Source organism: Burkholderia sp. WSM2232 (genome assembly GCF_000472545.1).
Lineage (GTDB): Bacteria > Pseudomonadota > Gammaproteobacteria > Burkholderiales > Burkholderiaceae > Paraburkholderia.
On sequence record NZ_AWZV01000006.1, the window covers coordinates 173,015 to 228,628 of the forward strand.

A 55,614-nucleotide genomic window follows, 5' to 3' on the forward strand; every position below is an offset into this window, starting at 1 on the left:
ACCGATGGGCAAGGTATTTTCGATGCGCGTCCTCTCTTCAATTTCATGCGCCCTCTCGCTGACGGACGTCTGCTGATCGGGGGTAGTTACCGGTTCGCTGCCAATAACGCTATTGCTTCGCCCCTCGCCGCGCGCTGCGCAGAAGAACTCAGCGAACAGTTGGCGATGTTTTTCCCGTCACTTCGCTCGGTACCGTTCGACGCCCGCTGGCATGGCTTACTCGGATGCACGCTCAACGACTGGCCAATTGTCGCGCCGCTCGATCTGGACTGCCGCCATTGGCATGTCGGAGCGTGGAACGGGCACGGCATTGCGCTGGCCATGTCGGCGGGGCGGGATCTCGCTCGCACGCTGACCGGGCTCAGCCCCATGCCCGAGGTTCCGTGGTGCTGTCCGCGTGCGCCTCGCGTTCCGGCCCGTCTGCTCGCAGGCTTGTTGCCTCTTTACCTCGGATGGCTGCGCCGTTCGAGCCGAATCACCTACTAAAAAAGGAAAACTCATGCTTCTGCAAGATTCCCGCGCCGTGCTCGAACAGTACGCGCCAGGATTGGATGGCGAACTCGCTGCGCAAGGCCTGCTCGTCATGGAAGACAAAGAACCTGCGGCTATCAGGGCTCTTATCCGCAGGTACCGGTTGCCGCGCCTGTGGGTGCCGTCGTCGCTCGGCGGTGCGGCAATCTCGCCATATGACGGCATTCGCATGCAGCGCGCCGTGGCGGCACGCGCGCCGTCCATGGCGCTCATGCTGACCATGCACAATTTCACGGTGAGTTTCTGTAACGCACTCGCGGACTATGTGCCGTGCTGCGAGAGAATGTTGCGCGACGTCGCGCATGACGACCTGCTTGTCGCGTCCGCTTTCGCTGAAGGACGGCGCGGAGCCGGCATCCTCGACTCCACGGTCTACATGACGCCAGATGGTGCTGACTTCCTGATCGACGGCAGCAAGAAGCCCTGCACGATGTCGGGCTGCATGGACATCATCACGGTGGGCGTTGCGGTGAAGACGCCGGACGGCGGCAAACGGACCGGCCTTGCCGTTCTTCCCGCCGGCGAGCCGGGCGTCACGCAGCGGCCGTTCTGGAGCGTGCCGCTGCTCGCCGCCGCTGATAACCACGAGCTGCGCTTCGACAAGGTCAGGGTCTCAGCGGATCAGGTGCTGCTTGCAGCCGAAGGCGACAACGAGACCGCGCAAGTCGTGGCGGCCGCCGAAGTGTTGGGTCTGTGCTGGTTCGAGATCGTTGCATCGGCCAGTTACCTCGGCGCGGTGAGCGGCATGGCAGAGCGCGTTGTGGCTGATACGGGCGTTGACGAGACCGAGCGCGTGCTGCTTGGCGGTGAGCTGGAGTCGGCGCAGGCGGCGCTGGACGGCGCGGTTCATCTGATGCAGACGTGCGAGCCTAACGAAAGCCTGCTTGCACGGGTGCTGATGATCCGCTTCGGCGTGCAACGCATTATCGAGCGATGCGCGATGCAGGCAGCGGAGCTCGCAGGCGGCCTTGCCTTCGTTCGTGACCGCGAGCTTATGACGCAATTGGCAATTAGCCGCTGTCTTGCGTTCCATCCCATCAGCCGCAAGGCCGCACGCCCGCTGCTCGCGGCATGGCTGGAGGCCGGCGCGAGCGGCCCGTCGGCTGCAGTCGCCGCCGCAAACTAGGCAATCGGGCGAGCACCGCGTATGGAAATCCACGCGGTTCGCCGCCGCATGCTCTGCTGAGTCATTCGACGAGGACTATATGAAGCTAGTTGTTTCGGCGTCGCTGATGTTCGCCGCCGTAATCCATCTTTTGCCGCTCTCGGGCGTGCTGGGCGTGCGCCGGCTTGCCAGCCTCTATGGAATCGAGGTTGGCGAGCCGAATCTGTCGGTTCTCATGCGGCATCGCGCGGTGTTGTTTGGGCTGCTTGGCCTGTTTGTCTTTCACGCCGCCTTCAATGCTGAGTTGCAGCCGCTCGCGTTCGTCGGCGCTTTCGTGAGCGTCTGCGCTTTCCTGTGCCTCGCATGGCTCGGCGGCCCGGTCAATGCGTACTTGCGTCGCGTCGTCTGGATAGATCTCATTGCAGTAGTCGTGCTGGCGTGCGGCGCTGCGGTACGCATATGGGCCGGTGCTGGCGAGTGAAGCCGACTACTCTCCGCGCAACTTTCTCCCCTGCTCGCGAATCTGCTCCAGCGTCGCGCCCGGCGTGCTCGCCTCCTGCGGCATGCGGATCTCGATCACCGCGGCGCGCCCTGCTTGCAGCGAACGCTGCAGCGCCGGTAGAAAATCTTCTGTGCGCTCGACAAGCTCACCATGTGCGCCGAACGACCGCGCGAACGCCGCGAAGTCCGGATTGGTGAGCCCGGTGCCATGCACGCGATGCGGATAATGCCTCTCCTGGTGCATGCGGATCGTGCCGAACTGACTGTTATTCACCACGATGAAAAGCACGTGCAGGTCGTATTGCATCGCGGTGGCGAGTTCCTGCGCGGCCATCATGAAGCAGCCGTCGCCGGCCAGCGCGACCACCGCACGCTGCGGATACAGCGACTTCGCAGCAATCGCGGCCGGCACGCCGTAACCCATCGCGCCGCTCGTCGGTGCAAGTTGCGAGCGGTACTGGCGATACGAAAAGTGCCGATGCAGCCACGTCGCGTAGTTGCCGGCGCCGTTGGTGAGGATCGCGTCGTCGGGTAGATGCGCGCGCAACTGTTGAATGACTTCACCCATTTGCACGTTGCCCGGAATGGGCCGAGGCTTGCGCCATTCGAGATACGCGCCGTGCGCTTCTTGCGCCGCGCCCGCCCATGGGAGCGGGCCCGCAGAAGGTTGCAAGCTCGCAAGCGCCGCCGCGAGTTCCGGCATGCCCGAAACGATCGGCAAATCGGCGGCATATACGCGGCCCAGTTCTTCGGCGCCCTGATGCACGTGAACGAGCGTCTGCTTCGTCTTCGGAATGTCGAGCAGCGTGTAGCCGTTCGTCGTGGCCTCGCCAAGACGCGGTCCCAGCGCGAGCAGCAGGTCGGCGTCGCGAATACGCTGCGCCAGCGCGGGATTGATGCCGAGACCGACATCGCCCGCATAATTCGGATGCTCGTTATCCAGCGTGTCCTGGAAGCGGAATGCGAGGCCGATCGGCAATTGCCAGTTTTCGACGAAGCGTTGCAGGTCCGCACATGCGGCGGGTGTCCAGCCGCTGCCGCCCGCGATCACCATGGGTCGCTGCGCGCGTTGGAGCAACTCACGCAGCCGGTCGATCTGCGCGGCCGAGGGTGACGCCGCCACGCGTTGATAAGCGGGCGCGCCCGGTACGGCGGCGCAAGCATCGCTCAGCACGTCTTCAGGCAAGGACAGCACCACGGGCCCGGGCCGCCCCGAAGTCGCCGTATGAAACGCGTGGCTCAGATACTCGGGAATGCGCTTCGCATCGTCGATCTGCGCCACCCACTTTGCCATCTGCCCGAACATGCGCCGGTAGTCGATCTCCTGAAAAGCCTCGCGGTCGAGGTGCTCGCGCGCGCACTGGCCGATCAGCAGAATCATCGGCGTAGAGTCCTGAAACGCAGTGTGCACGCCGATGGACGCATGCGTCGCGCCGGGGCCGCGAGTGACGAGCGCCACGCCCGGGCGGCCGGTCAGTTTGCCGACCGCTTCTGCCATGTTGGCGGCCGCCGCTTCGTGACGGCAGACGATTGTCTGAATGCGCCCGGTTTCATCGTGCAGCGAATCGAGCACCGCGAGAAAGCTCTCGCCGGGGACGCAGAAAACACGCTCGACACCGTGCGTGAGCAAAGCATCGACGACCAGGCGCGCGCCGGTCGTTTGGGCGGCAGCGGATTCGGAAACGGGAGCATTCGGCAGCGACATCGCGATGGAGCCTCCAGGCTATGAGTGCATGAGTGCGGTGAGGGCAATGAATCGCCGGCTTGATAGCATGCCTGCCGACCGGCGCCCCAACAGCTTACGCCGACAGCCCGCGCAGTGTCACGGCGCAGCGCAATGCGATGCGATGCGATGTCGCGCAAGGTGTCGGTGTTGCGATGAGCAAAACAAAAAACGCGGGCTCTCGGGCCCGCGTTTGCCTGTGCTGCACATCATTCAACCGATGTCCGGTTTAACCGGACGAACCGCGGACAAACGCCGGACAAACACCGGTCAGCATTCGACGATATTCACCGCCAGGCCGCCGCGTGACGTCTCCTTGTACTTCGTTTTCATGTCCGCGCCGGTTTCGCGCATGGTCTTGATGACGGAATCGAGCGACACGTAATGGCTGCCGTCGCCGCGCAATGCCATGCGCGCCGCGTTGACCGCCTTCACCGACGCCATCGCATTTCTCTCGATGCAGGGAATCTGCACCATGCCGCCAACCGGATCGCAGGTGAGCCCGAGGTTGTGCTCCATGCCGATCTCCGCTGCGTTTTCGACTTGCCTGGGCGTGCCGCCCATCACCGCCGCGAGCGCGCCCGCAGCCATGGAGCACGCAACGCCCACCTCGCCCTGACACCCCACTTCCGCGCCGGAAATAGAGGCATTCAGCTTGTAGAGAATGCCGATGGCTGCCGCCGTCATCAGGAAGTCGATCACGCCCTGCTCGTTCGCACCGGGCATGAAGCGCGTGTAGTAATGCAGCACGGCCGGAATGATGCCGGCGGCGCCGTTGGTCGGCGCGGTGACGACGCGCCCGCCCGCGGCGTTTTCCTCATTGACGGCAATGGCGTACAGATTGATCCAGTCGACCATGGAGAGCGGATCGCGCAGCGCCAGCTCGGGGTTGCCCGACAGCGCGCGATACAGCTGCGGCGCACGGCGCTTTACCTGGAACGGGCCGGGCAAATTGCCGTCCGCATCCGGGTTATTGATGCCGCAACCGCGCGCCACGCACGACTGCATCACGTCCCAGATTTTCAGCAGGCCCGCGCGTGTTTCCTCTTCCGTGTGCCACGCGCGTTCGTTGTCCCACATCAATTGCGCGATGCTTTTGCCGGTGGATTCGCACAGCGCGAGCAACTCGTTGCCGCTGCGAAACGAATGCGGCAATTGATCCACGGCCGCCAGCACCTTGGTATTTGGCGCGCCGGCCGTCACCACGAAGCCGCCGCCCACGGATAGATACGTCGACTCGCGCAACGTCTCGCCTTGCCCGTCGAAAGCACGCAGCTTCAGGCCGTTCGGGTGTTCGGGCAGCGCCTGGCGATAGAAGGAAATGTGTTCTTTCTGCACGAACGGCACCTCATGCGTGCCGAGCAAGGCGAGCTTGCGTGTGCTGCGCACCGCTTCCAGGCGCTCGCCGATCGTGTCGGGGTTGACGGTGTCGGGTGCGTCGCCCATCAGGCCGAGCATCACGCCGCGGTCCGTGCCGTGGCCCTTGCCCGTCGCGCCGAGCGAGCCGTACAGATCCACCTTGACGGACGCGGTGTTCGCCAGCAGCCCGTCGCGTTCGAGCCCTTGCGCGAACATCAGCGCCGCGCGCATCGGCCCAACCGTATGCGAGCTTGACGGACCAATGCCGATTTTGAAGAGATCGAACACGCTGACTGCCATTTACTGCTCCTGCTGATGATGTTGGATTAGCGCGCCGTCATGGGCAAACACACGGCAAGCCATGCGGGCGGCGTTGCTGCGAGTTGCAGCGCGATCGGCGTATAGCGTCCGTCGAGGCGCGCCGCCAGGTGAAACAGTTCTGCCGCGTTCTTCGGATCCCACTGACCTGAATAGCCCGGCAAACCGGCTTCACGGCGTTTTGCGTCGAATGCGACGCTCGAATGCACGAATTCCTCATGCGTCTTGTTGCCGGACGCATAGGGCGCGAGCCAGTTAAGCGCCGCTTGCAGCGACGCGCCGTTCGCCCCCTTCTCCGGCAGCCAGTTGCGGTTGTGACGACGCGCCGCGAGCGCGGCCGTGACGAGCGGCTGCAGGTCGTACGTGACATAGTGCAGCGCGTCGCGTTCGGCGAAATCAATAGTCGAGCCGTCCGGCTCGATGTTGTCGCCGATATGCTCGACAAAGAGACGCTGCGCCGCGTTGATCATCTTGCGGTTATCGAGCGTGAACGCGGCCATTGCAATCAGTTTGATGCGGTGGCTTTGCCAGTTGTTCCGGTAATTGCCTTTGAGCGGACGCGGCTGCTCATCGATCTGCCCGATATAGCCGTTGGCGAGCTTCGCCAGAAACGCCATGGACGCATTGCGCGTTTTGACGGGCAGCGCGCTCGCGGTCATGTCGTACGCGAGGATCAAGCCTTCGAAATGCGTTTCGTCGATGGGATTGAAGCTCGGCTGATAGGTCGTGACCCACGCGTAAAGCAAACGGTCGACGAGCTTCAGATAGCGGTCGTCGCTGGTAGCGCGCCAGGCGAGCGCGGCGTCGCGCAGCAGCGCGAGGTCCTTCTCCGCTTCCACGCTCTGATCGTAAATGCCTTCGTGCGGCAGCGTGCCTTCCGTGTGCAGTTTGGCCTGGGCATGCGGCGGGTCGTTCAGATGCGCCTGCACATTGCTCACCAAAGCCTTCACGCCAGGATCGGCGTTCGTGCGCTCGCTGGTTTGCCACGCCGGGGCCGCACAGAAATTCATGGCGGCCTGCGCGTGCCGCAGCGGCAGCCAGGCGATAGCGCCGGCAAAGAGCCATGCACAAGCCTGCCTCCTACGGATTCGCGTTGCTTCGGCCGGGCCTTGCATCAATCGCACCTTTCGCACCATGCGGAACTCCTCGTTGGGCTGATTCGGTGTGAGATGTTAGCCGTTTGCGGCGTGAAGCGACAGAACCGCGCAGCGCCCGCCTACCAATACGGACGATGCGCGGCAAAGGCACCGCTCACTCGTAATCGGCGACCGGCACGCACGAGCAGAACAGGTTGCGATCGCCATACGCGTTGTCCGCGCGGCCGACCGGCGGCCAGTACTTCTTCGCGATCAGCGTGGGCAGCGGGTACGCGGCGGTTTCGCGCGCATACGCATGCTTCCACTCGTCGGCGATCACGACTGCCGCGGTGTGCGGCGCGTGCTTCAGCGGGTTGTCTTCGCGGTCCGCGCGGCCTTCTTCCACATCGCGAATTTCCTGGCGGATCGCGATCATGGCTTCGATGAAACGGTCGAGTTCTTCCTTCGATTCCGATTCGGTCGGCTCGACCATCAGCGTGCCCGGCACCGGGAAGCTCATGGTCGGCGCGTGGAAGCCGTAGTCGGCGAGGCGCTTGGCAACGTCGTCGACGGTAATGCCGCTCGTTTCCTTGATGGGACGCAGGTCCAGAATGCATTCGTGCGCGACGAGGCCGCCGGGGCCGGAGTACAGCACCGGATAATGCGGCGCCAGTTTCTTCGCCACGTAGTTCGCATTGAGGATCGCCGTTTCGGTCGCGGCCGTGAGGTTCTTTGCGCCCATCATCGCGATATACATCCACGAAATCGGCAGGATCGACGCCGAGCCGTACGGTGCACCGGACACAGCGCCAATGCCGTTCGGCGCGCGTTCGTAGCCCGACGAAATCTGATTGGGCAGGAACTGCGCGAGGTGCGCGCCGACCGCGACCGGGCCGACGCCCGGTCCGCCGCCGCCGTGCGGAATGCAGAAGGTCTTGTGCAGGTTCAGGTGCGAGACGTCGCCGCCGAACTGGCCCGGCGCCGTCAAGCCGACCATGGCGTTCATGTTCGCGCCGTCCACATACACCTGGCCGCCGCGCGCATGCACGATCTCGCAAATTTCGCGCACGTTCGCCTCGAACACGCCGTGCGTGGACGGATACGTGATCATGATCGCCGCGAGTTTGTCCGCGTGCTGATCGGCCTTCTTCTTCAGGTCTTCAATGTCGACGTTGCCCTGCGCGTCGCATGCCACCACCACCACCTGCATGCCGGCCATCTGCGCCGACGCCGGGTTGGTGCCGTGCGCCGACGCGGGAATCAGGCACACATTGCGATGCGCTTCGCCGCGCGACGCGTGATAGGCGTGGATGATCAACAGGCCCGCGTACTCGCCTTGCGAGCCGGCGTTCGGCTGCAAGGAAACGGCTGCATAGCCGGTAGCGGCGACCAGCATCGCTTCGAGTTGATCGATCATTTCCCGGTAGCCGACGGTTTGCTCAGCCGGCGCGAACGGATGGATCTGGCCGAATTCCGGCCACGTGACCGGCAGCATTTCCGAAGTCGCGTTTAGCTTCATCGTGCAGGAGCCGAGCGGAATCATCGAACGGTCGAGCGCGAGGTCCTTGTCGGAGAGGCTGCGCAGATAGCGCAGCATTTCCGTTTCGGAATGGTGTCGGTTGAACACGTGGTGCGTGAGATACGCGCTCGTGCGTTCGAGCGATTGAGGCACCGAGGCGGTGTTCGAAGCGGTCAAGGCCGCGTCGAGCGCGTCGACTTGCGGCAGCTCGCTCACGCCGGCGGCTTGCGCGAACACCGCGAGCAGATCCGCCAGATCGCCGCGCGTGGTGGTTTCGTCGATCGACACGCCGACTCGCGTATCGCTCACGCGGCGCAGATTGATGCGCTTCGCTTTGGCCGCGTCGTGCAGCGCTTCAGTGCGCGCGCCGCTTTCGAACGTGAGCGTGTCGAAGAATGTTTCATTGACGAGCGAGTAGCCGAGCTGCTTTGCGCCCTGCGCGAGCAAAGCCGCGATGCGGTTCACGCGCAGCGCGATGGTCTTCAGGCCGCGCGGGCCATGATAGACCGCGTACATGCTGGCCATGATGGCAAGCAGCGCCTGCGCGGTACACACGTTCGACGTGGCCTTCTCGCGACGAATATGCTGTTCGCGCGTTTGCAGCGCAAGACGCAGCGCGGGGTTGCCTTGCGCGTCGACCGTCACGCCGACCAGACGGCCCGGCATCTGACGCTTGAATTCGTCGCGCACCGCGAGGTAAGCCGCATGCGGGCCGCCGAAACCGACCGGCACGCCAAAGCGCTGGGTATTGCCCACGGCCACGTCCGCGCCCCATTCGCCGGGCGGCGTGAGAAGGGTCAGCGCGAGCAGGTCGGCGGCGACTACCACGTGGCCGCCGGCTGCGTGGATCGCTTCGGTGAGCGCGCGGTAGTCGCGCACGTCGCCGTTCACGCCGGGATACTGCAGCAGCACGCCGAATGCATTGGCATTCGCAGCTTCGTCTGCCGGGCCCACTTTCACTTCTATGCCGACCGGCGTGGCGCGCGTTTTCACCACTTCTATGGTTTGCGGCAACACGTCGTCGGCCACGTAGAACACGTTGGACGTGGGCTTGCCGACGCGCTGCAGCAGCGTCATGGCTTCAGCCGCGGCGGTTGCCTCGTCGAGCAGCGAGGCGTTCGAAATGGCGAGGCCCGTCAGATCGACCACCATCTGCTGGAAGTTCAGCAGCGCTTCCAGCCGGCCTTGCGAGATTTCCGGCTGATACGGCGTGTAGGCCGTGTACCACGCCGGATTCTCCAGCACGTTACGCAGAATCACGGTCGGCGTGTGCGCGTTGTAATAGCCTTGCCCAATGTAGGAGCGGAACACCTGATTCCTGTCCGCGAGTTCGCGCAATGCTGCGAGCGCTTCCGCTTCGCTCTTGGGCTGCGCGAAGGGACCGAGCGGCAGCGGCTCGGTGCGGCGGATCGTCTGCGGAATCACGGCGTCGATCAACGCCGCGCGCGATGCGAAGCCGAGTGCTTCGAGCATGGCCTGCTGGTCGGCCGAATCCGGGCCGATGTGCCGTTCGGCGAAGGCGTCATGCACTTCGAGCGCGGCAAGCGAGAGAGGAGTGCGGTTCATCAGACGATCCGGGTGTTCGAGCTTCATGGTGTTCCTGGCGGTGCGGCTGTCCTCACGCGAAGGGCGCGCCGCACCTGACGGTTAGACGAGATATGACTCAGCGACAGATCGCTCAGGCGCCGATGGACTTCGTGTACGCGTCGGCGTCGATCAGGCGATCTTGCGTGGCGCCGGCAGCCGGCTTGATCTTGAAGAGCCAGCTCTCGTACGGGGTGCTGTTGACCGAATCCGGCGAGTCGGCGACGGCGCTGTTCGCCTCGATGACTTCGCCCGAGACCGGCGCGTAAATGTCCGAAGCGGCTTTGACCGACTCGATCACCGCGACCGTGTCGCCGGCCGTCACGGTTTTGCCCAGTTGCTGGACTTCGAAGAAGACGATGTCGCCGAGCGCTTCCTGCGCGTGGTCGGTAATGCCGACCGTCAGCGTGCCGTCCGCTTCGGTGCGGACCCACTCGTGCGATTCGGTGTATTTCAGATCGGCCGGGATGCTCATCGGATGCTCCTATGCGGTGTGATTCGGTAATGGCTAATAAAGGGACGTGCGCGGTATTGCCTGCCGCGGCTCAAGCCGCCGCGAGCACTTTACCGTTGCGCACGAACGGCAGTTTTACCACGCTTGCAGGAACGGACTTGTCGCGAATCTGCACGTGGACCGTATCGCCCGGCTGTACGCCTTTCGGCACGCGCGCGAAGGCGATGGATTCCTGCATCGTGGGGGAAAATGTGCCGCTGGTGATTTCGCCTTCGCCGTGCGGCGTGACGACCTTTTGATGCGCGCGCAGCACGCCCGCGGCCTTGCCGTTTTCCTTGCGCAAGATCAGGCCGACGAAGGCGGCCTTTGAGCCGTCGACTTCCAGCCTGCTCTTGCCGACGAATTCGCGCGGTGAAGAAAGGTCGACGGTCCACGCGAGACCGGCGTCGAGCGGCGAGATGTTGTCGTCCATGTCCTGGCCGTACAGGTTCATGCCGGCCTCGAGGCGCAGCGTGTCGCGCGCACCCAGACCGGCCGGGCGCACGCCTTGCGCTTGCAGCGCATTCCACAGCGCGACCACGTGATCTGCCGGCACGATGATCTCGAAGCCGTCTTCGCCGGTGTAGCCAGTGCGGGCGACGGTCAGTTCGCCGAACGGGGTGCCTTCGACGCGCGCCGCGTTGAACGGCTTGAGCGCCTCGGTGGCGGCGCGCGTGGCGGGCACCGTTTGCCAGAACTTCTCACGCGCGTTCGGCCCCTGCACGGCGACAATCGCGAGATCGCGGCGCGGCGTGATGGTCAGGCCGAAGCCGCCTTCGTTCAGCTGATTGAACCACGCGATGTCTTTGTCGGCGGTGCCCGCGTTGACCACCACGCGGAAATGCTGTTCGCCGAAGTAATAGACGATCAGATCGTCGATCACGCCGCCTTCCGGGTTCAGCAGGCACGAGTACAGCGCGCGGCCCGGCGTTTGCAGCTTGGCGACGTTGTTGGCCAGCGCGTATTCGAAGAAGGCGCGCACGCGCTCGCCGGTGAAGTCGACGACGCACATGTGCGAGACGTCAAACATGCCCGCGTCGGTGCGCACCGCGCGGTGTTCGTCGATCTGCGAGCCGTAGTTGACGGGCATGTCCCAGCCGCCGAAATCGACCATGCGGGCATTGAGCGCACGATGGGTGGCGTTGAGCGGGGTGTGTTTGAGTTCGGTCATGGGGCCTCGGGCGTCTCGCGAAACAAAAAAGGCCATGCGGCGCCGCGCCTCGCGCCTTGTGGCTGCGAGCGTGGTGCTGCATGGCCCCTCTGTCCTCGATACCTGAGAGATTGCGCTGCCGTGGCGATGATTCGCCGCGGTTGAACGCGCGCCCCTTCGGTGGGCAGCTTGCCGGGTCTGCGCGCCGTATGCGGCGCATGCGGTGCAGACGGCTACTGCCGCTCTCCAGAGTGCGAAAAACGGCGCCTTGGTGTTGCCAGGTGCTGCGTGGCTGATACTTTGGCGGAGTTCTTCGACGCGTTCGGTCCTTTTGCCTGAGAGTTTGCGGGTGTGCCCCTTCGGCGGCGCGGCCTGCGAATTCAGCGGCCAGCGCGCTCTCCCGACGCGTGCGGCGAATTTACGCGAGGCCCGGGGGCTTGTCAAATAAAGGTCTGATCCGGCGACGTCCAGCCCTGCGTCGTCATTCCCCGATGGCGCGCGCCGCGCCGTCCAATTCCTCGTTGAGCACGCGCTGTTCGTCGGCGGACAGGCCGCCGCCGTGGTTTGCGGCCATGTCGTGAGCTTCGCGACGGATTACCTCCAGCCGATGATGCAGATCGCTGCCCTGCGGGGGCGGGTAATAGCCTAGGCTCACGCGCCTGTCGATACGGCGGCTCAGATTGTCGATGCGGCCGTCGACCTGGCGCAGGCGCTTGTCGGCAATCTGCTGCGGGTTCGGACGCGGCGCCGGCTCGGGCTGAGGCGCGAGCGCGCAGGCGGCAAGGGAACTGAGCAACGCGCAGGCGGCGAGCGCGCGGATGGTACGTGGCATGGACTCTCCGTGAAGTCGTTGTCTTTGTGCGGTGCTACACGCGTACCAACGGATCACGGCTGAATCGCGCTGACCCCGGAAGCTCGCGACTTTGTAACGTTATATTGCTTTCGGGCTTGTCAGCTTGCGCCTGGCGGGGCCGGCGCGAGATTATGCGACAGGCGCCCGCCATGCGCCCTAGCGGATACGCTGGAACGGCAGGCGCAAGCCTTCGTCGGAACTGCGGGCCGCGAGTTCGATGATCGTCATCACGTCGACGGCGTCCTGCGGCGTCACCGGGAACTTCGCGCCATGTTGAATCGTGTCGGCAAGGGCGATGTAGAAGTTCACATACTCGCCGTTGCGGGTGGGCAGTTCGCGTTCCACTTCGCGGCCGCCGTCGAGTACGCGCAGCGTGCCTGCGGCATTGCCCGCGGCGAAACCTTCGTCGCCCGGACGCAGGCCCGCTTTCAACTGGTCTTCCTGTGTGTCGAGTCCGTACTTGACGTAGCTGCCGCGCGTGCCGTGAATGACGAAGCGCGGCGCGACGATTGCGGTCAGCGCGCTCGCGTGCAGCACCACTTCGAATTCGCCGTAGCCAAGCTGGATGTGCGCGTAGTCGGGTGCGCTCGCCTGATCGCGATGCGTGCGCACCGTTGCGGCCACCGTCTGCGGCGCGCCGAACAGCGCGAGCGCCTGGTCGATCAGATGCGGCCCGAGATCGAACAGCAGACCGCCGCCGCGCGACGCTTCCTCGCGCCAACGCTGGCGCACTTCGGGCCGGAAGCGGTCGAAATGCGATTCATAGTGCGTGACCCGCCCCAACTCGCCGCTTGCGAGCAGATCGCGCACGGTCAGGAAGTCGCCGTCCCAGCGACGGTTGTGAAACGGCACGAATAGCTTGCCGCGCGCGAGTGCGATGTTGGCAAGCGTGTGCGCGTCGGCGGCGCTCAATGTCACCGGCTTGTCGACCACCACGTGCTTGCCTGCTTCCAGCGTGCGGCGCGCGAGGTCGAAGTGGGTGTCGTTGGGCGTGGCGATCACCACGCAGTCGATCTCGTCGAGCGCGAGCAGCGCGTCGAGGTCGGCAACGACCTTCGCGTGCGGATAGTCGGCGAGCGCGGCTTCCGGGCGGCCCGTGGCGATGGCCGCGACTCTCGCGCGGCCGCAGTGCTCGATTACCGGCGCATGAAAGGTCGCGCCTGCGAACCCGTAACCCATCAATCCAATTTTCAGCGATGCGGACATGCGTGTCTTCCTGCAAAAACGGCGCGCCGCTTTGCCACCGCGGCGGCGGCGCGCAACGCCGTCATTGTGGCATGGCGCGAATAGCGATTGCGCGAGAGGGGCGCTCGGGCGCTTTTGCAGCACCAGCCGGCCGGTGACGAAGTGGTCAGGAAGCGGTCCGGAAGCGGTCCCGAAGCGGCCCGCCCGACTCGACGGCGCGAATTCATGCGCGGTTTTCATCCGTGATAGCATCGCTCCTCTCGCGCAAAACGGCGCGTGCCGCAGCGTCTTCGCAGCCGCATTTCAACCGCAACACCCATCCACACAAGATGTCCGCAGGCCTGAATCCCGCTCAAAGTGAAGCGGTCCGTTATCTCGACGGGCCGTGTCTCGTGCTCGCCGGCGCAGGCAGCGGCAAGACGCGCGTCATTACGCAGAAAATCGCGCACCTGATCGAGGCGAAAGGCTTCGAGCCGCGCCACATCGCGGCTGTTACGTTCACCAACAAGGCCGCAGCCGAAATGCGCGAGCGCGTGGGCAAGCTGCTGGAAGGCAAGACGCTCACCACGCCCGGCAAGGAAGGCCGCAAGGTGCCCGTCAATCAGTTGACGGTCTGCACGTTCCACTCGCTTGGGGTGCAGATTCTGCGGCAGGAAGCGGAGCACGTCGGCCTGAAGCCGCAGTTCTCGATCATGGATTCCGACGACTGCTTCGGCATGATCCAGGAGCAGGTAGGCTCGACCGACAAGGGCTTCATCCGCAAGATCCAGTCGATCATTTCGCTGTGGAAAAACGGGCTCATCATGCCCGAAGAGGCCATTGCGATTGCCGCGAACGAGGACGAGCACCAGGCGGCCATCGTCTATCGCAACTATGTGGCGACGCTGCATGCATACCAGGCGGTGGATTTCGACGATCTGATCCGCCTGCCCGCCGAGCTCTTCGCAAAGAACGAGCAGGTGCGCGATCGCTGGCAGAACAAGCTGCGCTACCTACTGATCGACGAGTATCAGGACACGAACGCGTGCCAGTACGAGTTGCTCAAGCTGCTGGCCGGTCCGCGCGCGGCGTTCACGGCGGTGGGCGACGACGACCAGGCCATCTACGGCTGGCGCGGCGCGACGCTCGAAAATCTCGCGCAGCTCGGCAAGGACTTTCCCAAGCTGCACGTGATCAAGCTCGAGCAGAACTATCGTTCGACGGTGCGCATTCTCACGGCCGCGAACAACGTGATTGCCAACAATCCGAAGCTGTTCGAAAAGAAGCTGTGGTCCGAGCACGGCATGGGCGATTCGATCACCGTGACCGGCTGCAACGACGAAGAGCACGAAGCCGAGTCCGTGGTGTTCCGGCTGTCCGCGCATAAGTTCGAGCGGCGCGCGAACTTCCGCGATTACGCGATTCTTTATCGCGGCAATTTCCAGGCGCGCATTTTCGAACAGGTGTTGCGCCGGGAGCGGATTCCGTACGTGCTGTCGGGCGGGCAGTCGTTCTTCGACAAGGCCGAGATCAAGGACATCTGCGCGTATCTGCGTCTGATTGCGAATGCCAACGACGACCCCGCGTTCATTCGCGCAATCACCACGCCGCGCCGCGGCGTCGGCAATACGACGCTGGAGGCGCTCGGGTCGTTCGCGGGGCAGGCGAAGGTGTCGCTGTTCGAGGCCGTGTATATGGGCGGCATCGAGGCGCGCCTGTCGCCACGGCAGATCGAACCGATGCGCGTGTTCTGCGACTTCATGCAGCGCCTGACCGAGCGCGCCGAAAAAGATGCGGCTGGCACGCTGCTCGACGAACTGATGGACGCGATCCACTACGAGGCGTACCTGTACGACGCATTCGACGAACGTCAGGCGCAGGCGAAGTGGCAGAACGTGCTGGAGTTCATCGAATGGCTCAAGCGCAAGGGTACCAAGGCAGAGCCGGAAGACGCGACGGGTGGCGCCAACGGCGAGGCCACTGGTTACGACACGGCAGACGGTCTTGCCGATACGGGCAAGAATCTGCTCGGTCTGATTCAGACGGTTGCGCTGATGTCCATGCTGGAGGGCCGCGAAGAAGATCCCGACGCCGTGAGGCTTTCGACCGTGCACGCGTCGAAGGGTCTCGAGTATCCGCATGTGTTTCTGGTGGGCGTCGAGGAAGGCATCATGCCGCATCGCGGCGGCGCGGACGACGAGCCCATCGACGACGCGCGCATCGAGGAAGAGCGCCGCCTCATGTATGTGGCGATTACGCGTGCGCAGCGCAGCCTGCATCTGAACTGGTGCAAGAAGAGAAAGCGCGCGCGGGAAACCGTGGTGTGCGAGCCGTCGCGGTTCATCCCTGAAATGCTGCTGGACGATGCGCCGCCGCCCACGGCGGAAGAAGCGCCGATGTCGCCGAAAGACCGGCTCGCGAGTTTGAAGGCGCTGTTGCAGAAGCCGTGAGCGGTGTGGGCGGGGCGTGCGAGTGTGCAAAACCCCGCTGGCTTCAGGTGCTTCGACTGTTGTCGCGGACGCGCGCGCTACAGTGGCGCGGCTAGTGGGTTGCGTGATTCACGCGCCTTCGAGCAGCCAACCGGAGACCGCCCGCATGACCTTGCCGCCGCTCGCGCCGCCGTACTTGCCGTACGCACGCGCCCTCGAAGCCTACATCGACGCGAAGGACAATACGCGCCCGCAGCGCATGGCCGATGCGTTCAGAGCAGATGCCGAACTCACCGTTTCGCTTGCGACCTCGGCGATTGCATTCCCTGCGCGCACGGTCGGAATCGACGCGATTACCAGAACGCTCGTCACTGATTTCGGCGCCACATATACGCAATGCCGAACATATTACGTGTGTGACTCGCTGACGCTCAGCGACGGCGCTATCGATCCGCTGCCGTGGCTCGTTGTGATGCGAGAACCGGCGGCGAGTGCATTACGCGTGGGGCACGGCGTGTATCGATGGAACTTCGACCACACGGTTGCCGTCAGCCACTTTCATATCCACATTGCGCGTATGGACGTCGTACCTGATGCCGATGGCGCGTTGATCCACGCATTGCAGGGAAATCTGAGCTACCCGTGGCTCACGCCCGCCGAACTCGAGACGCGTTTCCTGGAGCATATGCGCCGCGAGCCGCGCCTCGCATTTGCGAAGACGTTCAGCCGGCCCGTGGAGGCGCCTCTCCGGGAGCATGGCATTCCAGGCAACCTCACAGCAACTTAAACCCGCCACGCATGAAAAAATCCCTGCCCGCATGGCTGCGGGGCAGGGATTCGTGTGGGCGGCAGCGCCGCCACTATTTTTGCGCGCGCTGAACGCGCGCGTTACTTCACCGCGCTGACCATGTAATCCACGGCAGCCTTCACGTCCGCGTCCGACGCGTTGGAGCCGCCTTTGGGCGGCATCGCGCCCTTACCGTGCAGCGCATAGTTGTAGACCGTGTCCATCGGCTCTTTCAGGCGTGGCGCCCACGCTTCCTTGTCGCCGAACTTCGGTGCGTTGAGCACGCCGGCCGCGTGACATGCCTGGCAGACCTGCTGATACAAAGCCTTGCCCGCTTGCGATGCGTCGGCGCTTTGCGTCGCGCCCAACGCCGGAGCTGCAGCGGCTTGCGGAACGCTGGCCATGGCGGCCATTGCCGCGGCCGCTTGGGCCGCACCTGCGTCGGAAGCGCCGCTGGAGCCGGCCGTTGCAGCGGATGCGCCAGCCGTCGCGGATGCAGCCGCGGCGCCCGATGCCGGCTGTGCCGGTTCAGGGAAGCTTGCCCCCGAATTGTTCGCCATGTACGCAACCGCGCGGGCGATTTCAAAGTCGCTGTAATCGTCCGGGCTCGTGCCGCCGCGCGGGGGCATGGCGCCTTTGCCTGCGAGCGCCGCGTGCAACAGCGTGTCGAAGCCTTGCGAAATGCGCGGCGCCCAGTCGGCGGTGTTGGTGAACTTCGGCGCGCCCGCGGCGCCCGACGCGTGACAGGCCGAGCAGACCGCCTTATAGACTTCCTCGCCGGTCTTGTAGACGCGCGGCGCGTTCGCGTCGCGAATCTCGACCTGGGCGATCGGCTTGATGCGGGCGGTGACTTCGGCTTCGGAGAGACTGTCGGTGCCGGCGCCGGTGCGTGTCGAATTGTCGACGTAGTAGGCCAGCAGCACGATGATGATGATCGGCACAGCAAACCCGGCGATGACCGCGGCGATGAGCTGTCCTGGGGTTTTGATCGGGGCTCCGTGTGGTGCTTCGCTCATGCTTGTCTCGTCTCCGTGGGTATGTGAGCGGTACAGCGCGACGGCAACTTCTTGTTCTTGATCAGCCACGGACGATTATAGACGCAAGCTTTCGACGGCGGCGAGGGGCGCGGCGAGCTGTTCAGCAGGCGTTTACCCGCATCGTGCGAAGTGACGTGGGTGGGTCGGGAAAGCGTATTCAAGAGCGGGCAAGAGCCGGAACAAGGCCCCGGAGGCCGTCCGGTGGACGGTATGGCCGAAACCGGGTATGCTTTCGGTCTCGCTTTGGCGCCGCACCCGCTCGGGTCGCCGCGCTGTCAAGTCGAAGCGCCCGTAGCTCAATGGATAGAGTACTGCCCTCCGAAGGCAGGGGTTGCTGGTTCGATCCCAGCCGGGCGCGCCAATGCAGACACCGGTTTCGGCGATGTTCCGGATCCAGCGGTCCAGCGTCCGCTTGCGCCGAGGGCAGCCGCAGGGCAAAGTCCGCAAAATGTCGCTTTTTTAGAAAGCCCCTTGCGCTTAGCAGGGGCTTTTTGCGTTTCGCAGCGTCCTCTATGACGGGCGTCGCCGGGCTTGACATCGATAGCAAAAATTCATTAGCCGAATTGCTACGAAAACGGTACCCTCCAGCAACTTTTGCGTTTGTCAAGAAGAATTCCAACATCCGGGGAAGGCATGACCTGCGAAGTAGCGGTTCTCAACAAGTACGCCATAGTGCTTGCTGCAGACAGTGCTGTGACGACCACGAACGGCGATGGGGAGCGTCGCTATTCGAAGGGCGGAAACAAGATTTTCCAGTTGTCGCACCACGAGCCAGTTGGGGTCATGATTTTCGGCTCGGCAGCGATTTGCGGTATGCCTTGGGAAATTGTCATCAAGGCTTACCGGGAAGAGCATCTTCAACAGAACAAATTTGATTCTGTCGAAGAGTACGCGGATAACTTCTTCTCGTTCATTCAGTCTGCTGTGAGTCCTATCTCGGCGGAACTGCGGGATGCTGCTCATGTGAACGGGTTGCAACAAACGGCGTTGAACCTGCTGCGGGAGATCGAGAAGCGTAATGCCGCTGTAATGGACAAAGCTGCACCATTGCCCGACCGTGCGGCCGCAGCAATAGCGGTGCTGAACGACTTGGAAGCGTCGATAGATAGCGGCCCGTTCGAGAGCCCGGAACTTGAGGCGGCTGCGAAAAAATCCGCTGCCAACCCTCCAGACGCATTCAAAGATGCCGTTACAGAGGCATTGGAGAACCCGGCATTGAAGGGCGTGTTTGACGGTGACACTTTGATTCGCGTGGCCTGCAAGTTTTTCTTCAGGAAATACGATTCAGTGTTGCCCACTACGGGCGTGGTGTTTGCTGGCTACGGCAAGTTGCAATATTTTCCGTGCGTTATCGAATATGCGGTCCCAGGCTTCGTCGGGGACCATTTCGTATGTTCGAAAGAACAGCGGACGGATGTATCGCTGGAAACGCCCTCCGAGATCCTGCCATTCGCAACCACATCTCAGGTTGATGCGTTCATGCGCGGAGTGGGGCTCGATGTATTTGTGGAGGTTAACGATTCGTTCGCGGAATTCGCAGGTGGCTTGGCTCGGTCCGTGCTTGCAGATGCGGGCGCTGCGCTGCCTGCTGACTTGGCTGCACGCATCGAGGCAGCGCGCAACGAATTTAGGGCGAAATGGTATGGAAATGTCCTACAGAGCCACTATCATTCGTTGAAAAGGGTGATCGGGTCCCTATCTTTGGAAGAGATGGCCCACCTAGCGGAAACCTTGGTGACGTTGGAGTCTCTAAAGGAAAGGGTGACCACCCCGAAGCAGAGCGTGGGCGGACCCATCGACGTCGCGGTGATAACGAAGTCTGAAGGGCTTGTGTGGATCAAGCGAAAACATTTCTTTGATTCCGAGAAGAATTTGAGATTTATTCTCCGTCAACGTGCGCTTTATCAATGAGGAGTTTGTAATGAATACCGCCGACAGGAAGAATTTTGACGCGCTGACTAGCCAATTGCTGAGCTCGCATGCTGGTTTTTCGTATGCTGTTAGCCGGATTGCCCAGCCGTCGGAATCCGCTGTGCGAACGGCCCAGAGCGCTACTGTCGCCATGCGCGAGATAGACAGCCGCCAAAAGCAGGCGAATGTCATTGAGGCATTCTGCGCCGGCTGATCCTTTTGTCCTCGCAAAAAAGACCCCGCCACTCGGCGGGGNTTTTTTTGTCTCGGCCAAGCGGCCACGCACGACGCCTTTAACATCCAACGTCACGCCTTTAACAACAAGAAAGAGGAAGGTTCGTTTCCGGCAAGGCTTTGCGTCTTGTTGGCCATTGTTAATCCGTTAACAAGAACTCCAAAAGCGAAAAATTCTGCGCGTGCGGGAACGGTCGGTCTAGCTGCCGGCGGCGGCTAGACTTTTGGCGGCCCCTCCCACATGCGCGCGCCCGCGTGATTCGCTTATCATTGCTCGTCCATTACAACGGAGATGCCAAGATGCAGGTAGATGTCGAACTTCATGACGGCCAGGAATATAGGTATGTCGGCGCGAGTGAGTTAAAGGATGAGGACGCGAAATGGGTGATTATTGGCGATGCCGGGATTACGATGGCTGAATTCGAGAAAGACAACGTCAAGTCGATCACGACACAATAGCAAGCAGAAGCCCGCTTGCTTTCGCAAGCGGGCTGCTGTGATTGGAAGGATGTTAGTTGGCGACCCCTTCGATCACCGTGATGGCCTGCGGGTAGTACGCGACCACGTCGACGCGGGCGTGACACAGGAAGCCGATCTCACCAGTCTTTGCATACGCCTCGCGCAGCACGCCGATGTTCAGGCGCTCGCGCATCACGTATTGCACCGTGCTGAAGTTGCCAACAAAGACCAGGCTCTTGTTGGTGCCTGTGCCAAGGTTGGTGGACAACTGGCGGACACTCGACAGCAAAGGCGGTGCGTTGAGCGGTTGCCCCGTCGTGTCCACCATGCCAGCCAGGCCCGTCAGCGTGCGCGGAGCCATGATTGCCGCCGTAGGCGCCGGCGCCTTGTGCTCGAGCTGGGTTCGATATGCATCTAGCATGTCGACATACCCGAACGTCGCCCCGATCTGCTCGATCTTCGTCACAGCTTCCATGCCGTAGAGACCGGGCGTTCATCTGTTCGAGGCCAATCCCCTCGCTCCCACGTTCCCCCGCCAAGCCATGTCCGGTTAAAAACCGGCCGCGCTGCATTCCCTCATCTGCAACACCATCAGGCCCCGCATCACCTGCGAGCCCCCCACGCCCTCCCCCCGCCCATGCTAGACTTCGCCCATGTCCTACTGGCGCAAACTCTTCCTCGTCCTGCTGCTTGCACTGAGCCTTCCGGTTCAGTCGTTCGCTGCCGTCTCGATGATGTGTGCGCCGTTCGAAGCAGAGGGTGACGAACCCGCCACTCACCACGTCGACCTCGCTGGCTCGGTCAACGAAGATCCCCTCGTCGCGGATGTCGACGATCACGCCGCACACCACCACAGCCTCGGCCATCGCCACGATCTCGGCCAGGACAGCGGCCACCATCCGCACGCGTGCCTCACATGCGCATCGTGCTGTGTCGGTGCAGCGCTGCCGGTGGCACCGGCCGTTTCCGCGTCAACTGACCTGATCCGGTTTTCCGCCCCTCTACCTCCTGATGCCGGTGTCGTGTTGTTCCTGACCGGCGGCATTGAACGGCCGCCCCGGCCCATTCTCGTCTAAAGCGCGCACGCGCAGCGTTTCGCTGCGGCCTGCAAGTTTTTCCGGCGTCCGTCACGGTCGCCGGATGATTCATGACGAGAAAAATTCATGCGAACAATTTCTGCGGCGCTTCTGGGCGCGGGCGCAGCGTTGTCGTTGCTCGTGCACGCGAGCACTACGATTCCCGACCCAACTGATGCAGCGGCATCGGTTCCCGCCGTCACCGTGCAATCGGCGTTCGACGGCTACAAGTCCTGGCAGGACGGCGAAGCACCGAGCTGGCAACAGCTGAACCGCGCAGTCGCGCCCCCTCGCGGTGTGACCGGGACAACGCACGGTCAACAGCCGGGCGGGGACGCCGCCGGCAAGCCCGACCACCAACACGAGGGCGACTCCAGATGATGCGCGCGCTCGCCCCAACCCGCATGGCGTGCGCCGCCATAGCGGCAATACTGCTCGCCGGCTGCACCACCTTCTCGAAGGACGGTGGGTTCGACAGCGTATCCACGACGGCGTCCGCGCGGCTTGGCAAAGAGGCGGTCTACGTGAAAACCGACGCGGACCGTGAAGCTGTCTCAAGCCGTACCCAGGAACTGTTGTCGAAGCCCCTCGGCATGGACGACGCAGTCCAGATCGCACTGCTGAACAACCGGGGACTCCAGGCGTCGTACAGCGAACTCGGCATATCCGAGGCCGACCTCGTTCAGGCTGGCCGCCTGCCCAATCCGGGCTTTACGTTCAGCAGGACGCACTGGAGCGATGGCTTCGGCATCAGCCGGACTTTTTCGATGGGCGTGCTGGGCGTGCTCACGCTGCCCCTCGCGACGCGCATGGAAAGCCGGCGCTTCGAACAGACCAGGCTCGAGACGTCCAATGCGATGCTCGCCGTGGCCGCCGACACCCGTAAAGCCTACGTGAACGCCGTGGCCGCGGAGCAGGCGGCTCGTTACGCCGAGCAGGTGAAGGATTCCGCCGAGGCCGGGGCCGAACTCGCGTTGCGCATGCGTCAGGCGGGCAGTTTCAGCAAGCTCGACCATGCACGCGAGCAGGCGTTTTACGCGGAGTCGGCTGCGCAGTTGGCGAGAGCGCGGCAGCAGTCCGTCGCGGCCCGCGAGAAGCTGACCCGCATGATGGGCCTGTGGGGCTCTGGCACGCAGTACACGCTGCCGGAGCGTCTGCCTGACCTGCCGAAGGACCGGCCGCAGCTAAATGACCTCGAAAGCTTTGCGATGCAAAACCGCCTCGACATTCAGGCCGCGAGGCTGCAGACGGAAAGCGTTGCCGCCTCGCTCGGACTCAGCAAGGCGACGCGCTTCATCAATGCGCTCGAGGTCGGCTATCTCAACAACTTCGAGACCGACAAGGGTCACGAGCGCGGGTACGAAATCAGCGTGGAGATTCCACTCTTCGACTGGGGCAGCGCAAAGGTTGCGCGCGCACAGGCCATCTACATGCAGTCGGCAAACCGGCTGGCACAGACGGCGATCGACGCGCGGTCCGAGGTGCGCGAGTCGTACTCCGCGTACGTGACGAGCTACGACGTAGCGAAGCATTACCGCGACGAAGTCGTGCCGGTACGCAAGATCATCTCGGACGAAATGCTGCTGCGCTACAACGGCATGCTCGCCAGCGTGTTCGAACTGCTTGCGGATTCGCGCGACCAGGTCGCTGCCGTCAACGGCTACATCGACGCGCTCAAAGACTACTGGCTCGCGGAGACGGACCTGCAGCAGTCGCTCGGGGGCCGGCTGCCGCCGCTCGCCATGACACCGGCAAAGGACGCAGCGCACAGCGATACAACGCCGTCGCCGGCCACGCCCGCGTTGACTCCCAAACCTGCAGCATCGGCCCCGGTGGAAAACCCGCCTATGTCTGTCCCCGTGGCCCAACCGGCGGCGTCGCCGTCGCCGTCGTCAGATTCGGAAGGTAAATGACCATGGTTTCACGTCGAAATTTTCTCGGCGGATCGGGCGCCGCGCTCCTCGGCGCAGCGCTCGTCAGCAAGGCCGGCGCAGCGTCGCTGCCCGAAGCGCCCGTCATGCAAAAGACCGCCACCCAGCCGCCGCTTGTCCCGCCTAACGGCCGCCCCTACACGCCGGTGGCGACGCTCAACGGCTGGACGCTGCCGTGGCGCATGAAGAACGGCTGGAAGGAATTTCATCTGATAGCGGAGCCGGTGGTGCGGGAACTCGCGCCCGGCATGAAGGCGAATCTGTGGGGCTACAACGGCCAGACGCCAGGGCCCACCATCGAAGCGGTGGAAGGCGACAAGGTCCGCATCTTCGTCACCAACAGGCTGCCTGAACACACCACGGTTCACTGGCACGGCATGCTGGTGCCCTCCGGCATGGACGGTGTGGGCGGCCTCACGCAACCGCACATTCCGCCGGGCAAGACGTTCGTTTATGAGTTCCAGCTCGAGAAGCACGGCACCTTCATGTATCACCCGCACGCCGACGAGATGGTGCAGATGGCGATGGGCATGATGGGCACGTTCATCGTGCACCCGAAGGACCGCGGCGTGATGCCCGTGGATCGTGACTTCGTATTCCTGATGTCGGCCTACGACATCGATCCGGGCAGCTTCACGCCGCGCGTCAACGAAATGACCGACTTCAACATGTGGACGTGGAATGCGCGCGTGTTTCCGGGCATCGACCCGCTGCCGGTGCGCGCGGGCGACCGTGTCCGCATCCGCTTCGGCAATCTGACCATGACCAATCACCCGATCCATCTGCACGGCTACAGCTTCGAGGTGGCAGGCACCGACGGCGGATGGATACCGCCTGCCGCGCGCTGGCCGGAAGTAACCGCCGACGTCGCAGTGGGTCAGATGCGCGCCATCGAGTTCACCGCAAACCGGCCGGGCGACTGGGCATTTCACTGTCACAAGTCGCATCACACGATGAACGCGATGGGGCACCAGGTCCCGAACCTGATCGGCGTGCCGCAGAAGGACCTCGCCAGGCGCATCAACAAGCTCGTGCCGGACTACATGGCAATGGGCAGCACAGGCGGCTCGATGGGCGAAATGGAAATGCCGCTACCGGACAACACGCTGCCGATGATGACGGGCACCGGCCCCTTTGGCGCGCTCGAAATGGGCGGCATGTTCACCGTCGTCAAGGTGCGTGAGGGCCTCGGCCGCAACGATTACCGCGATCCAGGCTGGTTCAGGCATCCAAAAGGCACCGTTGCATACGAGTACACCGGCGAACTGCCGGATGGCTGATGTCGCGCAAGGCCGGACTCGACGCCGGCTCGAATCTGTTACGTCAACAATCGGAGAGAGTGTGATGAAAAACGCAATTGTTTCGCTCGTAGTGGGTGGTGCCGTGGTCTTCTCAGCAGCCGCCTATGCGGCTAACGACACGCCCGGCACGAATACCGCAGCCGACGCGCAGTCGGGCGCGGCCACGGCGAACGCCATGTCGCATGGCGAGGTGAAGAAGGTGGACACGGCCGCTGGCAAGCTGACCATCAAGCATGGACCGCTCGTCAATCTCGACATGGAAGCCATGACGATGGTGTTCAAGGTCAAGGACCCGGCGATGCTCACGCAGGTAAAAGCCGGCGACAAGATTGACTTCATCGCCGAAGAGGTCGGCGGCGCGCTCACCGTGGTGAAGCTGCAGAAGCAATGAAAGCGCAATGAAGTCGCAATCAGGATGCAACAAGGATGCACTCGCGCGCCGGCCGCTGAACACACCGCGCGCGCCGCATCAATCTACGGAAACAGCAGTCATGAACATCAATACGCACAAGCTCCTGGTTCGTGCAGTGGCAAGCGCCGCTTTCGTGTTTTTACCGGCGCTCGCGCTGGCGCACGGCAAGCTCGAGAGCGCAACGCCCGCTCCCGGCAGCACAGTCGAGACGTCGCCGCCGTCTCTGCGCCTCACGTTTAACGAGAACCTGGAGTCTTCGTTCAGCACCATCAAGCTGGTCGATTCATCCGGCACGCCAGCCACGAGAGAAAAGGCTACCGTCGACGCGTCGAACCCACGCGTGCTGAGCCTCGCCGTACCGAAGCTGGCCTCGGGCTCCTACACGGTGCAATGGGCCGTCATGACGCCGGACGCTCACAAGACCAAGGGCACTTACACATTTGCGGTGAAATGAATGAGCGACGGTTTCCTCGGCGTTTTGCGGCTGACATTCGTCGCGCTGCAGAACATCAGTTTTACGGCTGTGGTGGGCGCCTTGCTGTGTGACGCGTGGCTGGCGCGCAGCACCTCGCGATGGCAGCAGAGAGTCAGTTTGCGTCTGCTTCTCACCGTGCGGATCGGCGCGTTGGCTGCGCTTATCTTCAGTGGCATGGCGTTCTGGATTCACTGCGCGCTGATGAGCGAATCGACCCTGGCGGACGCAGGGCCCGCCGTCCTTTCGATGCTGAAGACAACCGGCTTTGGCCGCGCCTCGCTGGCAGGCGCGGGCTTCATGCTGATCGTAATGATGCTGTCGCTCGTGCAGTCTGCCCCGCCCATCCGCTTCAAAGCGGCCATCGGGTTCGCGCTTGCGGGCGTGGCATTGTCGCGCAGCCACACGGGGCATCCCGTGGACGCCGGCCTGCTGAGTCTGCCGGTGTGGGTCGACTGGATGCACCTGCTGGCAATCAGCGTATGGGTGGGACTCGTTCTCGTCACCACCTACGTGGTGCTGCCCCGCATGTTCAACGCGCCCGGCCCCGACCGGGACAACAATGCAGCGTTCGTTCAGTCGCTCTCCGACGCGGCCACCCTTGCGCTAGTCATGCTCTTTGTTACCGGCGCATACAGTGGCTGGCGCGCAGTGGCGACGCCAGGCGGCCTCATCACCTCCGAGTACGGGCAGGTGCTGCTGCTCAAGCTCGCGCTGGTGATGGTGGCCGCTGTGCTCGGAGGACATAACCGCTTCATCGAAATGCCGAAACTGCTTGCGGCGTTGATCGACGCCGAGCCAGAAGCCGCGGCTCGTCCATTGAAACGCTTTGCTGCTGTTTTGCATGTGGAGTCCGTGGTGCTGGCGGGCGTGCTGGTCGCGGCCGCCGTTCTCGTCTCCAGCCCTTTGCCGGGGACGACATGACGCGCAGCCGGGTCCTGCCCGCAACACTTGCCCGAAGGAGCGCCGCTGCCGCGTTGCGTCCGCGCAAGCTTGTCGCCCGCGCGCACTACCGCTAGAATCCCCCGGTCACTGGGGAGTAGCCTTCCTTCACGCATCGCATGAAGGAGAGCGCGTCAACATACTTGGCCTGCGGGTCATGGCGCGTTCGACCGGTCGGTTTGGCGAGACCATTGGCGCACCGCTTCGTTCTGGTCGGACGGGTAGCGGTGCGTCATGGTTCGTCTTACGTCCGACCGCGGAGCCGTTGTGAAACCAATTCGTCCCCTCTCCAGATCTTCTCTGCGCCATCTGCCGCGCCGCGCCTTTTCCGTCGATGCACGGAGCCGCGCATGACCGGTCTCATCTTCGAACTGGCCGTCATGCTGGTCGTCATTCTCGTGGCGGCCGAGCTTTTCACCAATGCGCTGGAACACCTGGGCGAGCGCCTCAAAATATCAGAAGGCGTGACCGGCTCGCTGTTCGCCGCGGTCGGCACGGCGCTGCCGGAGACGCTGGTGCCGCTGATCGCGATTGTCGGCGGCTCGGCCGATCACGCCGTCAATGAGGAAATTGGCGTTGGCGCGATTCTCGGCGCGCCGCTGATGCTGTCCACACTGTCCACTTTTCTGATGACGCTCGCGGTGCTGCGCTCGCGCGGCCTGGCTGGGCGCGTCGTGCCGGAACGCTCGGGCTTCACGCGCGACCTCAACTTCTTCCTGTTCGCGTTCCTGCTGGCTGCGGCGGCCATGTATGTGCCGCACGAGCAGCGCATGGTGCGGGCGCTCTTCAGCGCCGCGCTTGTCGGCGTGTATATCGCGTATGTGGTGGCGACGTTTCGCGCGTCGAACGATCTGGTCGATGCGGGCCACGGCACGGAGGCGCCGGGCACCATGATGCTCGCCCGCCTTGGTGTGCCGACCAACCTCACCACTATCGCCGTCCAGTTGCTGCTCGCGGTGGGCTTGCTGGTGTGGGGCGCGGAGGGCTTTATCCACGGCGTGCGCGGCGTGTCCGCGGCCTTCGGGGTGTCGCCGCTGCTGTTGTCGCTGCTGATCATTCCAATTGCCACCGAGTTGCCCGAGAAGGTCAACAGCATCCTGTGGATCCGCCGCGGCAAGGACACGCTGGCGTTCGGCAACATCACCGGCGCCATGGTGTTTCAGGGCACCTTGCTGCCGGCCATCGGCATTCTGCTGACGCCGTGGACGCCGCGCATCGAGGTGCTGACCGGCATCGCCATCACGCTCATCGCGGCCGCCTGGCTGCGGCTCAACGCGCGTAAGCGCGGCGCGCGGGTGTGGGCGCTGCTGGTCTGCGGCGTGCTGTATGCGGCCTATCTGGCGATCACGCTGACGCGTTAGGGCGCGCCGCTTTCCCGGCCCGCCTTGCTCATGGCGCCGCTTCCCCGGCCCGCCTTGCTTAGGCGCGCCGCTTTCCCGCCCCGCCTTGCAATACCCCGATTTAAAGGCTTTTCCCGTGCTAACTCCCGGAATCGCCCGCGGGGGGCGGGCGGCATAATTTCGACCATGTTCCATTGGCCTCGGTGCCCGGTTGTCTGGACTGTGCGGCTCGCGGCATCCGCCGCCACCAGGGGCACAAGGGCCACACGGCCCACACACGGGCCGCACGGGCCGCGTGAGGCCGGCATTCATGTTCGAGTGATAGATATCGTGACTCTGAGACTTTTCGTGTACGGCTCCGGCGGCTTCGGTAAGGAAGTGATGGACGTTGCCCGCCGCCAGAACGCGGCGACCCGGCGCTGGGACCAGATCTGCTTTGTCGACGATATCCGCACCGAACGCACGTTCTACGGCGCCCAGGTATTGCGTTTTCACGACGCCGATGTCGCCGCGCATCTGGACGAAGCCGAGTTCGTGATTGCCGTCGGCGAACCGGCGGGCCGCGAAAAGCTTGGCAACAAGCTGCGTGAGGCCGGCGCCCGGCTTGGCCAGGTGCTCGACGTCAGCTCGCTGGTGGCCGACACCGCGTCGCTCGCCGAGGGGCTCGTCGTCACGCCGCTGTGCTCCATTTCGAGCGACGCCCGGCTCGGCCGCAACGCCTGCGTGAACACCATGTCGATTGTCGGCCACGACGTGCAGGTGGGCGAAAACACCGTCGTCTCGTCGATGGTCAACATCGGCGGTGCATGCGTGATCGGCGCGAACAGCTACCTCGGCATGGGCGCGCTGATCAAGGAAGGCGTGCGCATCGGCTCCAATTCCATCGTCGGCATGGGCTCGGTCGTGTACTCCGACATTCCCGACGACGTGATCGCCCTGGGCAACCCCGCGCGCGTTGCCCGTCCTAATACCGACCGCAAGGTCTTCAAGTGAGATTGGTAAATAAATGACGAACAGAGATAAATACGATCAGGTGTTCATGGATTGCTTCGCCGTTCCGCGCGACGCGCTCAACGAAGCGTTCGTCTATCAGTGCGTGCCGGCGTGGGATTCGGTCGGCCACATGGGCATGATTGCTGCGCTCGAAGACACCTTCGGCATCATGATGGAGACCGACGACATCATCGAATTCGGCTCGTACACCATCGGCGTGGACAAACTGAAAAAGTACGGCGTAGAGCTATGAAATCCGCGTTCGTTAGCCGGCAGCATCCTGAACGTGCAGCGCTCATTACGGAGAGCGGCGTTACGCTCACGTATGCCGAACTGCATCAGGCCGTTGACCGGCTGGCGGCCGTGTTGCCTGAACGGCAACTGCTTTTTCTCGTCGGCGGCAACGATCTGCCGACGATACTGTGCTATCTCGCGTCGCTCGCGCGCGGCACGGTGCCTCTCCTGCTGAGTAACGGGCTCGATCAGGCGCAACTGGATCGCCTGATCGCCACCTACGATCCGGCGTACGTGTTTGCTGCGAATGGCGGCGAACAAGGTCAAGCGCAAGCACACGGCACGCTGGTCCACGAACAAGGCGCGTACGGTTTGTATCGCCGGGCCGAGGCGCCGCGCGTCGAGCTTCACCCCGATCTCGCGTTGCTCATGACCACCTCCGGCTCGACCGGCTCGCCGAAGCTGGTCCGCTTGAGCGCGGCCAATCTGCGCGCGAATGCGGCGTCGATTGCCGAGTATCTGGGCATTGACGCAAACGAGCGCGCGATCACTTCGTTGCCGTTTAACTACTCGTACGGTCTGTCGGTCATCAACAGCCATCTGCTCGCGGGCGCCTCGCTCGTGCTGTCGGACCGCTCGCTGATGGACGCCGCGTTCTGGCGCCAGCTCAACGAGCATCAGGCCACGAGCTTTGCGGGCGTGCCGTATAGCTACGACATTCTTCTCAAGCTGCGCCTTGCGCGGATCAACATGCCGTCGGTGCGCACGCTCACCCAGGCGGGCGGCCGCATGGACCCCGCGAAGCTGCGCCAGGTCGGCGACATCTGCCGCGAAAAGGGCATCCGCTTCTTTTCGATGTATGGTCAAACGGAAGCGACCGCGCGCATCGCCTATCTGAAGCCGGAAGAAATCGGGCACAAGGCGGGCAGCATTGGTCGCGCAATTCCGGGCGGACGCCTATGGCTCGAGAGCGACGACGGCCGCACGATCACGCAGCCTGGCGAAGTGGGCGAACTCGTCTATGCGGGCGGCAATGTGTCGATGGGCTACGCGCAACAGGCGGCCGACCTCGCGCTGGGCGATTTGAACGGCGGCACGCTGCGCACGGGCGATCTGGCGCGCGTGGACGAAGAGGGTTGCTTCTTCATCGAAGGACGCCGTCATCGTTTTCTGAAGATTCTGGGCTTGCGCATCTCGCTCGACGCGGTCGAGCAGGTCGCCGCGGACAAAGGCTTCTCGTGTGCCGCAAAGGGCACGGACGAGCAACTCGTCATTCATGTCGTGGACAGCCCCGCGCTCGTCGCCGAGGACTTCAGGAACGTCATGGCGAAGTCGCTCGGTTTGCATCCGTCTGTTGTCGCCGTCAGCCGTCTACCGGAACTGCCGCGCCTACCCACAGGAAAGGTGGACTATCAATGTCTGACCCAATTGTCCTGAGCGACGTGCCGCAATGGCCGGTGTTCGCGCTCGCGAAGGCGGACAAGGAGCCCGCGCTGCTCGACGAACTGCAGCGCCTCTCGGGCCTGCATTACGACGGCTGCCCGCAATACCGCGCTATCGTCGACAAGCTCGGCGCGAAGCGTGAAGCCGCGGCGCTCGCCGATCTGCCGTTTCTGCCGGTGCGGCTCTTCAAGCATGAGCAGTTGCTGAGCGTGCCGAGGAGTGAGATCGTGAAGACCATGACCTCGTCGGGCACGAGCGGCCAGAGCGTGTCGCAGATTTTTCTCGACAAACAGACCGCGGCGCTTCAGGTGAAAGTACTCTCGCGCATCGTGGGCGACTTCATCGGACCGAAGCGCCTGCCGATGCTCGTGATCGACTGCCGCGCGACGGTGGCCGACCGCTATCGGTTTTCCGCGCGTACCGCTGGCATTCTCGGTTTTTCGATCTTCGGCCGCGACGTGGAATACGCGTTGAACGACGACATGTCGCTCAATCTCGAAGCCACGCGGCGCTTTCTCGACAAGCACCGGGACCAGCCGGTGCTGCTGTTCGGCTTCACCTTCATTGTGTGGCAGCATCTGGTTCAGGCGCTGGAGGCGAGCGGCGAAACGTTGCCGCTCGAGCGCGGCATTCTGATTCATGGCGGCGGCTGGAAGCAGTTGCAGTCGCAAGCGGTGAGCGCAGACGAATTCAAGCGCCGCCTGCGCAACGTCGCGGGCGTTGGCCGCGTTCACAACTACTACGGCATGGTCGAGCAGACCGGTTCGATTTTCGTCGAATGCGAGCACGGTCATCTGCATGCGTCGTCGTGGTCGGAGGTGATCGTTCGCGATCCGCTCGACTTCAGCGCGCTGCCGCCCGGCAAAGCGGGGCTCATTCAGTTGCTGTCGGTGATTCCGCACAGCTACCCAGGACATTCGCTGCTGAGCGAAGATCAAGGCGAGATTGTCGGCGTCGACGATTGCGCATGCGGCCGCCGCGGCACCTATTTCAAGGTGCATGGCCGGATTCAGAACGCCGAGACCAGAGGTTGCAGTGATACGTATTCCCGCTGACATACTCGCCAGGACCGAGATTCTGGCGGGCAACCGCGACGGCATCTCGAACGCGCCCGCGCCGGTATTCGACGCGGCACGCGTGGAGTTTCTCGCGGACCTGTCGCGCGCATTGCTCGCTCGCGCCGAGACGCGCTCGCTGCCCGACGTGGTCAGCTTTGCATACTGGTGCCGGCGCGCGAATCTCACTCAGTTGGCAGCAAAATTCAACGCTCGCAGCGAAGTGCGCATGGGGCTTGGCCTGTCGTTTCATGTCTGTCCTTCGAACGTGCCGGTCAATTTCGCGTTCTCGCTCGCGTTCGGGCTGTTGTCGGGCAATACCTGTGTGTTGCGCTTGCCTTCGCGTGCGTCGGCCACGGCCGAGGTACTCGTCGAAGCGATCGCCGAACTGATGAACGACGCGCGTCACGCCGCACTCGCCGATAGCATCCTCCTCACCCGCTTCGAGCGCGACGACGTGCTCAACCGCTTCTGGCTTTCGGTTGCCGATGCGCGGCTCGTGTGGGGCGGCGATAAGACGGTCGAGCACATGCGCTCGCTGCCCAACCGGCCGCGTTCGCGCGAAGTTGCCTTCTCGGATCGCTATTCGCTGTGCGTGATGGAACCGCAAGCAATCCTCTCGCTCGACGACGAAGCGTTGCGCGCGCTGTGCCATCAACTGTTCAACGATCTGTATCTGATGGACCAGGCCGCCTGCTCTTCGCCGCAACTGGTCGCATGGATCGGCGAGCAAAAGGACGTCGACGCCGCGAAAGAGCGCCTGTGGCCCGCGTTCGTCAGACACGTGGCACAGCGCTACACGCCGGAGCCGGTGAACGTGATGGACAAGTACGTGCAGGCGTGCCGTCATGCATTCGACAACGACCAGGTGGTCGCCATCCGTCAGCATGCCAATCTGCTGTATCGCGTCGAATTGTCGGCGCTTGCGGAGCATCAGGACGAATGCCGCGGCTACTTCGGCACCATTCACGAGGCCACGCTTGCCTCGCTCGACGAACTCGCGCCTATCGTCAACGAGCGCTACCAGACACTGACCTACTTCGGCGTCGACAAGACGCAGTTGCAGGATTTCGTCGTGTCGCGGCGGCTGCGCGGCATCGACCGCGTGGTGCCGATCGGACGCGCGCTGGATATGAATATCGTATGGGATGGCTACGACGTCGTCGCGACGCTCTCGCGCATCGTGGACATTCAATGACGCACCGGACACCAGAGGAACAGATGGACAAGTTCAGTCTCAACTGCATCGAGTTGCAGGACTATCAGCCGAATCGTTATCCCTTCCTGATGATCGACCACGTCGACGAAGTGATGCCCGGCAAGTACGCGCGCGGATACAAGAACCTCACGCTGAACGAATGGTATTTTCCGGTTCATTTTCCGGGCGGCCCCAACATGCCGGGCGCGCTGCAACTGGAAGCGCTCGCGCAGATGCTGACCGTTGCGATCACCACGCTGCCTGGTTTGAAGGGCAAGGTGACGCATGCGTTGCAACACACCGTGCGCTATCGCAAGGAAGTTCTGCCCGGCAAGAAGTTCGAGATCGACACCGAAGTGCTGTCGTGGAATCGCGGCATCTGCAAGGGACGCGGCGTGGCGAGAGTCGACGGTGAGATTGCGTGCGAAGCGGATATGCTGATCACGATTCCGGAAATTCTCGAGCAGTATCTGCCGAAGAAGAAGTCGCCGGTATGAAAGAAGTGGCGGACATTGTGATTATCGGCTCGGGAGCGAGCGGCGCAGCCGCGGCCTGGAGCCTGAGCCGCGATCGCTCGTTGCGCATTGTGTGCCTCGAGCAGGGCTCGGTCACGAAGCCGTCCGAGTACCCGTCGGCATCGGTGGACTGGGAATTGAGCCGCTCAGGCGCGTATAGCTCGAACCCGTCCGTGCGCCGCAACGCCGCCGACTATCCGATCGACGATTCTGCGTCGCCCATTTCCATCGCCAACTTCAATGGCTTTGGCGGCAGCACTATTCTGTACTCGGCGCACTTTCCGCGCTTTCATCCGTCGGACTTCCGTACCCGTTCGCTCGACGGCGTGGGCGACGACTGGCCGTTGAGCTATGAAGAACTCAAGCCGTTCTTCACCGAAAACGAACGGATGATGGGCGTGGCCGGACTCGTTGGCGATCCTGCGAATCCGGACTATGAGTCGCTGTTGCCGCCCATTCCTCTCGGCCCGATGGGACGAACCATGGCGGGCGCGTTCAACGAACTGGGCTGGCACTGGTGGCCGTCGTATAGCGCGATCAACACGCACCGGCATGGCAATCGCGGCGCATGCGTCAATCTCGGTCCGTGCAATACCGGCTGCACGCAAGGCGCAAAGGGCAGCGTGGATGTGACGTACTGGCCGGTTGCGCGGCAACAGGGCGTTGAGGTGAGGACGGAATGCCGCGTGCGTGAAATCACGCTCGATGCGCGCGGCAACGCAGACGGCGTGCTTTACATGGACGCGCAAGGCGTCGAGCAGCGGCTCGACGCGCGCGTGATCGTGGTTGCGTGCAGCGGTGTCGGCACGCCGCGGCTGCTGCTCAACTCGAAATCGAGCGCGTTTCCCGATGGTCTGCTCAACGATAATGGCCTCGTGGGCCGCAATCTGATGCTGCATCCGCTCGCGTATACAGAAGCGGTGTTCGACCACGACGTGCAGTCGAGCATCGGCCCGCATGGCTGTTGCATTCTCAGTCAGCAGTTCTATGAGACCGCAGCGGAACGCGACTTCGTGCGCGGCTACACGATGCAGGTGTTGCGCGGCGCACCGCCCGTTGAAACCGCGGTGTCGGGTTACTTCATGCGTCAGGTGCCGCTCGGCGCGGAGCATCACGCGAAGTTCAACCGGCTCTTCAACCGGACGGCAGGCATTGCGGTCATCACAGAAGATTTGCCCGAGCCGGAAAACCGCGTCGAACTCGACCCGGAGCATTGCGATTCGAGCGGGATGCCGGGTGTGAAGGTGTTCTACAAGCTCGGCGACAATACGAGCCGCATGCTCAAGCATGGCATTGAAATGAGCAAGCAGGTGTTCGCCGCCGCCGGCGCGAAAGTGACGGCTTCGTTTGCGCCGGTGAAGCACACCGGGTGGCATCTGATGGGCACGGCGCGCATGGGCGAGAATGCCGCCACTTCCGTGGTGAACAAGTACGGCCAGGCGCATGCGGTGAAGAACCTCTTCATTGTCGACAGCAGCATTTTCGTGACCGCTGGCGCAGTCAATCCGGTTGCGACAGCTCAGGCTTTGACGCTGATGGCCTGCGATCATCTGCAACGCAACCTCAACACACTTGTGGCATGAGCATGATCGAACTCGTTCTCGACACGATGCTTCCGGGCGACGCCGCACTCGGCATGCCGTGCGCTTCGACGCTGGATTTCGAGGGGTATCAGCTGCGCCATCGCGTGACGGACCAGGTAGACGCATTTCTGCGCATGCTGGCGAACGTCGCGCATGAAAAGTTCGGCCAGCCGTTCGACACCCTCGACGCAGCCCAGCGGCTTGCTGCAATCAACGCTTGCAAGCTGGTCGACGTGCGACTTTTCTCGGCTTTCGTCACGCATGTCATGCGCGCCTATTACACCGAGCGCCGCGTGCTGGGCCAATTGTCCGCCGGCGCGGTGCCGCCGTTTCCCGCAGGCAACCAGATTGCCCCCGACGACTGGGACTTGCTCGAACCCGTCTATCTGCGCGGCCAGATCTGGCGCGCTACCGAATGAACAGGCAGGAATTTTCGATGTTGCTAAGAGACAAGCTCGCGGTCATTACCGGCGCCAATCGGGGCATCGGCCGCGCGATCACCGAAACCTTCGCGGCCCACGGCGCGAACCTGATCGCCTGCATGCGCGAGGTCAACGACGAGAAGCAGCAATGGCTCACGTCGCTCGCAAAACAGCATGGCGTGACGGCGCACGCGGTGAGCCTGGACCTCGCGGATGAAGCCTCGGTGAAGGCCGCGGTCCGCCAGATCGCGAGCCTCGCGCCGCGCATCGACGTGTTGGTGAACAACGCGGGCGTGGCAAGCGGCGCGATCTTCCAGATGACGTCGATGACGGAATTGCGTCGCCTTTTCGAAATCAACTTCTTCAGCCAGATTCTGCTCACACAGGGGCTCGCACGCGCGATGGTTCGCCACAAGGCCGGTTCCATCATCAATATCGCGTCCACCGCTGCGATGGTCGCCGATCCGGGCACGCTCGCCTACGGCTCGAGCAAGGCCGCATTCGCGCGTGCCACCGAAAGCATGGCGACCGAGCTCGGCGCCTCGGGCATTCGCGTGAACGCGATTGCACCAGGCGTGACACGCACCGACATGTACGACCAGATGACCGAAGCCGCGCGTGACAAGCTGATCGCTTCTTCTGCGATGAAGCGCGCGGTCGAACCCCAGGACGTTGCCAACATGGCGCTTTTCCTCGCCTCCGATCTGTCCACCGTCGTGACCGGACAGATCATGCGCGTGGACGGCGGCATGGTTTGAATTCAGGACCCGACACGATGAACTACTCCGACATCGAGCGCATGGCTTTGCTGATGCGCCAGAAAATTCTCGAGGTGAGCCACCACTGCAATCTGAGCGCGCATCTTGGCGGCGGGTTGTCGATGGTGGAAATCATGGCCACGCTGTATGCGCGGCAGTTGCGCTACGACCGCGGCAATCCGCGCTGGCCTGAACGGGACCGCTTCATTCTGAGCAAGGGCCACGGCGTGCTGGGTTATTTCTCGGCGCTGCGCGCGGCAGACATCATCGACGATGAAGTCTTCAACACGTTTCAGACCAACGACAGTCACCTGATTGCTCATCCGGTCATGAACATGGACCTTGGCATCGAATCGTCGAACGGCAGCCTCGGGCAGGGCCTTTCAATGGCGATCGGCATCGCGCTCGCGGCGAAGAAAAAGCAGAAGGCGTTCAACACGTACGTGCTGCTTGGCGACGGCGAATGCAATGAAGGCTCGGTGTGGGAAGCGATCATGTCCGCCGCGCAATTGCGCCTCGACAACCTGGTCGCAATGATCGACTACAACAAGCTGCAAAGCGACGGCGAAGCGAATCAGATCGTCGACCTCGGCGACCTGGCGGAGAAGTTCCGCAGCTTCCGCTGGGACGTGCATGAAGTGGACGGCCACGACATCGCGCAACTGGTCGCCGCGTTCGAGGCGCCCAAGGTTGACGGCCGGCCCCGTGTGCTCGTCGCGCACACGGTGAAGGGCAAGGGCATCTCCTTCATGGAAAACAACAACGAATGGCACCATAACCGGCTGACGAAGACGAATTACGACCTCGCGCTCGCCGAGTTGAGCGTCATGGCGGACTGAACGGAGACGCGATCAAAATGCTGGAAATCAATGCAAGCAATGCACGTCAATGGTCGCGGCTCGGCTCGCGCGGCGTGTTCGGTCTCGCGGCTTTGTCGATTGGCGAAACGCACGACGATCTGATGCTGATGTCCGCGGACCTCGGCAATTCGTCGGGTCTGGACCGCTTCAAGAAGGCCTATCCGGAGAAGTTCCTGAACATCGGCATTGCGGAGCAGAACCTGGTGGGCGTGGCCGCCGGCCTCGCGAAGGAAGGCTACAACGTGTTTGCCACGTCGTTCGCGCCGTTCATTTCGATGCGCGCGGCCGAGCAGATCCGCATGAATCTCGGCTATATGGAGATGAACGTGAAGGCCGTGGCGATCGGCAGCGGCGTGTCGATGGCGTTTCTCGGCAACTCGCACTACGGCATTGAAGACGCCGCCGTGATGCGCTCGATTCCGAACATGACGGTGGTGTGTCCCGCCGATTGCGCCGAGATCATCAAGACGGTGCAGGCGGCTGCGGAGTTCAAGGGGCCCATGTACATCCGCCTGACGGGCGCGGTGAACAATCCGCCCGTCTATACCGAAGACTACGACTTTCAGATTGGCCGCGCGATCACGCTGCGCGAGGGCTCGGACGTGACGATCATCGCGAACGGCACCATGGTGCATGAATCGCTCGAAGCGGCGAAGCTCCTGGAAGCACAGGGCATGTCGGTCGGCGTGATCAACATGCATACGCTGAAGCCGCTCGACACCCAGGCTATCGACGCCGCGATGGCGACATCGAAAATGCTCGTCACGGTGGAGGAGCATTCGGTGATCGGCGGCCTCGGCAGTGCGGTTGCGGAATACAAGGCAGCGAAACGATCGGCGCCGCCGCAACTGATTCTCGGCTTGCCCGACCGTTTCGAAAAGGCCGGCGAGTATCGCTACATGCTCGAGAAAACCGGCCTTGTCGGCGCGAAGATAGCGCAGCGGATTGCTGAATTCGCGGCGGCCGGCGACGCCTGAGCATGACCCGACCCGGCTAAGGCCGGGTTTTTTGCATTGATACCCTAGCAGTTCAATCAGACGGAAACACCAGAACACCATGAACGTTGTGACTTCGGACGACAGCATTGGCATTCTGCCCAATCACCCTCTCTCGAAGCATTTCGTCGTAATCGGCTATCGGGACGGCGCTTTCTCGACGATCCCGCGCAACTGCTTTCGCAACTGGCTCGACGAGGAAGCGACGGTAGGCTCGTTCCATATCGGCCGATGCTCGGGCCTCGGCGTCGGCTCGATCGTCAAATTCGACGGCGACGCGCAGAAGCTTGTGATTGGCAAGAACGTGGCCGGCGGACTTCGGCTCAAGTTTCTGCTGAACGGTCAGCACGAGACCAGAAGCATTTCTGTGACCATGTTCTCGATTTACGGCAACGGGCTCGACAACTGCGTGATGCCGCAATACGGCGACACGGTAATCCACAACGATGTGTGGATCGGCGACGAGGCGATGTTTCTGGGCGGCAGCGTGATTGAAAGCGGATGTGTGATCGGCGCGCGCACCGTGGTGCCGCCGAACTTCCGCAGCGAGCCGTACGGTATTTACGTGGGCTCCCCTGCTCGGCTAGTGCGTTTCCGCTTTACTGAGAAGGTGCGTGAGCGCCTGCTGGAACTCGCGTGGTGGGACATGCCGCTCGACTGGATCAAGGCCAACAACGGCGCATTCCTCGCGGATCTCACGAAGGACGAAGGCCGGGCGCTCGAAATGCTTGCCGAGCTTCAGCTCGCGAAAAACAACGCGCTGCAGAAAACGCGCACGGCCGCTGTGTAAGGCTAGCGGCCGTTTTCCGGTTGATCGCAGGTTGATCGCAGGTTGATCGCAGGTTTATCGTAGGTTATCGCGCAAGCAGCGAAGTGAGCGCTGCGTCGCAGTCGAGCCGGTCCGGCGCGCGCCGGCTCGTATCGCCGTGCGCGCGCCAGGCTTCGTCAGCAGGACGTGATGATGTCGAGAATCCGGTCCATCTGCGCGTCGGTGAGATTCGGGAAAATCGGCAGGCACAGCACGCGTTGCGCGGCGTCCGAGGCAATCGGCAGATTCGCGCGGTGCGCAGTCGGCAGGCCGCGGTACATCGGGAAGTCTGAAATCAGCGGATAGAAATAGCGCCGCACGATTACGTTGTTTTCGCGGAACCGCTCATACAGCGCGTCGCGGCTAAGCGGGTAATCGTCGCCGACGAGCACTGGAAAGTACGCGTGATTCGAGACGTTGTCCTCGCACGCGGGCAGGCAGTGAATGCCCTTCACGTCGGCGAGCAGCGAGCAATAGCGCGCGGAAATTTCGCGGCGGCGCGCGAGCGCTTCGTCGATATGTTCCAGTTGCAGCAGGCCGAACGCCGCGTTGATCTCGCTCATCTTGCCGTTGATGCCAGGCGCCACCACCGTGGTTTCGTCGACGATGCCGAAGTTCTTCAGGTGATCGACGCGTTGCTTGGTTTTCGCGTCCGGGCAGATGATCGCGCCGCCTTCGAACGTGTTGAACACTTTCGTGGCGTGGAAGCTCAGCACCGAGAGATCGCCGTGGCGCAGCACGCTCTTGCCGCCCGTCTTCACGGCAAACGCATGCGCGGCGTCGTAGATCACTTTCAGGTTGTAGTTGTCGGCGATCTTCTGGATCGCGTCGATGTCGCACGGATAACCGTAGCAATGCACCGGCAGGATCGCGGTGGTCTGCGGCGTGATCGCCGCTTCGATTTTCGCGGGGTCCATGTTGAGCGTGACCGGATCGACGTCGACGAACACCGGCTTGATGCCGTTCCACAACAGCGAGTGCCCGGTCGCGACAAACGAGTACGGCGTCGTGATCACTTCGCCTGTAATGCGCAGGGCCTGCAATGCGGTGACGAGCGCCAGCGTGCCGTTGGACAGCAGCGCGAGGTGATCGACGCCGAGGTATTCCTCGAGCGCCTTTTCGAGGCGCTGGTGGAACGGCCCGCCGTTGGTCAGGATCTTACGGTCCCAGATTTCCCGCAGATACGGGATGAAGTCGTCAAGCGGCGGCAGGTGCGGCTGCGTAACGTAGATCGTTTCCTGAGTCAGCGCCGAGAGCGCTTGCGCCGGTAGGCTCGCATTCATAATCGTGTCTTCGCTTTATTGAGGACAATGCCCGCACGAGTTGGTCAGGCCGCTGTTTTGACTTCGGGCCTGGCTTCAGCTTCGGCGGTGGCCTTTGCTGCAGGCTTTGCTTCGGGCGCGGGCGGCGGGCACCAGTCCGCGGGCAGGGTCGCTTCGAATGGAGTCGGCGTTTCGTCCGCGCACCAGCGCTGCCACATCGTGCGCAGCGCAATCGACAGGCCGCCCGCCACTTTCTCCGGATGGAACGGCACGGAGCCCAGACACCGTTCGCGCATGCCGATGCGCAGCGCGCTCAGTGCATCGAGATCGCGCGTGAGCTCGATACTCTTTTTCACGAACTCGTCCTTGTCGCGGGCGACGAACTCATGCAGGCCGACCTGTTCCAGCCAGCCGGCGCCGCAGCGGCTCGGCATGGAAATGCCGGGCATCGTTATTGTCGGCACGCCCATCCACAGCGCGTTGAGGGTCGTCGTTGACCCGACGTATGGGAACGTATCGAGGCACAGGTCCACGTGATGATGCTGTTGCATGTAGACCGGCAAGGTCGTGCGCGGGCAGAACGTGAGACGCGACGTGTCGATACCCTCGTTTCTGAACCACTCGAGATACGTCTCTTCGTCGAGCTTGCTGCCGATGGCGCCGATCACCATTCGCGAGGTCGGCTGCGCACGCAAAATCGTGCTCCACAGCGCGATCACTTCGGGGCTCAGCTTGTTCAGCCGGTTAAAGCTGCCATACGTGATGTAGCCCTTGTGCAAGGCGGGCAGACCGTTGACCGGCGGGCAATTCGGCGGCGGCATGTAGGCTGTCGACGAGGGCAGCAGGGCCAGCTTTTCGGTGAACTGCTCCGTGAACTCGTCGATAGGCGCGACGAAGCGGTCGGCGATGTAGTAGTCGAAGGCCGCCATGCCGGTGGTGCCCGGATAACCGATCCACGATGCCTGCACCGGCGCGGGCTTTTGAGCCAGCGCGACGATTCGCGTATGCGCGGTGTGTCCGGACAGATCGACCACGATGTCGATGTTGTCGTCGCGGATTTTCTTCACCAGCGCCGCGTCGCTCATGTCGGCGACCGCGTTCCACACGTGCGCGCACTCGCGCAATTGCGCGGTCATGTGATCCTGCAGGCCGAACGTGTAATAGAAATGCAGCGTCAGGTTCGGATCGCGGTACAGATGCTGCACGATCGGCAGGAAGTAGTACGCCACCGCGTGATTGCAGAAGTCGCCGGAAACAAAGCCGATGCGCAGCTTGCGATCCGGATTGCGCTTGTTCGGGTAGCGGCGGTTGCTTGCCGCGGGCACGTCGTGAATCTCGCCGAACACGCAGTGCTCCTTGAAGAGCGCTGCTTTGTCGATCGTGCTGTTGTGCGTCAGGCAGAACAGCAGGTTGCTGCGCGCGTTGCTGTTGGTCGGTTCGAGTTCCAGCGAGAGGCGCAACGCTTTTTCCGCCAGATCCATTGCGCCGATGCCGAGATACAGTGTGCCGAGCGAGCTATGCACGGCGGCCGAGCGCGGCGCCAGGTCGGCTGCGCGCTGGCACGATGCAATGGCTTCTGCTCGCTTGCCGAGCGCGATCAGCGTGACGCCGAGAATACGGTGCGCCTCCGCATGCTCGGGCACGATGGCGAGCAGCTCGCGCGCCTGGGTTTCGGCTTCGGCCAACGCGCCGGTGTGGCGCAGCGTGTCCGAGAGCAGCAGGCGGCAGATCACGTCGTTCGAATCGAGCTCGATCGCCTTGCGCGCGGCCGGAATCACCTCGCGGAACTGGCTGTTCTTGTGCAACGAAATGGAGAGCGCGCGCCAGCATTCGCTGTCTTTCGGATAGCGGGCAACCAGCTTGCGCGCCACCGCGACCGCCTCCGCGAGCTGGCCCTTGTGCACCAGCATGTTGTGCTTGTGCAGCTCGCCTTTGTCGGCCTGACGGTGCTTGGTTGTCTTCAGCGGCACGGGTGCCGCTTGCTGCGGCTGCTGCGGCGCGTCGGCTGTCTGTGCCGCGGCCTCCGGTTGGGGCGCGTCGTCCGTCGTTTCGCTGACGATCAGCTTGATATTGCCCGGCGTCGTCGGGCTCGCGTTCTGCGTGGTCTCGAGTTTGCGGTCCGGATAGGCGAGCTGCGTGATCAGGCCGTTGAGCGCGGGACCGTTGACGCCCTGTTGCTGCGCCATTTCGACCGCCAGCCAGCCGGCTGCCACCTGCTCGCTCTGGAACAGCGCGTTGATATACGCGACCCAGTATTGACCGTTCTGCGGCCGGATGCCGAGCGCGACTTCGAAGTGCGGCACGGCCTCGGCGGGGAGGTCCGTCTGGACCTTGATCACGCCGAGGTTGTAGTTCGCATCCGGATGCTCCGGCACCGCCTCGATGACGGCTTCGAAGAGCGCGCGCGCGTCGTCGATTTCACCCTGGTGATATTGCTCGATGGCGCTCTGCATGACGAGAGCGATGTCCTGAGCGCGCTGCTGTTCAGGGGAAAGAGGCTGGGAAGCCGAGAAGTCGAATTGGATGGACATGATGCTCGCACGAGGAAGCTGTACGTTGGATTATCAAGTCGGAATTCGCGGCCTGAAGGGTGGAAGTGACGCCAAAATGACCACCAATTCACCTGATTACGCAGACAGCCGGGCGGCACAAAAAGAAGCGCCCGCGCGAGGCGGGCGAGAGTGAAACGAGCGCACCCTCGTTCGAGTGCGCAGTTGTTGTTGGTTAGACTGCTACGGCGTGCGCGCCGCTCACCGGCTCACAGTTGCGCGGCCTTCTGATACTGGTTGGCGGCGCTTACGCGGCGCATCGCGGCGGTGTATTCGGCCTCCAGTTCCACTTGCGTGGTTTGCGCGTCGGCGAAAATCGCGGCGTTGCGCGCGATGATCGAGCGGATTGCATCGGCTGAGGCCTGCACGTCCTGAGCGCCGAGCGACATGATGAGCGGCGAACGGATCTCTGCAAGCCGCGCGGCTTCGGGCCAGTCGGCCAGCGCGGCCGCGTGCTCGATTTCGTCGGTCAGCGCGAGCACTTTCTCGATCAGGGCAGATTGCTCCATGCGATTCTCCGTGTCCTTACTTGTTGGTCGCGAGCGCGCCGGCGCTGTTCGTGCCGCCAAAGAGCTGCGTCAGGTAAGCCGAGTTGTTCGACGTCGTGGCCATCAACGTGTTGAGCGCCGTGAACTGCGCGGAGTACTGGCTCGTCAACTGCGCAATGTAATCGTTCAGGCTCGTCTGCTGTGTCGTGATGCTCTTCAGGTCGGCGTTCAGCGCGCTGGTTCGCGCGTCGATCATGCCGCCCGTCTGCGTGAAATTGGTGATGCTGTCACTAAGCTTCTTGCCGATGCCGTTCGTCGAATTGAACAATGACGAGACGGTTGCCGGGTCGGTGGTCAGTGCCTTGTTGAGCGCCGTGCTGTCCACCTGCAACGTGCCGTCGGCCTGCAAGGAGATGCCGATGGAGCCGAGGCTCGCCGTCGTGCTGCCGCTCTTCGTGCCGCCCGCGATGATGGAGGCGAGCGAATTCTTGATCGTGTTGAGCGTGGAATCGCCGAGCAGCGGCCCTTGCGTCGTCGCGCCCGAGGTGTACTTGGAAAGCGTGCCCATTGTGGTCACGACCGTGTTGTACAGCGAAACGAAGTTGTTGATCGTGTTCGCCTGAGTCGTCGTGTCCGTTGCGACGGTCAGCGTTTGCGTGGAGGCCGGAGTGGTTACCGCCGCCGATGTCAGGTTCAATGTGACACCGGCGATCGCGCTGGTCACGGCATTGGTCGAACTGGTTGCCGCGATGCCGTTGACCGTGAATGCCGCGTCCTGCGCCACCGTGCTCTGCGTCCATGCGCTGCTGCTGTTCGCCGATGCAATTGTCGACTGGCCGCCCGTGGTGCTCGCCGTGGACGTCACGCCGAGGTTCGACAGGCCGTTGTCGCCGCTCAGATTGCTGACCGCGACGCTGATGGTGCTGGCCGCGCCGGTCGCCGAAGAGGCGAGCACGAGGTGCGCGCCGTCGGTGCCGTTGACGACCGTTGCGGTAACGCCCGGATTGCCGGTCGCGCCGTTGATCGCGGCGGCAATGCCGGCGAGCGTGTTGTTGCTGCTGCTGATCGATACGTTGAACGACTTGCTGCCGAGCGAAATACCCAACGTCCCGGAGCCGAGCGCCTGGCTCGCGGTGAAACTCGAAGAAGTAAGCGCCTGCGCCGTCGCAACCTGCGAGACCGAGACGCTGTAGCTGCCTGCAACGGCGCCTGCGGCGGCCGTCGCGGTAATGCCGGTGCCACCGGTCAGGGTGGCCGTGAACGTGGACTGCAGCCCGCCGTTCGACAATGAGGTAAGGCCCGTTTCCAGCGCGCCAAGCGCGGCCGAAAGCGTGCCGAATGCTGAAATCTGGGTGTTGTCGCCGCTTTGCTTGGCTGCCAGTGCGGCAACCTGACCAGCGGTTTTCGAATTCACGAGAGCCGTGACGAGCGAGTTGACATCGAGCGAAGTGTTGCCGGTCGCGCCGCTGATGACCGATTGCATGGCCTGCTGCAGTGCTGCGTTGTCGGCTGCAATCGTTGCCGATGCTGCGCTCGCCGCCGATGAACTCGTAATCGTTGACATGGAAATGCTCCGTGCGTCCGTTTTAATGCGTGATTGGCGTGACAGAAATGCAGGATGGAAGGCGAGCCTTCCATCAAAAGACTAAAAACCGGACAACGCGCGGTGACGCGCGAGGTCCGGTCAAACTTCAGAAGCTATTACTGGAGCAGCTTCAGAACTTGCTGCGGCTGCGAGTTGGCTTGCGCCAGAACCGAGATACCAGCTTGTTGCAGCACTTGAGCCTTCGAGAGGTTAGCAGTTTCCTGCGCGAAGTTCGCGTCGGTGATCTGCGATTGTGCCGACGACAGGTCGGTTGCTTCAGCTTGCTGCGACGTTGCAATCGCGCTGAAACGGTTCTGTGCTGCACCGAGACTTGCCTGCAGGTTGCTCACGGCGGTCAGGGCGTTGTCGATTGCGATCATTGCCACGTTCGCGCCGCTGACCGTGCTGATGTCCAGGCTCGACACGGTGGTGTTGGACGCGTTGACCGCACCGATCTGTGCCGTTGCGTTGGTGATCGACGTCGACAGTGCTGCATTCGTCGTGTCGTATGCACCCGTCGACATCGTCAGCGTGGTGATCGGCGAAGTCGTCGTTGCGCCCGTCGACGTACCCGTCGAGAAGATCGAGCCAGCAACCGTTGCGCCGATCGACGAACCGTTCTGGTCGGTGAACGTGAAGCCGCCGTGACCGTCGGACAGGACGTTGATCGAGGTGATCGTTGCGCCCGTTGCGCCGGCCGTTGCTGCTGCACCGGTCGATGCGTCGATGTCCAGACCGCTGATCGTGCCAGCCAGTTGGCCGGTTGCCAGCGAACCGCTGCCGAGGCCGGCTGCGGACATGCTCTTCGACAGGTCGAGGTTGATCGTCTGACCGACGTTCGCGCCAACCTGGAAGCCGACGATACCTGCGGAGCCGTCCAGAATGTTGGTGCCGTTGTACGTCGTTTGCGACGCGATACGGTTCACTTCCTGGATTTGCTGCGCAACTTCTTTCTGCAGTGCTGCCTGGTCCGACGACGACATCGTGCCGGTCGAAGCTTGCACAGCCAGAGTACGGATACGTTGCAGGCTGGAAGTCAGCGAGGACAGCGCGCTCGACGCCGTCTGAATCAGCGACACGCCGTCGTTCGCGTTCGACACGCCCTGGCCCAGACCGTTGATCTGGGTTTGCATACGGGTCGAGATTGCGAGACCTGCTGCATCGTCAGCCGCGCTGTTGATGCGCTTGCCCGACGACAGACGGGTGATTGCTTGCGACAGGGCGCTTTGCGAGCCGTTGAGGTTCTGCTGTGCAACCAGCGAGTTGATATTGCTATTGATTCCGAGCATGGAAAATCTCCTAAATAAGCCTGAGCCCAATACGCCACATTGGCATCGGCGGAAGCTTCGTTCATTGCTGGCCGCCTCAGTGAAGGTTGACGGCGGCCCTAAAAAAAACTTGAGGGACTTTCTATCGCGAGGGGCCGTCGGGCTCGCCCGACAGCGCCCGAAGGCCCCGCCGCACAAGCGTTTGCGGCCGGCGGGCAGGCTCGCCGCGCGATATGAAAAGGCCGCGTATTCGCTTTTTCTCTTCAGATAAAGTGGGAAGAAGTCATGCAAAAGCCGGTGCATTGGGCACTGCGAATTGCAAGTCGCGCCGCTAATGTTCGGCGCAGATGTATTCGGCTGGACCGCTGTCGAAGTGACTTGGTTTCGCTGGTGGATGGCGTTGTCGAGGCCGGCCCCGGCTTCATCGACACCGCAGGCGTGTATTCGGGCCGGGGTGCCGCGTCGGCATGGCCTGTCCGCTACCCGTTGTTGCGGCCGGAGTACAACCTGAACGACTGGCCCGGATACGAGGCCGGTCTCGAGCCGCTCGCGCTCGCCCGCCAGCGAGGCGTGGTCGTGTAGTGTAGGGGCGCGCGAGCGGGGTTTTTGCGTTGAGTCCGTTCGAAGGAAAGTCTTGTATGCGGGCCCCGCGCACGCGGGTTCAGAAGTAATCTGGACAAGCGCGGCCTTACAATCCAGCCTGCGCTCGGCAGAGCGGCCGCGCGGCGTTCCAGCACGCCCGGGAGCGTCGCTGAGGCGCCTCCCATCGTACGGCCGAGCGTGACGGCGACGATTGCGAGCGCCATGTCGCTACGACAGATGGAGAGCCCACGTGGCCGCCGTCTATTTAACGCGGAGGCCGCGGAGCTCCGCGAACTGGACCACGGGAGCGGCTGTGCACCCCGGGGACGGCCTGGCGCAAACCCTAAACCCCTGGTAGGATGGAGAGTTTCCTGATATCATCGGGAGTGAATTGAGATCTTTGCCTGTTTCGTCATCTGTTTTTTGTTGATGAAAGGTTGGCGAAACGGCAGCAGGCGCGGCTTTGCAATACGTCTGTCCGCGTTCCGCGGTGAGCTCCCCACCTCTCTTTTCCGGCCTCCGTGGCCGCTTTGCCTCTCGTTTCATTCGTGGTTTGGCCGGGTTCTTCCCGCGTTTGCCTGTTACTGGCCATGAATCGAAACGACCGGAGGGCCGGCGCGTGAGCGGCTTCCGCCACGCAAATTAACCCGTATCAAGTGATTGAGTTAGGAATTACATGACGACGATTCTTCTGAAGGAAAACGAGCCGTTCGAAGTGGCGATCCGCCGCTTTCGTCGCGCAATCGAAAAGAACGGCCTGATCGCAGAACTGCGTGAGCGCCAATCGTACGAAAAGCCGACCACGGCACGTAAGCGCAAGAAGGCTGCTGCTGTGAAGCGCCTGCACAAGCGCCTGCGTAGCCAGATGCTGCCGAAGAAGCTGCACTAAGCACGCTTTTTCAGCACCAGCCGAACGGCGGTGTGAGCTTCGAAAGAAGCCACATCGCCGTTTTGCTTTATGGATGCAGATTGCCCCAATGTAGGCGGAATTTCGCCTGTGTGAGTGCAAAAATCCCCTGCCAGGTTGGCGCGGGCGATGCCGCGCTCCAGGCTATCGTCAAGCCGCGCTTTTCAACAAATCCGCCGACAGGCCGAATTGGCGTGCAATCGAGCTCAGGCGCTCGTTCCATTCCCATGTGCCGAACACGTCATGCACGTTTTGCAGGCAGCTGAGCAGATCGACGGTGGCCTGATCGTACACATTGATGCGCGAACGCAGCAGCGCCTTGCGCAGCGCGGCGATGCCGGCGTCCATGTATGCGGGCGCCGCGACGGGCGTCTTGCCCACATAGCGCACCGGTACGCCTTCCATGGCCGTCATGTAGTCGCGCAGCTTGATGAAATTGCCGACCGGACAGCCGCCGCAGTAGCCGCGGTAAGCGCCGCCTCCGCGGGGCAGAAGCGCGGCGCGCTTCTGGCCGAAAAGATGGCTGACAGCCTGGTCGAAAATGGCCTGATGGGTGAGGAAGGTGAGAGTTTTCATGATGGTCTCGCTATGCCACGCGGTCGTTACTCGTTGTAGAGCGCCTGATCCCAGTATCGCGCCTGCGTTCGCTGGCGAAATGCCGACTAGCATGGCGAAACGCCCTTAATTCCGGGATTTGCACCGAGCCTGCGGCACGGGTCGCGCAGCGTGGCCGCTGCGGACGCACTGACGTCCGGATTGGCCGATGAGCGCTCTTGATCTGTATAACGGCCGGCAACGACGATAAGCGCAGCAGGGCTTTACCCGATAGCCGTTTTGCGATGACGCGCGGCGAGCCGGCGGGCGAACGGGAGCTCGTCGGCGGCCTCGAACCGTATCGGGACCGGTTTGACGACTCGAGTCAACCGGCTCGCTGGCTTACCGACTCACTGGTCTACCGACTCACCGACTCCCTGGCCCACCGACTCACCGACTACCGACTCACAGACTACCGACTACCGACTACCGACTCACCGACTGTTGACTCACCGACTGCTGACTCACCGACCCGCCGACTTACTGGCCTATCGGCTGACCGGCTCCGCCGGCTTTGCGTGTACGCGGTTTCTTGCCAAGAGCCGCGCAGCGCGCCCGGCACATGCAGGTTGTCTCGTGATCGTTGACCATACCGACCGCCTGCATGAACGCATAGCAGATGGTCGAGCCGACAAACTTACAGCCGTAGCGTTTGAGCGCCTTGCTCAGCGCATCCGACACTTCAGTTGCCGCCGGGGCCTCCTTGTACGACGCCCACTCGTTCTGGATCGGCGTGTTGTCGACGAAAGACCAGACGAAGTTGGCAAACGAGCCATGTTCCGCCTGAATCTGCTGCACGGCACGCGCATTGGTGACGGCCGCTTCTATCTTGCCGCGATGGCGCACGATGCTTTCGTCCGCAACGAGGGTCTCGACACGTTTCGGCGTGAAGCGCGCGACCTTGTCGATGTCGAAATTGTCGAACGCGCGCCGGTAGCCGGCGCGTTTGTTCAGAATGGTCGACCACGACAGGCCCGCTTGCGCGCCTTCGAGCACCAGCATTTCAAACAGATGCTGGTCGTCGCGGGACGGCACGCCCCATTCGGTGTCGTGATACTGTGCGAGCGCATCGCTCGATACCCAGTTGCATCGCTGTGTCACTTCAGCGCTCCCCGTTGTGATGTCGCTCGCCAGCATAGCGGAACGCGCGCGGCCCGCAAGCTGGCCATTCGGCCAATTGCGCGAGCGCAAAGGACCTGCCACGCTGTGCACATTTCCCACGAAACGCATTTCGATCCATGAACACGGACCTCTTTCTGATCGGCGTCGACGGCGGCGGCACTGGCACGCGAATCGTGCTTGCCGACGCGCAGGGGCGCGAACTGGCACAGGCTAATAGCGGGCCGTCGGGCCTGGGGCTCGGCGTCGAGCGCGCGTGGCAGGCCATCGCGGCGGGCTGTGCGGATGCATTCGGGCGCGTCGGCGCCACGTTCGACTGGTCGCGCTGCGTGCTCGGTTGCGGTCTCGCGGGCGTGAATAATCGCGACTGGCTGTCGGCGTTTCGCGCGCAGGCGCCCTCGGTCGCCGGGCTCGCCGTGGAAAGCGACGCGTACACGACGCTGCTCGGCGCGCACGGCGGGGCATATGGTGTGATCGTCGCGCTCGGTACAGGCAGCATCGCGGCCGCGGCAGAGCGCGATGACGGAGACTGCAGAACTGTCAGCGGCTACGGCTTTCCGTCGGGTGACGAAGCGAGTGGAGCCTGGCTCGGCCTGCGAGCCATTGTCCATGCGCAGCATGCGCTCGACGGGCGCGGCCCCAACGACGACTTCGCGCAGGCGCTCCTCGCGCACGTCGGCGCGCGAGATCGGGACGGGCTCGTCGTGTGGCTGTGCGAGGCCAATCAAACGGCGTACGCGAGCCTGGCGAAGATCGTGATTGCGCATCGCGCGCATCCGTTTGCCGCGCGGCTGCTCGGCGAGGCGGGGCTTGAAATAGGGAGGATGATTGCGGCGCTCGATCCCTCGGCGACGCTGCCTGTGGCATTGTGCGGCGGTCTCGCCGCGCCATTGCGCGAGTTCGTGCCGCAAGCGTATCAGCAGCGCTTGCGCGAGCCGCTGGCGGATTCCGCGCACGGCGCTTTGCAGTTGGCGCAACGCGAAGCCGCGCGGATCTCGGGCAGGGCCTTTTAAAAGCCGAAAGCGAAAGGCCCAAAGCGGAAGCCTAAAGCCCCAAGCCCCAAGCCCCAAGCCCATCGGCCAGCGCATCCCGAGCGCTAAAATTCGGCAAGCACACGCCGGCACACCGCACTATGCAGAACGCCCCCAGCGCGAAGCGCCCAAGCGAGTCCTGCCATCGACGGTAAAATACGGCCTCCGACTCGCCCGCCATCTCGCTATGTACAAAGTCATCGCCACCGATCTTGACGGCACGCTGCTCAATGCCGACCACCAGGTCGACCCGTTCACGGTCGCGACCGTGCGCAAGCTCGAAAGTGACGGCGTGCAGTTCGTGATTGCCACGGGCCGGCATTTTTGCGACGTCGCCGCTATTCGCGACATTCTCGGCATCAAGCCGTATCTGATCACGTCGAATGGCGCTCGCATCCATGCGCCCGACAACACCGTGATCCATGCGGACGACCTGCCGCCCGCCGTCGTGCAGCGCCTCGTGCAGCCGGAAATTGCCGGCGCGCATGGTCGCGTGATCGTCAACCTGTTTGCCGACGACGCCTGGCTGATCGACCGCGACGCGCCGCATCTGCTCAAGTATCACCAGGATTCGGGCTTCACCTACGAGGTGACCGAGCTGCTCGCTCATGACGGCGTGGACATTGCCAAGGTGCTTTACATCGGTGACCCGGCGGATCTCGCGCCGGTGGCGGCGAAGCTGGCTCAGGAGTTCGGCGACGCGCTCTACGTGACCTACTCGCTGCCAGATTGTCTGGAGGTGATGACGTCCAATGTGTCGAAGGGGCGCGCGTTGCAGATCGTGCTTGAGCGCGTGGGCGTGGACGCCGGGCACTGCGTGGCGTTCGGCGACAACATGAACGATATCGATCTGCTCGAGACCGCCGGTCATCCGTTCATGATGAACAACGCCAACCCTGAGCTCATGACACGGCTGCCCGATGTGCCGCGCATCGGCAACAACTTCGAAGCGGGCGTCGCCCACCACTTGCGTAAGCTGTTTTCAATCGACGACGAGCTGATGGCCTGACGGCTGCCCGGTCCGGAGCGTTAAGCTTTGGAGCCGTAGCGCCCCCAACTCAAGCGCCCCAACCCGTACCGCACCGGCGCATGGTCCGCGCAAAAGACAAAGCGGGCGCCGCAGCGCCCGCTTGCTTACTACTACAACCGACCAGCCAGAATCAGTCGAGCGCCAGATTCTGCGTGCTGCCGCCGCGGCTCTCCGCAATCAGCGGATACAGCACGCCTGCAATCACGGCACCGACGATCGGCGCGACCCAGAAGAGCCACAACTGGTCCACCGCAGCACCGCCGACGAACAGCGCCGGACCGGTGGAGCGCGCGGGGTTCACCGAGGTATTGGTGACCGGAATGGAAACCAGGTGAATCAGCGTCAGGCACAGGCCAATGGCGATAGGCGCGAAACCGGCCGGCGCACGCTTGTCTGTCGCGCCAAGAATGACAAACAGGAAGAAGCCGGTCATAACGACCTCGCAGGCGAACGCCGCGACGAGCGAGTAATGACCCGGCGAGCGCTCGCCGTAACCGTTGCTGGCAAAGCCGCTCGCGACCAGTTCGAAGCCGGGCTTGCCCGACGCGATCAGCGCCAGCACCGCGGCGCCCAGCACCGCGCCGATCACCTGTGCAACGATGTACGGCAGCAGATCGCGAGCGGGAAAGCGTCCGGCCACCGTCAGGCCGACGCTCACAGCCGGGTTCAGATGACAGCCTGAGATGTGGCCGATTGCATAAGCCATGGTCAGCACGGTGAGACCGAAAGCGAGCGACACGCCGACGAAGCCAATGCCCAGACCGTGCACCGGGCCGGCAAAGTTGGCGGCGAGAACCGCGCTGCCGCAGCCCCCCAGCACGAGCCAGAAAGTGCCGAACAACTCGGCAGCAAGGCGCTTTGACAACTGCATGATTGGTAATCCTAAAATAGTTGATGCTTTGAAAGCACGGAGCCTGCTCGCGGCCGGAGCGGGCGCGGGCACGTAAGCATCAATTCTAGGGAAAGAGGCGCCAATCGAGTGTCAAGAATTGTCAATGCTGGCCGGCTTTACCGTTTATTCCAGGATAAAGCCGTTTTGCAATTCAGCCATGTTTAATAATTATCAGAAGATACCTTCCTAAATCCGTATTCTTATCCATTGCGAATTTTTATAATTGCAGTTAGTCTGCGAGTCGAATGAGTTCTAAAGGGGAGAACCGGAATGTCTCAATATGCAGACCTCAAGGCGCAGATCGCCAAATTGCAGGCACAAGCAGAAGAAGCCCGCCGCACGGAAATCGACAATGTAGTAGCCGACATCCGCCAAAAAATCGCCGAATACGGCCTGACTGCCCAGGACCTCGGCTTTGCAGTGGCCGCCAAGCGGGGCCGTCCGCCCAAGAAGGCGCCGCTGCCGGCTAAATACCAGGACCCGAAAACGGGTAATACGTGGAGCGGCCGCGGCAAACCGCCCAAGTGGATCGTCGGCAAGAACCGTGAACGGTTTCTGATTGGCGCAAGCTGAACGGTTGCCGGGCAGCGCGAAAGCGAATTGAAGGACGATCGGGCGCCCGCGTTACTCGACTGTGCAAATCGGACAAGCAAGCGCATCCAAGCCGGCATTAAAAAGCCGCCTCTGCAAGGCGGCTTTTTCTGTAAAAGGAGCGCGATTAGTCGGAGTTACTGTTCGCGCAAACGATTCACGTGGAAAAAATGTCCGGTCAGGTGCATCAAGTGGAAAGCGCATGCGACGAATCAGCGCGTATCTCAACTAGTCGCCGAGCGGTTCACAGCGCCGCACGCATAAAAGCTGCGGCGCTTGCGCTCGTCAACCCACCGCGACCTGGCGAAGAATCGGCCGGCGCGTGGCCTCGATAAGCGCCGAGTAGGCGTCCACGTAGTTGCGCGCCATCGTCCTCGCGCTGAAGCGGCGCTCGAACTGGGCCCGGATTTCCGTGCGCGACAGCTCGTCCAGACGTTGCAGCGCAGCCACGGCACCCTGCACGTCCTCGACAATGTAGCCGGTCACGCCGTGGTCGATCACTTCCGGCACCGAGCCGCGGTTAAAGGCAATCACCGGCGTGCCGCACGCCATCGACTCGATCATCACGAGGCCGAACGGCTCCGACCAATCGATCGGGAACAGCAGCGCCTTGGCCCCCGACAGAAACTCGGGCTTTTGCGCCTCATTGATTTCGCCGACGAACTCCACGTGCGCCTGCGACAGCAACGGCTCGATCTCGCGTTTGAAATAGTCCTGGTCGGCCTTGTCCACCTTCGCGGCGATCTTGAGCGGCAAACCACTTTGCGCAGCAATCTTGATCGCGGTGTCCGCGCGCTTTTCGGGGCAAATGCGGCCGAGGAACGCGAGGTACTCGGGCTTTTTGTGCGCCTGAGGCGTAAGCAGCTGCTCCGGCAGACCGTGGTAGATCGTGTTCAGGAAGTTCGCCTGCGGCAGCGGCACACGCTGCGAGTCCGAAATCGAGATGACGGGCGCGCCCGGGAACGCATCGAACACGGGCTGCAGCTCCGGCAGGTCGAGGCGGCCATGCAGCGTGGTCACGAACGGCGTGTCCATCGTCGAGAACAGCGGGAACGGCATGTAGTCGAGGTGAAAGTGCAGCACGTCGAATTCGTGCGCGACCCGCCGCACCTTCTCCATCATCAGGACGTGCGGAGCCAGCGCGTCGCGAATCGTGGGGTCGAGCCGCAGCGCACGAGGCCAGCACGCGTCGAGCTTTGCGGATGTCACCGAGTCGCCGCTCGCAAACAGCGTGACGTCATGGCCTTCGGCGACCAGTGCTTCGGTCAGGTAGGACACGACACGTTCGGTGCCACCGTATAGTTTCGGCGGGACTGCTTCATACAACGGCGCAATTTGTGCGATTCGCATGCGTTTCTCCTTTCTGGATACCGGCTTCGCACAGCAGCGCTCGGGTAGAGCGGGGAGCGAATGCCTGACGGACGGTTGGGCGCGGTGAGCCGCCGCCCGGGGGTGCACCGAACCTGCATCGGGTTATCCCTTAGCTTCATTATCGGGATCGGGCGCGCCGATTCGAGTTATTTTTCAAACGCTTAATGTTGTTACAGCGCGAAACATGGGGCGTTACACGCGTCACCGGCCGCCCCGCCTGCTTTTCACGCCTTTTTACGCCCGCTCCGGGAGCGCGGCGCAAAATGTCGCGCTCCCTTATAGCAAGCGCCGAGCCAGCCCTCCAACACGAAATATTACGCGGCGGTGAAAACGACATATAATTCCGCTCACCTTCGCACGGTGCGAGCTACGCGGCATCAAAACTCACCGTTTAGTACACCCGCGTGCGGTTTGTCATGCGGCGTGCATAGTCAACTACAGCGCGCGTCCTGCGCTAGCCGATTTTCCTCTCCCAAACCCAGCAATGTAGGAAAAAGACCTACATGAATGACGGATGAATCCGTCAAGCACGTTGGGTGTCTGTCCGATTTTGTTTCCCTCCCCCTTTCGAGACAATGCTCGCAAGACTAGAGACGAGCCGATTCGTGCGGTTTAAGTGCGCGCGTTCGAGCAAACGTTTCCGCAACGGCCTGACCAGCCAGATACACCCCGGGGGAATCATGAGCGCGACAAGCGAAATGCTCACTGAGATCAGAGAAGTCAACCTGTCTTATCTCCTGCTCGCGCAGCGCCTGCTGCGCGAAGACAAGCCGATGGGCATGTTTCGCATGGGGATTTCGGACCAGCTAGCCGATGTGCTCGCCAACCTCTCGTTGGCGCAGACCGTCAAGCTCGCGGCGTCCAATCAGGTGTTGTGCCGTTTCCGTTTCGACGACCACGCCGTGCTCTCCGCGCTCGCGGACAAGGGCAAGTCCAGCGCCGTCGCCCAAGCGCATTCCGCGATCCTGATGGCCAGCCAGCCGGTTGAGCAACTCGGCTGATGACGCCTGGCAGCCTGGGCAAGGCAATCGGGACGGGGACCTAAGCAGGATGGCATATAAAAGTGTGGTGCTCGAAGTCAAGGAAATCACCCTGGCCATCGAACTGATCGAACTCGGCGCGCGTCTGCAGTTGCTCGAAGCGGAAACCAGCCTGTCGCGCGACCGGCTCATCAAGCTGTACAAGGAACTGAAAGGGGTGTCGCCACCCAAGGGCATGCTGCCGTTTTCGACCGACTGGTTCATGACCTGGCAGCCGAACTTTCACTCGTCGCTGTTCTACAACATCTACCGTTTCATGGCCGACCACGGCCGCTGCGCGACCATCCAGTCGATCGTGAAGAGCTACCGGCTCTACCTCGAGCACGTCCAGTTACACGACGACGAACCCGTGCTCAGCCTCACGCGCGCCTGGACGCTGGTGCGCTTCTTCGACTCGGGGATGCTGCAGATCACGCCCTGCTGCCGCTGCGGCGGGCATTTTGTCGCACACGCTCACGACCCGAAGCATGGTTTTGTGTGCGGTCTGTGCCAACCGCCCTCGCGCGCCGGTAAGACAAAGAAAGTCGCCGACGCCCGCGCGCGCGAGCGACTGCTCGCGCTTCCTGCCTAGCCTCGGGCGCCGCGGTTGCCGCGGTTACCGCTGCCGGCACCGCGCGGCGGCCTGCGCCCGGGCCCATCCGGGAGCCCATCCGGCGGGCCTTTGCGTGCCGCTCACCGGGCCGCCGCGCCGCACGCAGCCGCTTCCTCGCCGCCTCTCCGCGCCTCTGGTTTAC

54 protein-coding genes, 1 tRNA gene and 3 riboswitches (1 of these 58 running past the window's edge) are annotated in these 55,614 nt (G+C 62.9%); of the genes, 36 read left to right on the forward strand and 19 right to left on the reverse strand.

What is annotated here, in order from left to right; translation table 11 throughout:
* From F757_RS0106060 to F757_RS0106070, 3 genes are all read left to right on the forward strand, one after another.
* Window positions 1-486: the end of an NAD(P)/FAD-dependent oxidoreductase gene (locus F757_RS0106060; protein ID WP_027210630.1), read on the forward strand. Its footprint begins 837 nt before the window's first position; only the last 486 of its 1,323 coding nucleotides appear in the window; its start codon lies beyond the left edge, outside the window; its stop codon occupies window positions 484-486.
* A 13-nt stretch (window positions 487-499) separates the two neighbouring features.
* A complete protein-coding gene (locus F757_RS0106065; RefSeq protein ID WP_027210631.1) occupies window positions 500-1,657 on the forward strand; it encodes an acyl-CoA dehydrogenase family protein in 1,158 nt (385 codons plus the stop codon).
* 79 nt (window positions 1,658-1,736) lie between these two features.
* Complete coding sequence (locus F757_RS0106070) at window positions 1,737-2,117, forward strand: hypothetical protein (protein ID WP_013590037.1); 381 nt, start codon at window positions 1,737-1,739, stop codon at window positions 2,115-2,117.
* A gap of 6 nt (window positions 2,118-2,123) precedes the next feature.
* Here F757_RS0106070 and F757_RS0106075 read toward each other — a convergent pair whose 3' ends face one another.
* From F757_RS0106075 to F757_RS0106110, 8 genes are all read right to left on the reverse strand, one after another.
* A complete protein-coding gene (locus tag F757_RS0106075; protein WP_027210632.1) occupies window positions 2,124-3,842 on the reverse strand; it encodes a thiamine pyrophosphate-binding protein in 1,719 nt (572 codons plus the stop codon).
* A 288-nt stretch (window positions 3,843-4,130) separates the two neighbouring features.
* On the reverse strand, window positions 4,131-5,519 hold the full coding sequence (locus F757_RS0106080) for an L-serine ammonia-lyase (protein WP_027210633.1): 1,389 nt from the start codon (window positions 5,517-5,519) through the stop codon (window positions 4,131-4,133).
* A gap of 26 nt (window positions 5,520-5,545) precedes the next feature.
* Entirely contained in the window at window positions 5,546-6,673 is a 1,128-nt protein-coding gene (locus F757_RS0106085) for an alginate lyase family protein (RefSeq protein WP_027210634.1), read from the reverse strand.
* A 115-nt stretch (window positions 6,674-6,788) separates the two neighbouring features.
* Complete coding sequence (gene gcvP / locus F757_RS0106090) at window positions 6,789-9,725, reverse strand: aminomethyl-transferring glycine dehydrogenase (protein WP_027210635.1); 2,937 nt, start codon at window positions 9,723-9,725, stop codon at window positions 6,789-6,791.
* Between the two features lie 85 nt (window positions 9,726-9,810).
* Window positions 9,811-10,191 carry a glycine cleavage system protein GcvH gene (gene gcvH, locus F757_RS0106095; RefSeq protein WP_013340913.1) on the reverse strand — a complete coding sequence of 127 codons (381 nt, stop codon included), beginning with the start codon at window positions 10,189-10,191 and terminating at the stop codon, window positions 9,811-9,813.
* A gap of 70 nt (window positions 10,192-10,261) precedes the next feature.
* A complete protein-coding gene (gcvT, locus tag F757_RS0106100; protein ID WP_027210636.1) occupies window positions 10,262-11,380 on the reverse strand; it encodes a glycine cleavage system aminomethyltransferase GcvT in 1,119 nt (372 codons plus the stop codon).
* Window positions 11,381-11,459: 79 nt separating this feature from the next.
* A riboswitch (glycine riboswitch) is annotated at window positions 11,460-11,619 on the reverse strand.
* A 53-nt stretch (window positions 11,620-11,672) separates the two neighbouring features.
* A riboswitch (glycine riboswitch) is annotated at window positions 11,673-11,771 on the reverse strand.
* Between the two features lie 69 nt (window positions 11,772-11,840).
* The gene (locus F757_RS0106105; RefSeq protein WP_027210637.1) at window positions 11,841-12,191 is read right to left on the reverse strand and encodes a hypothetical protein; all 351 of its coding nucleotides are present in this window, start codon (window positions 12,189-12,191) and stop codon (window positions 11,841-11,843) included.
* A gap of 177 nt (window positions 12,192-12,368) precedes the next feature.
* Window positions 12,369-13,418 (reverse strand): oxidoreductase, encoded by a 1,050-nt coding sequence (locus tag F757_RS0106110; protein WP_027210638.1) that lies wholly within the window; start codon window positions 13,416-13,418, stop codon window positions 12,369-12,371.
* Between the two features lie 308 nt (window positions 13,419-13,726).
* On the opposite strand from F757_RS0106110, the gene F757_RS0106115 reads away from it, so the two are divergent.
* Window positions 13,727-15,826, forward strand: a complete 2,100-nt coding sequence (locus F757_RS0106115; protein WP_027210639.1) for a UvrD-helicase domain-containing protein — start codon at window positions 13,727-13,729, stop codon at window positions 15,824-15,826.
* 145 nt (window positions 15,827-15,971) lie between these two features.
* On the forward strand, window positions 15,972-16,592 hold the full coding sequence (locus F757_RS33060) for a hypothetical protein (protein ID WP_051376690.1): 621 nt from the start codon (window positions 15,972-15,974) through the stop codon (window positions 16,590-16,592).
* A 101-nt stretch (window positions 16,593-16,693) separates the two neighbouring features.
* Here F757_RS33060 and F757_RS0106125 read toward each other — a convergent pair whose 3' ends face one another.
* Window positions 16,694-17,608, reverse strand: a complete 915-nt coding sequence (locus tag F757_RS0106125; protein ID WP_027210640.1) for a c-type cytochrome — start codon at window positions 17,606-17,608, stop codon at window positions 16,694-16,696.
* A gap of 306 nt (window positions 17,609-17,914) precedes the next feature.
* Between F757_RS0106125 and F757_RS0106130 the strand changes: the two genes are divergently transcribed.
* From F757_RS0106130 to F757_RS0106145, 4 genes are all read left to right on the forward strand, one after another.
* Window positions 17,915-17,990: transfer RNA gene (locus tag F757_RS0106130), tRNA-Arg, on the forward strand.
* Between the two features lie 272 nt (window positions 17,991-18,262).
* Window positions 18,263-19,540 carry a hypothetical protein gene (locus F757_RS0106135; RefSeq protein ID WP_027210641.1) on the forward strand — a complete coding sequence of 426 codons (1,278 nt, stop codon included), beginning with the start codon at window positions 18,263-18,265 and terminating at the stop codon, window positions 19,538-19,540.
* A 10-nt stretch (window positions 19,541-19,550) separates the two neighbouring features.
* A complete protein-coding gene (locus tag F757_RS0106140; protein WP_027210642.1) occupies window positions 19,551-19,754 on the forward strand; it encodes a hypothetical protein in 204 nt (67 codons plus the stop codon).
* 320 nt (window positions 19,755-20,074) lie between these two features.
* Window positions 20,075-20,233, forward strand: coding sequence for a hypothetical protein (locus F757_RS0106145; RefSeq protein ID WP_156923522.1), 159 nt, complete (start codon window positions 20,075-20,077; stop codon window positions 20,231-20,233).
* Window positions 20,234-20,285: 52 nt separating this feature from the next.
* Here the strand turns inward: F757_RS0106145 and F757_RS0106150 are convergent, their stop codons facing one another.
* Window positions 20,286-20,708, reverse strand: a complete 423-nt coding sequence (locus tag F757_RS0106150; RefSeq protein ID WP_027210644.1) for a phage major capsid protein — start codon at window positions 20,706-20,708, stop codon at window positions 20,286-20,288.
* Between the two features lie 178 nt (window positions 20,709-20,886).
* Here F757_RS0106150 and F757_RS0106155 point away from each other — a divergent pair, with 178 nt between their 5' ends.
* The 20 genes from F757_RS0106155 to F757_RS0106250 all read left to right on the forward strand — a co-directional run bounded on the left by F757_RS0106155 (window position 20,887) and on the right by F757_RS0106250 (window position 38,553).
* On the forward strand, window positions 20,887-21,309 hold the full coding sequence (locus tag F757_RS0106155) for a hypothetical protein (RefSeq protein ID WP_027210645.1): 423 nt from the start codon (window positions 20,887-20,889) through the stop codon (window positions 21,307-21,309).
* Between the two features lie 87 nt (window positions 21,310-21,396).
* Entirely contained in the window at window positions 21,397-21,690 is a 294-nt protein-coding gene (locus tag F757_RS0106160; protein WP_027210646.1) for a hypothetical protein, read from the forward strand.
* Complete coding sequence (locus F757_RS0106165) at window positions 21,687-23,222, forward strand: TolC family protein (RefSeq protein ID WP_027210647.1); 1,536 nt, start codon at window positions 21,687-21,689, stop codon at window positions 23,220-23,222. The genes F757_RS0106160 and F757_RS0106165 overlap by 4 nt, the downstream gene beginning before the upstream one ends.
* Complete coding sequence (locus tag F757_RS0106170) at window positions 23,219-24,520, forward strand: copper oxidase (protein WP_027210648.1); 1,302 nt, start codon at window positions 23,219-23,221, stop codon at window positions 24,518-24,520. Before F757_RS0106165 ends, F757_RS0106170 begins: the two co-directional genes overlap by 4 nt.
* A 64-nt stretch (window positions 24,521-24,584) precedes the next feature.
* Window positions 24,585-24,932 (forward strand): copper-binding protein, encoded by a 348-nt coding sequence (locus F757_RS0106175; protein ID WP_027210649.1) that lies wholly within the window; start codon window positions 24,585-24,587, stop codon window positions 24,930-24,932.
* Between the two features lie 100 nt (window positions 24,933-25,032).
* The gene (gene copC / locus F757_RS0106180; protein WP_027210650.1) at window positions 25,033-25,407 is read left to right on the forward strand and encodes a copper homeostasis periplasmic binding protein CopC; all 375 of its coding nucleotides are present in this window, start codon (window positions 25,033-25,035) and stop codon (window positions 25,405-25,407) included.
* Window positions 25,408-26,349, forward strand: a complete 942-nt coding sequence (locus F757_RS0106185) for a copper resistance D family protein (protein ID WP_027210651.1) — start codon at window positions 25,408-25,410, stop codon at window positions 26,347-26,349. It abuts the gene before it with no gap.
* A gap of 98 nt (window positions 26,350-26,447) precedes the next feature.
* Window positions 26,448-26,625, forward strand: a riboswitch (yybP-ykoY riboswitch).
* A gap of 92 nt (window positions 26,626-26,717) precedes the next feature.
* Window positions 26,718-27,728 (forward strand): sodium:calcium antiporter, encoded by a 1,011-nt coding sequence (locus tag F757_RS0106190; protein WP_027210652.1) that lies wholly within the window; start codon window positions 26,718-26,720, stop codon window positions 27,726-27,728.
* A 309-nt stretch (window positions 27,729-28,037) separates the two neighbouring features.
* Complete coding sequence (locus F757_RS0106195; protein ID WP_232221365.1) at window positions 28,038-28,700, forward strand: acetyltransferase; 663 nt, start codon at window positions 28,038-28,040, stop codon at window positions 28,698-28,700.
* Window positions 28,701-28,713: 13 nt separating this feature from the next.
* A complete protein-coding gene (locus F757_RS0106200) occupies window positions 28,714-28,953 on the forward strand; it encodes an acyl carrier protein (RefSeq protein WP_013340892.1) in 240 nt (79 codons plus the stop codon).
* Complete coding sequence (locus F757_RS0106205) at window positions 28,950-30,371, forward strand: AMP-binding protein (RefSeq protein ID WP_027210654.1); 1,422 nt, start codon at window positions 28,950-28,952, stop codon at window positions 30,369-30,371. Before F757_RS0106200 ends, F757_RS0106205 begins: the two co-directional genes overlap by 4 nt.
* Window positions 30,350-31,432, forward strand: coding sequence for a LuxE/PaaK family acyltransferase (locus tag F757_RS0106210; protein ID WP_035466412.1), 1,083 nt, complete (start codon window positions 30,350-30,352; stop codon window positions 31,430-31,432). The genes F757_RS0106205 and F757_RS0106210 overlap by 22 nt, the downstream gene beginning before the upstream one ends.
* Window positions 31,413-32,630, forward strand: coding sequence for an acyl-CoA reductase (locus F757_RS0106215; protein WP_027210656.1), 1,218 nt, complete (start codon window positions 31,413-31,415; stop codon window positions 32,628-32,630). The genes F757_RS0106210 and F757_RS0106215 overlap by 20 nt, the downstream gene beginning before the upstream one ends.
* Window positions 32,631-32,653: 23 nt before the next feature.
* Entirely contained in the window at window positions 32,654-33,127 is a 474-nt protein-coding gene (gene fabZ, locus F757_RS0106220) for a 3-hydroxyacyl-ACP dehydratase FabZ (RefSeq protein WP_013340888.1), read from the forward strand.
* Window positions 33,124-34,728, forward strand: a complete 1,605-nt coding sequence (locus F757_RS0106225; RefSeq protein ID WP_027210657.1) for a GMC family oxidoreductase — start codon at window positions 33,124-33,126, stop codon at window positions 34,726-34,728. Before fabZ ends, F757_RS0106225 begins: the two co-directional genes overlap by 4 nt.
* A gap of 2 nt (window positions 34,729-34,730) precedes the next feature.
* A complete protein-coding gene (locus tag F757_RS0106230) occupies window positions 34,731-35,147 on the forward strand; it encodes a hypothetical protein (protein ID WP_035466416.1) in 417 nt (138 codons plus the stop codon).
* Between the two features lie 17 nt (window positions 35,148-35,164).
* Window positions 35,165-35,908, forward strand: a complete 744-nt coding sequence (locus F757_RS0106235) for an SDR family NAD(P)-dependent oxidoreductase (RefSeq protein ID WP_027210659.1) — start codon at window positions 35,165-35,167, stop codon at window positions 35,906-35,908.
* A gap of 17 nt (window positions 35,909-35,925) precedes the next feature.
* Entirely contained in the window at window positions 35,926-36,747 is an 822-nt protein-coding gene (locus F757_RS0106240) for a transketolase (RefSeq protein ID WP_027210660.1), read from the forward strand.
* A gap of 17 nt (window positions 36,748-36,764) precedes the next feature.
* The gene (locus F757_RS0106245) at window positions 36,765-37,745 is read left to right on the forward strand and encodes a transketolase family protein (protein WP_013340883.1); all 981 of its coding nucleotides are present in this window, start codon (window positions 36,765-36,767) and stop codon (window positions 37,743-37,745) included.
* A 79-nt stretch (window positions 37,746-37,824) separates the two neighbouring features.
* Window positions 37,825-38,553, forward strand: a complete 729-nt coding sequence (locus tag F757_RS0106250) for an acetyltransferase (protein ID WP_027210661.1) — start codon at window positions 37,825-37,827, stop codon at window positions 38,551-38,553.
* A 155-nt stretch (window positions 38,554-38,708) separates the two neighbouring features.
* On the opposite strand, the gene F757_RS0106255 is transcribed toward F757_RS0106250, so the two are convergent.
* The 5 genes from F757_RS0106255 to F757_RS0106275 all read right to left on the reverse strand — a co-directional run bounded on the left by F757_RS0106255 (window position 38,709) and on the right by F757_RS0106275 (window position 45,744).
* Window positions 38,709-39,854 (reverse strand): DegT/DnrJ/EryC1/StrS family aminotransferase, encoded by a 1,146-nt coding sequence (locus F757_RS0106255; protein WP_027210662.1) that lies wholly within the window; start codon window positions 39,852-39,854, stop codon window positions 38,709-38,711.
* A 44-nt stretch (window positions 39,855-39,898) separates the two neighbouring features.
* Window positions 39,899-42,364 (reverse strand): tetratricopeptide repeat protein, encoded by a 2,466-nt coding sequence (locus tag F757_RS0106260; RefSeq protein WP_027210663.1) that lies wholly within the window; start codon window positions 42,362-42,364, stop codon window positions 39,899-39,901.
* A 227-nt stretch (window positions 42,365-42,591) separates the two neighbouring features.
* Window positions 42,592-42,891 carry a flagellar protein FliT gene (gene fliT / locus F757_RS0106265; protein WP_027210664.1) on the reverse strand — a complete coding sequence of 100 codons (300 nt, stop codon included), beginning with the start codon at window positions 42,889-42,891 and terminating at the stop codon, window positions 42,592-42,594.
* Between the two features lie 16 nt (window positions 42,892-42,907).
* A complete protein-coding gene (fliD, locus tag F757_RS0106270; RefSeq protein ID WP_027210665.1) occupies window positions 42,908-44,434 on the reverse strand; it encodes a flagellar filament capping protein FliD in 1,527 nt (508 codons plus the stop codon).
* A 137-nt stretch (window positions 44,435-44,571) separates the two neighbouring features.
* Complete coding sequence (locus tag F757_RS0106275; RefSeq protein WP_027210666.1) at window positions 44,572-45,744, reverse strand: flagellin; 1,173 nt, start codon at window positions 45,742-45,744, stop codon at window positions 44,572-44,574.
* A 369-nt stretch (window positions 45,745-46,113) separates the two neighbouring features.
* Here F757_RS0106275 and F757_RS35670 point away from each other — a divergent pair, with 369 nt between their 5' ends.
* Both F757_RS35670 and rpsU read left to right on the forward strand, forming a co-directional pair.
* Entirely contained in the window at window positions 46,114-46,305 is a 192-nt protein-coding gene (locus F757_RS35670; RefSeq protein ID WP_156923524.1) for a hypothetical protein, read from the forward strand.
* Between the two features lie 676 nt (window positions 46,306-46,981).
* Window positions 46,982-47,194 (forward strand): 30S ribosomal protein S21, encoded by a 213-nt coding sequence (gene rpsU, locus F757_RS0106285; RefSeq protein WP_006050883.1) that lies wholly within the window; start codon window positions 46,982-46,984, stop codon window positions 47,192-47,194.
* Window positions 47,195-47,362: 168 nt separating this feature from the next.
* Here rpsU and F757_RS0106290 read toward each other — a convergent pair whose 3' ends face one another.
* Window positions 47,363-47,788, reverse strand: coding sequence for a hypothetical protein (locus F757_RS0106290; RefSeq protein ID WP_027210668.1), 426 nt, complete (start codon window positions 47,786-47,788; stop codon window positions 47,363-47,365).
* 498 nt (window positions 47,789-48,286) lie between these two features.
* Window positions 48,287-48,943 carry a DNA-3-methyladenine glycosylase I gene (locus tag F757_RS0106295; protein ID WP_051376693.1) on the reverse strand — a complete coding sequence of 219 codons (657 nt, stop codon included), beginning with the start codon at window positions 48,941-48,943 and terminating at the stop codon, window positions 48,287-48,289.
* A gap of 101 nt (window positions 48,944-49,044) precedes the next feature.
* On the opposite strand from F757_RS0106295, the gene F757_RS0106300 reads away from it, so the two are divergent.
* Window positions 49,045-49,938, forward strand: a complete 894-nt coding sequence (locus F757_RS0106300) for a BadF/BadG/BcrA/BcrD ATPase family protein (RefSeq protein WP_027210670.1) — start codon at window positions 49,045-49,047, stop codon at window positions 49,936-49,938.
* Between the two features lie 205 nt (window positions 49,939-50,143).
* On the forward strand, window positions 50,144-50,965 hold the full coding sequence (locus F757_RS0106305) for a Cof-type HAD-IIB family hydrolase (RefSeq protein ID WP_027210671.1): 822 nt from the start codon (window positions 50,144-50,146) through the stop codon (window positions 50,963-50,965).
* 151 nt (window positions 50,966-51,116) lie between these two features.
* On the opposite strand, the gene aqpZ is transcribed toward F757_RS0106305, so the two are convergent.
* On the reverse strand, window positions 51,117-51,857 hold the full coding sequence (aqpZ, locus tag F757_RS0106310) for an aquaporin Z (protein ID WP_027210672.1): 741 nt from the start codon (window positions 51,855-51,857) through the stop codon (window positions 51,117-51,119).
* A gap of 291 nt (window positions 51,858-52,148) precedes the next feature.
* Between aqpZ and F757_RS0106315 the strand changes: the two genes are divergently transcribed.
* On the forward strand, window positions 52,149-52,451 hold the full coding sequence (locus F757_RS0106315; protein ID WP_013340871.1) for an H-NS histone family protein: 303 nt from the start codon (window positions 52,149-52,151) through the stop codon (window positions 52,449-52,451).
* A 303-nt stretch (window positions 52,452-52,754) separates the two neighbouring features.
* On the opposite strand, the gene F757_RS0106320 is transcribed toward F757_RS0106315, so the two are convergent.
* Window positions 52,755-53,819, reverse strand: a complete 1,065-nt coding sequence (locus F757_RS0106320; RefSeq protein WP_027210673.1) for a glycosyltransferase family 4 protein — start codon at window positions 53,817-53,819, stop codon at window positions 52,755-52,757.
* 701 nt (window positions 53,820-54,520) lie between these two features.
* Here F757_RS0106320 and flhD point away from each other — a divergent pair.
* A complete protein-coding gene (flhD, locus tag F757_RS0106325) occupies window positions 54,521-54,841 on the forward strand; it encodes a flagellar transcriptional regulator FlhD (protein ID WP_013340869.1) in 321 nt (106 codons plus the stop codon).
* Window positions 54,842-54,890: 49 nt separating this feature from the next.
* The gene (flhC, locus tag F757_RS0106330; protein WP_027210674.1) at window positions 54,891-55,451 is read left to right on the forward strand and encodes a flagellar transcriptional regulator FlhC; all 561 of its coding nucleotides are present in this window, start codon (window positions 54,891-54,893) and stop codon (window positions 55,449-55,451) included.
* The last annotated feature ends 163 nt before the right edge of the window (window positions 55,452-55,614 follow it).

What these genes read in the sequence shown, in the direction of transcription:
- aqpZ (WP_027210672.1), bottom strand. Translation starts at nt 51,857, where the DNA reads ATGCAGTTGTCAAAGCGCCTTGCTGCCGAGTTGTTCGGCACTTTCTGG.
- F757_RS0106235 (WP_027210659.1), top strand. Translation starts at nt 35,165, where the DNA reads ATGTTGCTAAGAGACAAGCTCGCGGTCATTACCGGCGCCAATCGGGGC.
- F757_RS0106230 (WP_035466416.1), top strand. Translation starts at nt 34,731, where the DNA reads ATGATCGAACTCGTTCTCGACACGATGCTTCCGGGCGACGCCGCACTC.
- F757_RS0106300 (WP_027210670.1), top strand. Translation starts at nt 49,045, where the DNA reads ATGAACACGGACCTCTTTCTGATCGGCGTCGACGGCGGCGGCACTGGC.
- F757_RS0106225 (WP_027210657.1), top strand. Translation starts at nt 33,124, where the DNA reads ATGAAAGAAGTGGCGGACATTGTGATTATCGGCTCGGGAGCGAGCGGC.
- F757_RS0106170 (WP_027210648.1), top strand. Translation starts at nt 23,219, where the DNA reads ATGACCATGGTTTCACGTCGAAATTTTCTCGGCGGATCGGGCGCCGCG.
- F757_RS0106140 (WP_027210642.1), top strand. Translation starts at nt 19,551, where the DNA reads ATGAATACCGCCGACAGGAAGAATTTTGACGCGCTGACTAGCCAATTG.
- F757_RS0106210 (WP_035466412.1), top strand. Translation starts at nt 30,350, where the DNA reads ATGTCTGACCCAATTGTCCTGAGCGACGTGCCGCAATGGCCGGTGTTC.
- copC (WP_027210650.1), top strand. Translation starts at nt 25,033, where the DNA reads ATGAACATCAATACGCACAAGCTCCTGGTTCGTGCAGTGGCAAGCGCC.
- F757_RS0106245 (WP_013340883.1), top strand. Translation starts at nt 36,765, where the DNA reads ATGCTGGAAATCAATGCAAGCAATGCACGTCAATGGTCGCGGCTCGGC.
- F757_RS0106080 (WP_027210633.1), bottom strand. Translation starts at nt 5,519, where the DNA reads ATGGCAGTCAGCGTGTTCGATCTCTTCAAAATCGGCATTGGTCCGTCA.
- F757_RS0106240 (WP_027210660.1), top strand. Translation starts at nt 35,926, where the DNA reads ATGAACTACTCCGACATCGAGCGCATGGCTTTGCTGATGCGCCAGAAA.
- flhD (WP_013340869.1), top strand. Translation starts at nt 54,521, where the DNA reads ATGAGCGCGACAAGCGAAATGCTCACTGAGATCAGAGAAGTCAACCTG.
- F757_RS0106085 (WP_027210634.1), bottom strand. Translation starts at nt 6,673, where the DNA reads ATGGTGCGAAAGGTGCGATTGATGCAAGGCCCGGCCGAAGCAACGCGA.
- fabZ (WP_013340888.1), top strand. Translation starts at nt 32,654, where the DNA reads ATGGACAAGTTCAGTCTCAACTGCATCGAGTTGCAGGACTATCAGCCG.
- F757_RS0106115 (WP_027210639.1), top strand. Translation starts at nt 13,727, where the DNA reads ATGTCCGCAGGCCTGAATCCCGCTCAAAGTGAAGCGGTCCGTTATCTC.
- F757_RS0106260 (WP_027210663.1), bottom strand. Translation starts at nt 42,364, where the DNA reads ATGTCCATCCAATTCGACTTCTCGGCTTCCCAGCCTCTTTCCCCTGAA.
- F757_RS0106075 (WP_027210632.1), bottom strand. Translation starts at nt 3,842, where the DNA reads ATGTCGCTGCCGAATGCTCCCGTTTCCGAATCCGCTGCCGCCCAAACG.
- F757_RS0106110 (WP_027210638.1), bottom strand. Translation starts at nt 13,418, where the DNA reads ATGTCCGCATCGCTGAAAATTGGATTGATGGGTTACGGGTTCGCAGGC.
- gcvT (WP_027210636.1), bottom strand. Translation starts at nt 11,380, where the DNA reads ATGACCGAACTCAAACACACCCCGCTCAACGCCACCCATCGTGCGCTC.
- gcvH (WP_013340913.1), bottom strand. Translation starts at nt 10,191, where the DNA reads ATGAGCATCCCGGCCGATCTGAAATACACCGAATCGCACGAGTGGGTC.
- F757_RS0106290 (WP_027210668.1), bottom strand. Translation starts at nt 47,788, where the DNA reads ATGAAAACTCTCACCTTCCTCACCCATCAGGCCATTTTCGACCAGGCT.
- flhC (WP_027210674.1), top strand. Translation starts at nt 54,891, where the DNA reads ATGGCATATAAAAGTGTGGTGCTCGAAGTCAAGGAAATCACCCTGGCC.
- F757_RS0106155 (WP_027210645.1), top strand. Translation starts at nt 20,887, where the DNA reads ATGTCCTACTGGCGCAAACTCTTCCTCGTCCTGCTGCTTGCACTGAGC.
- rpsU (WP_006050883.1), top strand. Translation starts at nt 46,982, where the DNA reads ATGACGACGATTCTTCTGAAGGAAAACGAGCCGTTCGAAGTGGCGATC.
- fliD (WP_027210665.1), bottom strand. Translation starts at nt 44,434, where the DNA reads ATGTCAACGATTACGAGTTCATCGGCGGCGAGCGCAGCATCGGCAACG.
- F757_RS0106255 (WP_027210662.1), bottom strand. Translation starts at nt 39,854, where the DNA reads ATGAATGCGAGCCTACCGGCGCAAGCGCTCTCGGCGCTGACTCAGGAA.
- F757_RS0106175 (WP_027210649.1), top strand. Translation starts at nt 24,585, where the DNA reads ATGAAAAACGCAATTGTTTCGCTCGTAGTGGGTGGTGCCGTGGTCTTC.
- F757_RS0106070 (WP_013590037.1), top strand. Translation starts at nt 1,737, where the DNA reads ATGAAGCTAGTTGTTTCGGCGTCGCTGATGTTCGCCGCCGTAATCCAT.
- F757_RS0106320 (WP_027210673.1), bottom strand. Translation starts at nt 53,819, where the DNA reads ATGCGAATCGCACAAATTGCGCCGTTGTATGAAGCAGTCCCGCCGAAA.
- F757_RS0106295 (WP_051376693.1), bottom strand. Translation starts at nt 48,943, where the DNA reads ATGCTGGCGAGCGACATCACAACGGGGAGCGCTGAAGTGACACAGCGA.
- fliT (WP_027210664.1), bottom strand. Translation starts at nt 42,891, where the DNA reads ATGGAGCAATCTGCCCTGATCGAGAAAGTGCTCGCGCTGACCGACGAA.
- F757_RS0106150 (WP_027210644.1), bottom strand. Translation starts at nt 20,708, where the DNA reads ATGGAAGCTGTGACGAAGATCGAGCAGATCGGGGCGACGTTCGGGTAT.
- F757_RS0106145 (WP_156923522.1), top strand. Translation starts at nt 20,075, where the DNA reads ATGCAGGTAGATGTCGAACTTCATGACGGCCAGGAATATAGGTATGTC.
- gcvP (WP_027210635.1), bottom strand. Translation starts at nt 9,725, where the DNA reads ATGAAGCTCGAACACCCGGATCGTCTGATGAACCGCACTCCTCTCTCG.
- F757_RS33060 (WP_051376690.1), top strand. Translation starts at nt 15,972, where the DNA reads ATGACCTTGCCGCCGCTCGCGCCGCCGTACTTGCCGTACGCACGCGCC.
- F757_RS0106065 (WP_027210631.1), top strand. Translation starts at nt 500, where the DNA reads ATGCTTCTGCAAGATTCCCGCGCCGTGCTCGAACAGTACGCGCCAGGA.
- F757_RS0106185 (WP_027210651.1), top strand. Translation starts at nt 25,408, where the DNA reads ATGAGCGACGGTTTCCTCGGCGTTTTGCGGCTGACATTCGTCGCGCTG.
- F757_RS0106205 (WP_027210654.1), top strand. Translation starts at nt 28,950, where the DNA reads ATGAAATCCGCGTTCGTTAGCCGGCAGCATCCTGAACGTGCAGCGCTC.
- F757_RS0106250 (WP_027210661.1), top strand. Translation starts at nt 37,825, where the DNA reads ATGAACGTTGTGACTTCGGACGACAGCATTGGCATTCTGCCCAATCAC.
- F757_RS0106135 (WP_027210641.1), top strand. Translation starts at nt 18,263, where the DNA reads ATGACCTGCGAAGTAGCGGTTCTCAACAAGTACGCCATAGTGCTTGCT.
- F757_RS0106125 (WP_027210640.1), bottom strand. Translation starts at nt 17,608, where the DNA reads ATGAGCGAAGCACCACACGGAGCCCCGATCAAAACCCCAGGACAGCTC.
- F757_RS0106315 (WP_013340871.1), top strand. Translation starts at nt 52,149, where the DNA reads ATGTCTCAATATGCAGACCTCAAGGCGCAGATCGCCAAATTGCAGGCA.
- F757_RS0106105 (WP_027210637.1), bottom strand. Translation starts at nt 12,191, where the DNA reads ATGCCACGTACCATCCGCGCGCTCGCCGCCTGCGCGTTGCTCAGTTCC.
- F757_RS0106275 (WP_027210666.1), bottom strand. Translation starts at nt 45,744, where the DNA reads ATGCTCGGAATCAATAGCAATATCAACTCGCTGGTTGCACAGCAGAAC.
- F757_RS0106190 (WP_027210652.1), top strand. Translation starts at nt 26,718, where the DNA reads ATGACCGGTCTCATCTTCGAACTGGCCGTCATGCTGGTCGTCATTCTC.
- F757_RS0106305 (WP_027210671.1), top strand. Translation starts at nt 50,144, where the DNA reads ATGTACAAAGTCATCGCCACCGATCTTGACGGCACGCTGCTCAATGCC.
- F757_RS0106165 (WP_027210647.1), top strand. Translation starts at nt 21,687, where the DNA reads ATGATGCGCGCGCTCGCCCCAACCCGCATGGCGTGCGCCGCCATAGCG.
- F757_RS0106200 (WP_013340892.1), top strand. Translation starts at nt 28,714, where the DNA reads ATGACGAACAGAGATAAATACGATCAGGTGTTCATGGATTGCTTCGCC.
- F757_RS0106160 (WP_027210646.1), top strand. Translation starts at nt 21,397, where the DNA reads ATGCGAACAATTTCTGCGGCGCTTCTGGGCGCGGGCGCAGCGTTGTCG.